The organism is Stenotrophomonas sp. GD03819 (assembly GCF_029841665.1).
GTDB classification, from domain to species: Bacteria; Pseudomonadota; Gammaproteobacteria; order Xanthomonadales; family Xanthomonadaceae; genus Stenotrophomonas; species Stenotrophomonas geniculata.
In genome coordinates this window covers 56,373-111,579 of record NZ_JAOCEW010000011.1, presented here as the reverse complement: position 1 = coordinate 111,579, position 55,207 = coordinate 56,373, and the positions used below count along the sequence as shown (strand labels likewise).

The 55,207-nt window shown below is 66.7% G+C and carries 55 protein-coding genes, 1 tRNA gene and 1 riboswitch (2 of these 57 only partly in view); of the genes, 37 read left to right on the top strand and 19 right to left on the bottom strand.

Going from position 1 to position 55,207, the window contains the following annotated elements:
- Positions 1-487 carry the 3' portion of a c-type cytochrome gene (locus N5D45_RS08805; protein WP_043400625.1) on the top strand. 32 nt of this gene lie to the left of the window's left edge, so the window shows 487 of its 519 coding nt (coding positions 33-519); its start codon lies beyond the left edge, outside the window; its stop codon occupies positions 485-487.
- Positions 488-695: 208 nt separating this feature from the next.
- Positions 696-2,141, top strand: coding sequence for an ExeM/NucH family extracellular endonuclease (locus tag N5D45_RS08800; RefSeq protein WP_057503819.1), 1,446 nt, complete (start codon positions 696-698; stop codon positions 2,139-2,141).
- 301 nt (positions 2,142-2,442) lie between these two features.
- Here N5D45_RS08800 and N5D45_RS08795 read toward each other — a convergent pair whose 3' ends face one another.
- Positions 2,443-3,300 carry an EamA/RhaT family transporter gene (locus N5D45_RS08795; protein WP_164192489.1) on the bottom strand — a complete coding sequence of 286 codons (858 nt, stop codon included), beginning with the start codon at positions 3,298-3,300 and terminating at the stop codon, positions 2,443-2,445.
- Positions 3,301-3,343: 43 nt separating this feature from the next.
- Here N5D45_RS08795 and N5D45_RS08790 point away from each other — a divergent pair, with 43 nt between their 5' ends.
- On the top strand, positions 3,344-4,015 hold the full coding sequence (locus tag N5D45_RS08790; protein ID WP_197616378.1) for a CocE/NonD family hydrolase: 672 nt from the start codon (positions 3,344-3,346) through the stop codon (positions 4,013-4,015).
- Positions 4,012-5,112 carry a cell division protein ZapE gene (zapE, locus tag N5D45_RS08785; RefSeq protein ID WP_029380119.1) on the top strand — a complete coding sequence of 367 codons (1,101 nt, stop codon included), beginning with the start codon at positions 4,012-4,014 and terminating at the stop codon, positions 5,110-5,112. Before N5D45_RS08790 ends, zapE begins: the two co-directional genes overlap by 4 nt.
- A 102-nt stretch (positions 5,113-5,214) precedes the next feature.
- On the opposite strand, the gene N5D45_RS08780 is transcribed toward zapE, so the two are convergent.
- The gene (locus N5D45_RS08780; RefSeq protein WP_279938756.1) at positions 5,215-6,051 is read right to left on the bottom strand and encodes a DUF2884 family protein; all 837 of its coding nucleotides are present in this window, start codon (positions 6,049-6,051) and stop codon (positions 5,215-5,217) included.
- A 530-nt stretch (positions 6,052-6,581) separates the two neighbouring features.
- Here N5D45_RS08780 and N5D45_RS08775 point away from each other — a divergent pair.
- Together N5D45_RS08775 and N5D45_RS08770 are read left to right on the top strand one after the other, a co-directional pair.
- Entirely contained in the window at positions 6,582-8,984 is a 2,403-nt protein-coding gene (locus N5D45_RS08775; protein ID WP_019337780.1) for a ribonucleoside-diphosphate reductase subunit alpha, read from the top strand.
- 145 nt (positions 8,985-9,129) lie between these two features.
- A complete protein-coding gene (locus tag N5D45_RS08770; protein ID WP_005407669.1) occupies positions 9,130-10,149 on the top strand; it encodes a ribonucleotide-diphosphate reductase subunit beta in 1,020 nt (339 codons plus the stop codon).
- Positions 10,150-10,293: 144 nt separating this feature from the next.
- Here the strand turns inward: N5D45_RS08770 and N5D45_RS08765 are convergent, their stop codons facing one another.
- Positions 10,294-10,929 (bottom strand): LysE family translocator, encoded by a 636-nt coding sequence (locus tag N5D45_RS08765; RefSeq protein WP_043400609.1) that lies wholly within the window; start codon positions 10,927-10,929, stop codon positions 10,294-10,296.
- A gap of 151 nt (positions 10,930-11,080) precedes the next feature.
- Here N5D45_RS08765 and N5D45_RS08760 point away from each other — a divergent pair, with 151 nt between their 5' ends.
- From N5D45_RS08760 to N5D45_RS08750, 3 genes are all read left to right on the top strand, one after another.
- A complete protein-coding gene (locus N5D45_RS08760; RefSeq protein ID WP_004153688.1) occupies positions 11,081-11,482 on the top strand; it encodes an acyl-CoA thioesterase in 402 nt (133 codons plus the stop codon).
- Between the two features lie 55 nt (positions 11,483-11,537).
- Positions 11,538-12,344, top strand: a complete 807-nt coding sequence (locus N5D45_RS08755) for an NAD-dependent protein deacetylase (protein ID WP_019337782.1) — start codon at positions 11,538-11,540, stop codon at positions 12,342-12,344.
- A gap of 165 nt (positions 12,345-12,509) precedes the next feature.
- A complete protein-coding gene (locus N5D45_RS08750) occupies positions 12,510-13,610 on the top strand; it encodes an NADH:flavin oxidoreductase/NADH oxidase (RefSeq protein ID WP_043400603.1) in 1,101 nt (366 codons plus the stop codon).
- Positions 13,611-13,613: 3 nt separating this feature from the next.
- On the opposite strand, the gene N5D45_RS08745 is transcribed toward N5D45_RS08750, so the two are convergent.
- The gene (locus tag N5D45_RS08745; RefSeq protein WP_010487028.1) at positions 13,614-14,525 is read right to left on the bottom strand and encodes a LysR family transcriptional regulator; all 912 of its coding nucleotides are present in this window, start codon (positions 14,523-14,525) and stop codon (positions 13,614-13,616) included.
- 114 nt (positions 14,526-14,639) lie between these two features.
- Here N5D45_RS08745 and purU point away from each other — a divergent pair, with 114 nt between their 5' ends.
- Positions 14,640-15,491, top strand: coding sequence for a formyltetrahydrofolate deformylase (purU, locus tag N5D45_RS08740; RefSeq protein ID WP_029550788.1), 852 nt, complete (start codon positions 14,640-14,642; stop codon positions 15,489-15,491).
- Positions 15,492-15,698: 207 nt separating this feature from the next.
- On the opposite strand, the gene pncA is transcribed toward purU, so the two are convergent.
- Positions 15,699-16,325, bottom strand: a complete 627-nt coding sequence (gene pncA / locus N5D45_RS08735; RefSeq protein WP_049409976.1) for a bifunctional nicotinamidase/pyrazinamidase — start codon at positions 16,323-16,325, stop codon at positions 15,699-15,701.
- A 56-nt stretch (positions 16,326-16,381) separates the two neighbouring features.
- Positions 16,382-17,053 (bottom strand): epoxyqueuosine reductase QueH, encoded by a 672-nt coding sequence (locus N5D45_RS08730; RefSeq protein WP_049409974.1) that lies wholly within the window; start codon positions 17,051-17,053, stop codon positions 16,382-16,384.
- Positions 17,054-17,228: 175 nt separating this feature from the next.
- A riboswitch (cobalamin riboswitch) is annotated at positions 17,229-17,444 on the bottom strand.
- A gap of 154 nt (positions 17,445-17,598) precedes the next feature.
- On the opposite strand from N5D45_RS08730, the gene N5D45_RS08725 reads away from it, so the two are divergent.
- Positions 17,599-19,446: a patatin-like phospholipase family protein gene (locus tag N5D45_RS08725; RefSeq protein ID WP_057503858.1), complete on the top strand. Its 1,848-nt coding sequence runs from the start codon at positions 17,599-17,601 to the stop codon at positions 19,444-19,446.
- Positions 19,447-19,735: 289 nt separating this feature from the next.
- Here N5D45_RS08725 and N5D45_RS08720 read toward each other — a convergent pair whose 3' ends face one another.
- Positions 19,736-21,103 carry a short-chain fatty acyl-CoA regulator family protein gene (locus N5D45_RS08720; protein ID WP_010487019.1) on the bottom strand — a complete coding sequence of 456 codons (1,368 nt, stop codon included), beginning with the start codon at positions 21,101-21,103 and terminating at the stop codon, positions 19,736-19,738.
- A 114-nt stretch (positions 21,104-21,217) separates the two neighbouring features.
- Here N5D45_RS08720 and N5D45_RS08715 point away from each other — a divergent pair, with 114 nt between their 5' ends.
- The 5 genes from N5D45_RS08715 to mmsB are packed head-to-tail and all read left to right on the top strand — an operon-like array spanning position 21,218 to position 26,757.
- Entirely contained in the window at positions 21,218-22,723 is a 1,506-nt protein-coding gene (locus N5D45_RS08715; protein ID WP_279938753.1) for a CoA-acylating methylmalonate-semialdehyde dehydrogenase, read from the top strand.
- 14 nt (positions 22,724-22,737) lie between these two features.
- Complete coding sequence (locus N5D45_RS08710; protein WP_279938752.1) at positions 22,738-23,904, top strand: acyl-CoA dehydrogenase family protein; 1,167 nt, start codon at positions 22,738-22,740, stop codon at positions 23,902-23,904.
- A complete protein-coding gene (locus N5D45_RS08705) occupies positions 23,901-24,698 on the top strand; it encodes an enoyl-CoA hydratase (RefSeq protein ID WP_279938751.1) in 798 nt (265 codons plus the stop codon). The genes N5D45_RS08710 and N5D45_RS08705 overlap by 4 nt, the downstream gene beginning before the upstream one ends.
- Positions 24,695-25,870 carry an enoyl-CoA hydratase/isomerase family protein gene (locus N5D45_RS08700; RefSeq protein WP_279938745.1) on the top strand — a complete coding sequence of 392 codons (1,176 nt, stop codon included), beginning with the start codon at positions 24,695-24,697 and terminating at the stop codon, positions 25,868-25,870. The genes N5D45_RS08705 and N5D45_RS08700 overlap by 4 nt, the downstream gene beginning before the upstream one ends.
- On the top strand, positions 25,867-26,757 hold the full coding sequence (mmsB, locus tag N5D45_RS08695; protein ID WP_279938744.1) for a 3-hydroxyisobutyrate dehydrogenase: 891 nt from the start codon (positions 25,867-25,869) through the stop codon (positions 26,755-26,757). Before N5D45_RS08700 ends, mmsB begins: the two co-directional genes overlap by 4 nt.
- Before the next feature lie 231 nt (positions 26,758-26,988).
- Here mmsB and N5D45_RS08690 read toward each other — a convergent pair whose 3' ends face one another.
- Both N5D45_RS08690 and N5D45_RS08685 read right to left on the bottom strand, forming a co-directional pair.
- Positions 26,989-27,414, bottom strand: coding sequence for an organic hydroperoxide resistance protein (locus tag N5D45_RS08690; protein WP_004153735.1), 426 nt, complete (start codon positions 27,412-27,414; stop codon positions 26,989-26,991).
- A gap of 111 nt (positions 27,415-27,525) precedes the next feature.
- Positions 27,526-28,506 (bottom strand): cation transporter, encoded by a 981-nt coding sequence (locus N5D45_RS08685; RefSeq protein ID WP_019337793.1) that lies wholly within the window; start codon positions 28,504-28,506, stop codon positions 27,526-27,528.
- 208 nt (positions 28,507-28,714) lie between these two features.
- Here N5D45_RS08685 and N5D45_RS08680 point away from each other — a divergent pair, with 208 nt between their 5' ends.
- The 6 genes from N5D45_RS08680 to N5D45_RS08655 all read left to right on the top strand — a co-directional run bounded on the left by N5D45_RS08680 (position 28,715) and on the right by N5D45_RS08655 (position 34,993).
- Positions 28,715-30,178, top strand: coding sequence for a SulP family inorganic anion transporter (locus N5D45_RS08680; RefSeq protein WP_279938742.1), 1,464 nt, complete (start codon positions 28,715-28,717; stop codon positions 30,176-30,178).
- A 144-nt stretch (positions 30,179-30,322) separates the two neighbouring features.
- The gene (locus N5D45_RS08675; protein ID WP_279938741.1) at positions 30,323-30,961 is read left to right on the top strand and encodes a DUF6338 family protein; all 639 of its coding nucleotides are present in this window, start codon (positions 30,323-30,325) and stop codon (positions 30,959-30,961) included.
- Positions 30,962-31,167: 206 nt separating this feature from the next.
- Complete coding sequence (gene dusA, locus N5D45_RS08670) at positions 31,168-32,199, top strand: tRNA dihydrouridine(20/20a) synthase DusA (RefSeq protein WP_019337796.1); 1,032 nt, start codon at positions 31,168-31,170, stop codon at positions 32,197-32,199.
- A 212-nt stretch (positions 32,200-32,411) separates the two neighbouring features.
- A complete protein-coding gene (locus tag N5D45_RS08665; RefSeq protein ID WP_049435506.1) occupies positions 32,412-32,786 on the top strand; it encodes a hypothetical protein in 375 nt (124 codons plus the stop codon).
- A 73-nt stretch (positions 32,787-32,859) separates the two neighbouring features.
- Positions 32,860-33,543 carry a response regulator transcription factor gene (locus N5D45_RS08660; RefSeq protein WP_004136763.1) on the top strand — a complete coding sequence of 228 codons (684 nt, stop codon included), beginning with the start codon at positions 32,860-32,862 and terminating at the stop codon, positions 33,541-33,543.
- Positions 33,544-33,568: 25 nt separating this feature from the next.
- Positions 33,569-34,993, top strand: coding sequence for a sensor histidine kinase (locus N5D45_RS08655; RefSeq protein WP_010486997.1), 1,425 nt, complete (start codon positions 33,569-33,571; stop codon positions 34,991-34,993).
- A gap of 84 nt (positions 34,994-35,077) precedes the next feature.
- Here the strand turns inward: N5D45_RS08655 and N5D45_RS08650 are convergent, their stop codons facing one another.
- Both N5D45_RS08650 and N5D45_RS08645 read right to left on the bottom strand, forming a co-directional pair.
- Complete coding sequence (locus N5D45_RS08650; RefSeq protein WP_197656829.1) at positions 35,078-35,866, bottom strand: M90 family metallopeptidase; 789 nt, start codon at positions 35,864-35,866, stop codon at positions 35,078-35,080.
- A complete protein-coding gene (locus N5D45_RS08645; protein WP_010486993.1) occupies positions 35,833-36,111 on the bottom strand; it encodes a hypothetical protein in 279 nt (92 codons plus the stop codon). Before N5D45_RS08645 ends, N5D45_RS08650 begins: the two co-directional genes overlap by 34 nt.
- 143 nt (positions 36,112-36,254) lie before the next feature.
- On the opposite strand from N5D45_RS08645, the gene birA reads away from it, so the two are divergent.
- The 4 genes from birA to N5D45_RS08625 all read left to right on the top strand — a co-directional run bounded on the left by birA (position 36,255) and on the right by N5D45_RS08625 (position 38,926).
- Positions 36,255-37,223 (top strand): bifunctional biotin--[acetyl-CoA-carboxylase] ligase/biotin operon repressor BirA, encoded by a 969-nt coding sequence (birA, locus tag N5D45_RS08640; RefSeq protein ID WP_049480016.1) that lies wholly within the window; start codon positions 36,255-36,257, stop codon positions 37,221-37,223.
- Positions 37,220-37,951, top strand: coding sequence for a type III pantothenate kinase (locus tag N5D45_RS08635; RefSeq protein ID WP_197656828.1), 732 nt, complete (start codon positions 37,220-37,222; stop codon positions 37,949-37,951). The genes birA and N5D45_RS08635 overlap by 4 nt, the downstream gene beginning before the upstream one ends.
- A 9-nt stretch (positions 37,952-37,960) precedes the next feature.
- Entirely contained in the window at positions 37,961-38,809 is an 849-nt protein-coding gene (locus N5D45_RS08630) for an SPOR domain-containing protein (protein ID WP_197656827.1), read from the top strand.
- A 41-nt stretch (positions 38,810-38,850) separates the two neighbouring features.
- Positions 38,851-38,926 (top strand) — tRNA-Thr (locus tag N5D45_RS08625).
- Positions 38,927-40,037: 1,111 nt separating this feature from the next.
- On the opposite strand, the gene N5D45_RS08620 is transcribed toward N5D45_RS08625, so the two are convergent.
- Both N5D45_RS08620 and N5D45_RS08615 read right to left on the bottom strand, forming a co-directional pair.
- Entirely contained in the window at positions 40,038-41,162 is a 1,125-nt protein-coding gene (locus N5D45_RS08620; protein WP_228355032.1) for an XVIPCD domain-containing protein, read from the bottom strand.
- Positions 41,163-41,189: 27 nt separating this feature from the next.
- Entirely contained in the window at positions 41,190-41,789 is a 600-nt protein-coding gene (locus N5D45_RS08615) for a hypothetical protein (RefSeq protein ID WP_197656826.1), read from the bottom strand.
- A 232-nt stretch (positions 41,790-42,021) separates the two neighbouring features.
- Between N5D45_RS08615 and N5D45_RS08610 the strand changes: the two genes are divergently transcribed.
- Both N5D45_RS08610 and N5D45_RS08605 read left to right on the top strand, forming a co-directional pair.
- Positions 42,022-42,309 carry a type II toxin-antitoxin system RelE/ParE family toxin gene (locus N5D45_RS08610; protein WP_010486984.1) on the top strand — a complete coding sequence of 96 codons (288 nt, stop codon included), beginning with the start codon at positions 42,022-42,024 and terminating at the stop codon, positions 42,307-42,309.
- A 58-nt stretch (positions 42,310-42,367) separates the two neighbouring features.
- Positions 42,368-42,670 (top strand): addiction module antidote protein, encoded by a 303-nt coding sequence (locus N5D45_RS08605; RefSeq protein WP_099559694.1) that lies wholly within the window; start codon positions 42,368-42,370, stop codon positions 42,668-42,670.
- Positions 42,671-42,726: 56 nt separating this feature from the next.
- On the opposite strand, the gene N5D45_RS08600 is transcribed toward N5D45_RS08605, so the two are convergent.
- Together N5D45_RS08600 and N5D45_RS08595 are read right to left on the bottom strand one after the other, a co-directional pair.
- Positions 42,727-43,050 carry a hypothetical protein gene (locus N5D45_RS08600; RefSeq protein WP_197656825.1) on the bottom strand — a complete coding sequence of 108 codons (324 nt, stop codon included), beginning with the start codon at positions 43,048-43,050 and terminating at the stop codon, positions 42,727-42,729.
- Positions 43,051-43,130: 80 nt separating this feature from the next.
- The gene (locus tag N5D45_RS08595) at positions 43,131-43,538 is read right to left on the bottom strand and encodes a hypothetical protein (RefSeq protein WP_228355033.1); all 408 of its coding nucleotides are present in this window, start codon (positions 43,536-43,538) and stop codon (positions 43,131-43,133) included.
- A 594-nt stretch (positions 43,539-44,132) separates the two neighbouring features.
- On the opposite strand from N5D45_RS08595, the gene N5D45_RS08590 reads away from it, so the two are divergent.
- Positions 44,133-44,903 (top strand): DUF3011 domain-containing protein, encoded by a 771-nt coding sequence (locus tag N5D45_RS08590; RefSeq protein WP_197656823.1) that lies wholly within the window; start codon positions 44,133-44,135, stop codon positions 44,901-44,903.
- A gap of 24 nt (positions 44,904-44,927) precedes the next feature.
- Here the strand turns inward: N5D45_RS08590 and N5D45_RS08585 are convergent, their stop codons facing one another.
- Positions 44,928-45,314 carry a hypothetical protein gene (locus N5D45_RS08585; protein WP_228355034.1) on the bottom strand — a complete coding sequence of 129 codons (387 nt, stop codon included), beginning with the start codon at positions 45,312-45,314 and terminating at the stop codon, positions 44,928-44,930.
- Between the two features lie 90 nt (positions 45,315-45,404).
- Here N5D45_RS08585 and rocF point away from each other — a divergent pair, with 90 nt between their 5' ends.
- From rocF to N5D45_RS08570, 3 genes are all read left to right on the top strand, one after another.
- Positions 45,405-46,325, top strand: coding sequence for an arginase (rocF, locus tag N5D45_RS08580; RefSeq protein WP_043401829.1), 921 nt, complete (start codon positions 45,405-45,407; stop codon positions 46,323-46,325).
- 162 nt (positions 46,326-46,487) lie between these two features.
- Positions 46,488-46,625 (top strand): entericidin A/B family lipoprotein, encoded by a 138-nt coding sequence (locus N5D45_RS08575; protein WP_014035659.1) that lies wholly within the window; start codon positions 46,488-46,490, stop codon positions 46,623-46,625.
- A 202-nt stretch (positions 46,626-46,827) separates the two neighbouring features.
- Positions 46,828-47,049, top strand: coding sequence for a CsbD family protein (locus tag N5D45_RS08570; RefSeq protein ID WP_004137109.1), 222 nt, complete (start codon positions 46,828-46,830; stop codon positions 47,047-47,049).
- A 73-nt stretch (positions 47,050-47,122) separates the two neighbouring features.
- Here N5D45_RS08570 and N5D45_RS08565 read toward each other — a convergent pair whose 3' ends face one another.
- Positions 47,123-47,917: a hypothetical protein gene (locus N5D45_RS08565; RefSeq protein WP_049409951.1), complete on the bottom strand. Its 795-nt coding sequence runs from the start codon at positions 47,915-47,917 to the stop codon at positions 47,123-47,125.
- Between the two features lie 108 nt (positions 47,918-48,025).
- Between N5D45_RS08565 and N5D45_RS08560 the strand changes: the two genes are divergently transcribed.
- The 4 genes from N5D45_RS08560 to N5D45_RS08545 all read left to right on the top strand — a co-directional run bounded on the left by N5D45_RS08560 (position 48,026) and on the right by N5D45_RS08545 (position 52,716).
- Positions 48,026-49,321 (top strand): tryptophan--tRNA ligase, encoded by a 1,296-nt coding sequence (locus tag N5D45_RS08560; protein ID WP_049454344.1) that lies wholly within the window; start codon positions 48,026-48,028, stop codon positions 49,319-49,321.
- Between the two features lie 204 nt (positions 49,322-49,525).
- Positions 49,526-49,822: a hypothetical protein gene (locus tag N5D45_RS08555; RefSeq protein ID WP_049409948.1), complete on the top strand. Its 297-nt coding sequence runs from the start codon at positions 49,526-49,528 to the stop codon at positions 49,820-49,822.
- A gap of 203 nt (positions 49,823-50,025) precedes the next feature.
- Positions 50,026-50,958 carry an MBL fold metallo-hydrolase gene (locus N5D45_RS08550; protein ID WP_057503839.1) on the top strand — a complete coding sequence of 311 codons (933 nt, stop codon included), beginning with the start codon at positions 50,026-50,028 and terminating at the stop codon, positions 50,956-50,958.
- A 105-nt stretch (positions 50,959-51,063) separates the two neighbouring features.
- Entirely contained in the window at positions 51,064-52,716 is a 1,653-nt protein-coding gene (locus N5D45_RS08545; protein ID WP_057503840.1) for a M28 family metallopeptidase, read from the top strand.
- Between the two features lie 88 nt (positions 52,717-52,804).
- Here N5D45_RS08545 and N5D45_RS08540 read toward each other — a convergent pair whose 3' ends face one another.
- Positions 52,805-53,101, bottom strand: coding sequence for a hypothetical protein (locus N5D45_RS08540; protein ID WP_010486965.1), 297 nt, complete (start codon positions 53,099-53,101; stop codon positions 52,805-52,807).
- Positions 53,102-53,168: 67 nt separating this feature from the next.
- Positions 53,169-54,503: an MFS transporter gene (locus tag N5D45_RS08535; protein ID WP_164193173.1), complete on the bottom strand. Its 1,335-nt coding sequence runs from the start codon at positions 54,501-54,503 to the stop codon at positions 53,169-53,171.
- Positions 54,504-54,726: 223 nt separating this feature from the next.
- On the opposite strand from N5D45_RS08535, the gene yedA reads away from it, so the two are divergent.
- Positions 54,727-55,207, top strand: the 5' portion of a protein-coding gene (yedA, locus tag N5D45_RS08530; RefSeq protein ID WP_228355035.1) for a drug/metabolite exporter YedA. It continues 425 nt past the right edge of the window; 481 of the gene's 906 nt are visible here — the first part of the coding sequence; its start codon is at positions 54,727-54,729; its stop codon lies beyond the right edge, outside the window.

Sequence of the window (55,207 nt, the reverse complement as noted above, 5' to 3'; positions counted from 1 at the left end):
CTTCTCCATGGTGATCGCGCTGCTGGCGACCATCACCCTCGGCCTCATCCTCCTTGCCGCCTACATCCACACCCGGATTCCGCCCGAGGTGTCGCCGGCCGCGGCCAAGCGCACCGAACAGCGCATCTCGCCCACCGGCGCGGTCTATGCCGGCAGCACCGGCGCTGCCGCGCAGGCCGCCGCCAAGGCCGCCGCGCTGGCCAAGGCGGCGTCGCAGGTGGCCTACGGCGGCACCAAGGACGGCAAGGTCATCTTCGACAACCTGTGCACCGCCTGCCACACCACCGGTGTGGGCATGGCGCCGACGCTGGACCATTCGCACTGGGACAAGCGCATCGCACAGGGCAAGGACACCCTCTACAAGCACGCCATCGAGGGCTACACCGGCCCGGACGGCGGCATCATGCCGCCCAAGGGCGGCAACCCGGCGCTGACCGAGGAACAGATCCACGCCACCGTGGACTGGATGCTGGGCAACCTGAAGTAGACGCCCCAACGCGCTGCTTCCTGTAGAGCCGATCCCACGCTCGGCTGCTCTCCGCGCGGTGTGGCCAGGTGCAGCCGAGCATGGGCGCGGCTCTACGATTCCCAGGCTTTGCCCACCGAGGCCTGATCGCTCATATGCCCCCGCTGCGCAGGCGGGGTTTCGCATTTCAGGGTTAGTCTGTGCGCCTCTTCCATGGAGTCGCCCGTCGATGCGCCGCCGTTCCCTCGCCCTTGCCCTGTCCCTGCTGCTGCCGGCCGGCGCCTTTGCCCAGGCCCAGCCGCAGGCCGCACCGGTCGCGTCGCCCTCCACTGCGCGCAGCAGCGCCACCGTGGTGCTGACCGCCGCGCCGGCCGACTGGCGTGTGCTGGATGGCCAGCGCGTGCGCATCGCCGCACCGCTGACCCTGGCCGGTACCGACGGCCTGGAGCGCTTCGGCCAGCTCACCGTGGCCTTCGATGGCCGCCTCTGGCAGCCGACCGAAGTGGCCGCGCCGGGTACTGCCGGCTACGAGCAGGTGATGGCCGACAACCAGCGCCGCCGCCTGGTGCTGGACGACGGCAGCGATGCCCGCGACCCGGCCAGCGTGGCCTATCTGCCGGCCAACCCGGTGCTGCGTACCGGCATGCAGCTGCGCAATGTGGAAGGTGTCGTGCACATGGACGCGCAGGGGCGGCCGCGCCTGCAGGTCGAAGGTGTGCTGAAACTGCCGGAGCTGAAGCGTCCGGCGGTGCCGACCGTGCCGGGCGGCCTGCACGTGGCGGCCTTCAACCTGGAGAACTTCTTCAACGGTGATGGCCAGGGCGGTGGCTTCCCGACCCTGCGCGGTGCGCGCACGCTGGACGAGCACAAGGCGCAGGTGGCCAAGCTGGTCACCACGGTCAACGCGCTGGGCGCCGATGTCGCCGCGCTGATGGAGCTGGAGAACGACGGCTACGGTCCGCAGTCGGCCATCGCCGAACTGGTCGATGCGCTCAACCGGGACCGCGGCGCGCAGGGCGACTGGCGCTTCGTCGACGCGGGCAACGGCCCCGGCGACAACCCGATCCGGGTCGGCATCATCTACCGCAGCGCGCGCCTGCAGCCGGTCGGCAAGCCGGCCACGCTGACCGGTGGTCCATTCGTCGAGCACAGTCGCGTGCCGCTGGCGCAGGCCTTCCAGGGCAAGCAGGGCGCACCGTTCGTGGTGGTGGCCAACCACTTCAAGTCGAAGGGCTGCCGCGACGCCGCCGGTGCCGACGCCGACCGCAACGACAACCAGGGCTGCTGGAACGCCACCCGCGTGACCTCCGCGCAGCAGCTGCACGCCTGGCTGCAGACCGACCCGACCGGTACCGGTGCAAAGGACGCGGTACTGCTGGGCGATTTCAACGCCTACGCGATGGAAGACCCGATCCGCACCCTGCATGACCTGGGCTGGCAGGACGCGTTCAAGGTGGCCAAGGTCGAGCATCCCTACAGCTACGTCTACAACGGCTATACTGGCCGCCTTGACCACGCGCTGCTGAGCCCGGGCATGGCCAAGCGCCTGCGCGGCGCCGCCGAATGGCACAGCAACGCCGACGAGCAGGACGCCAGCGGCTACCAGGGCCGCAACGTGCAGGGCCCGTGGCGCAGCTCCGACCACGACCCGCTGCTGCTGGGTTTCGACAGATAAGGTTCGCCGGGGATCTGCTCTGGTAGGCACCTTGATCGGCACGGATGCCGCCTTTGCTTTTGATCTACCAGTCCGCCTTCAAGCGAGCCGAGCATCGCAGGTGAATCAGGGGCGAAGAGGCGCCGATGTCTGAGCGCAGCGAGTTCGGCGCCGTCCCCTGGTTCACCGAGAAGCGCAGGGAACCGGTGCACAGCACCGGCTCGCGGCTGGCGGCGCGTTTCTTTTGGTTACTTTTCTTTTCGCGCGAAAAGAAAAGTGACATCCCACCGCGGGCGCGGAAATGGCCCGCCGCAACCAACGCTCACCCCCAGGCGATCAAGCCGATCGCCAGCACCGCCAGCGCCAAACCGGCACGGTTCCACTTCGTGGTGGCCTCGCCGAAGACGAACACGCCCACCAGCGCACCCAGCACCACCACGCCGATGTTCATGCCGGCGAACACGGTGGCTGGGCTGTCCGGCATCGACTGGTGCGCATGCACATAGAACAGGATGTTGCCGCCGTTGAGCAGGCCCAGCAGCGCACCCGCGCCGAGGTTGCGCCAGGCCAGCCGGCTACGGCCGCTGAAATGCCGCCACAGCTGCAGCGCCAGCATCAGCACGAAGGCCACGCTGAAGCTGGCCAGCACCGCCGCCATCGACGGCGTGCCGGACAGCGCCACCTGCTTGAGCAGCACGTCGACCACCGCAAAGCCCGCCCATACGCCCAGCAGCCAGCCCCAGCCGCCGGGTGAGGACGCTACCGCCGGTCCGCGTGGACGCAGGCTGATCGCCACCATCGCCAGCAGGCCCAGGCCGAGCCCGGCCAGCTTCCACGGCGTGGCGGTCTGGCCGAAGAACAGGAACGCGGCGGCCAATGACAGCAGCAGCGACAGCCGCTGCGCCACGTCGCTGCGGACGATGCCGGCCACCGCCACCGCGCGGCCCAGCACCAGGAAGATCGACGGCAGCACCACCGCCAGCGCCAGCAATGACAGCCACGGCGCATGCGGCGCGCGCAGTGCATCCAGCGGCGGCTGCAGCACCATCGCCGTCATTGTCGCGGCCACCAGATAGTTCCAGGTGACCATCTGCGCCACATCCAGCTGGCGGCGGTTGGCCAGCTTCAACAACACCGAAACCAGCACGCTGCAGATCACGGCCAAGGACAGGTAGAGCATGGGGCGGGCACAGGGCGGGGGCAGGGGACGGTATCATGGTGCCATGCACAAGCCTTCGTTCCCCGTCGCCCCTGGCGAAACCGCCTGCCTCGAACTGGACGGCCCGGCCGGCCCGCTGGAAGTGGTCGTCGACCTGCCCAAGGCCGACGCGCCGGTGCAGCCGATCGTGGCCATCGTCTGCCATCCGCTGTCCACCGAGGGCGGCACCCTGCACAACAAGGTGGTCACCATGACCGCCACCACCCTGCGCGAGCTGGGCATCGCCACGGTGCGCTTCAACTTCCGCAGTGTTGGCGCGTCGGTCGGTGAGTTCGACCACGGCGTGGGCGAGCAGGATGACCTGAAGGCCGTCGCCGCCTGGGTGCGCAGCCAGCGTCCGGACGACCGCCTGTGGCTGGCCGGTTTCAGCTTCGGCTCGTTCGTGTCGCTGAAGGCCGCTGCCGCGCTGCAGCCGGAAGCGCTGATCTCGATCGCGCCGCCGGCCGGTCGCTGGGATTTCGATGGCATCGCACCGCCGGCGCGCTGGCTGGTGATCCAGGGCGAGCAGGACGAGATCGTCGACCCGCAGGCCGTCTACCAGTGGCTGGACACGCTGGACTTCCCGCATGAGCTGGTGCGCATGCCCGAGACCAGCCACTTCTTCCACCGCAAGCTGATCGACCTGCGCGGCGCGCTGACCCACGGCGTGAAACATTGGCTGGGCGCAGCGGCATGAGTGCAACCGAGTTGACCCCGTCGCAGCGGTACGCGGAAGGGGTCGCCCGTGGCGACTGGCAGAACGACCCGGCCCAGCATGCGGCGCTGGCCGAGCTGGACCGCATCCACCTGGGCCTGCTGGACAGTGCCGAGGACGGCTGGCTGGACCGCCTGTCCTCGTTCTGGAAAAAGCCCGAGCCGGTGAAGGGCCTGTACTTCTGGGGCGGCGTCGGCCGCGGCAAGACCTTCCTGGTCGACCTGTTCTACGACGGCCTGCCGATCAAGCAGAAGTACCGCACCCACTTCCATCGCTTCATGCGCAGCGTCCACGAGCGCCTGCGCGAGCACCAGGGCCAGAGCGACCCGCTGGCGAAGATCGCCCAGGAATGGCGCAGCAACCTGCGCGTGCTGGTGCTCGACGAGTTCTTCGTCACCGACATCGGCGATGCGATGCTGCTGGCGCGGTTGCTGGAGCGCCTGTTCGCCGAGGGCGTGACCCTGGTCACCACCTCCAACACGGCGGTGGAGAACCTGTACCTCAATGGCCTGCAGCGCGAGAGCTTCCTGCCGGCCATCGGCCTGCTGCAGCGCTTCTGCGTCGAGTTGTACGCCGAAGGCACCGAGGATTACCGCATGCGCGCGCTGACCCGCTCGCCGGTGTACCGCGCACCGCTGGCGGCCGACAGCGATGAGTGGCTGGCCACGCGCTGGAACGAGCTGAGTGGCGGCCAGCCGGCCAAGGCCGGCAACATCGAGATCGAGGGTCGCAAGATTCCGGTCCGTGGCCGCGGCAAGAGCATCGCCTGGTTCGATTTCGCCGCGCTGTGCGAGGGCCCGCGCGGGCCCTCGGACTACATCGAGATCGCGCACGAGTTCAACACGGTGCTGCTGGGCGGCATTCCGGCATTCGACCGCCTGAACGAAGATGCCGCGCGCCGCTTCGTCAACCTGATCGACGAGCTGTACGACCGCCACGTCAACCTGGTCTGCACCGCCAGCACCTCGCCGATCGAGCTGTACACCGGCCAGCGCCTGCAGGGCGCGTTCGAGCGCACTGCTTCGCGCCTGATCGAAATGCAGAGCGCCGAATACCTGGGCACCCCGCACCGGGCGTGAGGGTAGTGCCGTTTGTAGAGCCGAGCCCACGCTCGGCTGCCTTTGCATGATGTGCCGAAAAGCAGCCGAGCGTGGGCTCGGCTCTACGACAGCACGGCGCGGCTATCGGGTGGGCGCAACCGCGCTCCCCAACGGCCGCTCATCCGGCCCGGCCGACACATGCAGCCCCGAGCCGCTGCCGTGCTCCACCCGAACGCTCTCGCCGCGCTCCAGCAGCCGCAGTGGCTGTCCCTGGTAGCGCACTTCCAGCGCATCGTGGGCCTCTGCCAGTGAACGCACCAGCGGGCAAAGGGCCATTGCCTTGGCTTCCAGCTGCTGGCTGCGCGCTTCCATGCGGCGGTCGACTTCGGCATCGAGGCGATCGGCGCGGCGCTCCATGGCCCCGGCGCGGCCGGTGAACACCTGCCACAGCACGCTGCGGGTCATCGACCCGGCCATCGTCTCGGCCATCTGCTCGATGTGCGCGTCGAAGCCGTCGCCGAAGGCTTCCTGTTCCCAGTAGCCGCGGCCCAGGCTGGCGTCGATCCAGTCCTGCATCTCGCCGCGCATCGCCCGCATCTGGCGGTTGCGGGACTTGCCGGTGATGGCCTCGAAGGCAGCGTCCAGCGCATCGAAGGTGACCCCGGAGACTTCGTGGGCCAGTGCGGTGGCCGCCGGCATCAACTGGCGGGCACCGGCCTCCATCTGCCGCAGGCGGGCGGCGTCGGCGGCGCTGACCGTGACCATCCTGCCGTCCAGGCTCAGCTCGCCGTCGTGGAACACCACTTCATGCGGCGCCTGCGGGCCGTGCCGCAGCCAGATGCCGCCGCTGTCCACCAGCACGTCGTAGTCGGTATGGATGCCGCACTGGTCCGAACGCAGGTCCAGCCCCTCGGCGGCCAGCGCCGGGGCGATGAACAGGGCCGGCAGCAGGGCCAGCGCGGGCAACCACAGGTGCATCGGAGCATCCTTTTCCGGGAGCGAGCGGCCAGCATCCGCCGTCAGCGCGCGGGCGTCACCGGCCGGAAGTCACCCGTCCACCGGATTCCCACCGGCTGCCCACCATCTATCCACAGGGTTGTCCCTAGCCAGTTTCATCACTGTCATGTGAAGCTGTCATTGTTCCGTTTTCGCGGTGCGTTGTACCACCGCAATGACGCCTTTCGGGCTTGACTGCGCAGCCCGTTCCGGCAGGTCTGAAGCGTCTGATCCGGGCGCCGATGGCACGATCCTTGCGGCGCAAGGGATTGCCGAATTTCACTACATTTGGCGTTGACGGACCCCACTACCCCCACTATCTTGTGGCCGTCGGTCGCAGCAACCCCAATTCCAGGGGATGCCCGGGGTACCCATCCGCGATCGCCAACGGCAGTGGCAGGCGCAGGGTCTCATCCCCTGCGACGCCGTCCTGCCATCCTGGGCTGTCATGTCCCGGGCTGCGTCACCCGATGCATCGAGCACCCACCAATCACGCCAAGAGGACACACGCCGTGACCACCGAATCCAGCGCCACCATCGAGAAGGAAAGCGAATTCCTGTTGACGTCGCCGCCGACGGCCAACGCGATGAGTGTGACCAAGCGCAATGGCACGACCGAACTGGTGGACCTGAACAAGATCGTGCGCGCGGTGCAGCGTTCCTCCGAAGGCCTGCACGCCGTCGATCCGATGCGCGTGGCCACCCGCACCATTTCCGGCCTGTACAACGGCGCCACCACCCGCGAGCTGGACGAACTGTCCATCCGCACCGCCGCCCTGCTGATCGGTGAAGAGCCCGAATACGGCCGCCTGGCTGCGCGCCTGCTGGCCAACTACATCGCCAAGGAAGTCTCCGGCCAGGAAATCTACGCCTTCTCGCAGTCGGTCAGCCGTGGCCATGAAGTCGGCCTGATCAACGACCGCCTGCTGAACTTCGTGCAGACCAACGCACGCAAGCTCAACGATGCCATCGACATCTCGCTGGACCTGAACTTCGATTACTTCGGCCTGCGTACCCTGTACGACCGTTACCTGCTGCGCCACCCGCACACCCGCAAGGTGATCGAGACCCCGCAGCAGTTCTTCCTGCGCATCGCCAGCGCGCTGAGCGAGGACGTGTCCGAGACCTTGGCGCTGTACAAGCGCATGGGCAACCTGGACTACCTGCCGTCCAGCCCGACCCTGTTCAACTCCGGCACCACCCACGAGCAGCTGTCCTCGTGCTTCCTGCTGGACTCGCCGCAGGACTCGCTGGAGTCGATCTATGCCAAGTACGGCGACATCGCCCAACTTTCCAAGTTCTCCGGCGGCATCGGCGTCAGCTATACCCGTGTGCGTTCGCGTGGTTCGCTGATCAAGTCGACCAACGGCCACTCCAACGGCATCGTGCCGTGGCTGAAGACCATGGATTCGTCCGTGGCCGCGGTGAACCAGGGCGGCAAGCGCAAGGGCGCGGCCTGCGTGTACCTGGAAACCTGGCACGCCGACATCGAGGACTTCCTCGAGCTGCGTGACAACACCGGTGACGAAGCCCGTCGTGCGCACAACCTGAACCTGGCCAACTGGGTGCCGGACCTGTTCATGAAGCGCGTCGAGGCCGACCAGGAATGGTCGCTGTTCGATCCGCGCGTGGTGCCGGAGTTCACCGACCTGTTCGGCGAAGCCTTCGAAGCCGCCTACCTGCAGGCCGAAGCGCAGGGCAAGGCCAACCGCACCATCTCTGCCCGCAAGCTGTACGCCCGCATGATGCGTACGCTGGCCGAGACCGGCAACGGCTGGATGACCTTCAAGGACAAGTGCAACCGCGCCAGCAACCAGACCCTGCGTCCGGGCAACGTGATCCACCTGTCCAACCTGTGCACCGAAATCCTGGAAGTCACTTCCAACGATGAAACCGCGGTGTGCAACCTGGGTTCGATCAACCTGGGCAACCACTTCGACGAGCACAACGAGTTCGACTTCGAGAAGCTGGCCGAGACCGTGCGCCTGGCCGTGCGCCAGCTCGACCGCGTCATCGACCTGAACTTCTACCCGATCGAAACCGCCCGCCGCGCCAACCTGCGCTGGCGTCCGGTCGGCCTGGGCTGCATGGGCCTGCAGGACGTGTTCTTCCGCAAGCGCCTGCCGTTCGACAGCGCCGAAGCCCGCGCCCTGTCGAAGAAGATTGCCGAAGCGATCTACTTCCACGCGCTGGAAACCTCCTGCGAGCTGGCCCAGGAACGCGGCAAGCACCCGTCGTTCAACGACACCCGTGCCGCCAGCGGCGAACTGCAGTTCGACGCCTGGAACGTGGTGCCGGAAGACACCGCACGCTGGGATGCTCTGCGTGAGCGCATCAAGGAACACGGCCTGCGCAACTCGCTGATGATCGCGATCGCCCCGACCGCGACCATCGCCTCGATCGCCGGCTGCTACGAGTGCGTCGAGCCGCAGGTGTCCAACCTGTTCAAGCGCGAGACCCTGTCCGGTGACTTCCTGCAGGTCAACCGCTACCTGGTGAACGAGCTGAAGAAGCTGGGCCTGTGGACCGCCGACATGCGCGATGCCATCAAGCTGGCCGAAGGTTCCATCGCCGGCGTGGCGCAGATTCCGGAAACGCTGCGCGAGGTCTACCGCACCGCGTGGGAACTGCCGATGCGCTCGCTGATCGACATGGCCGCCGAGCGTGGCGCCTTCATCGACCAGTCGGCCTCGCTCAACCTGTTCATGGAAAGCCCGAACATCGGCGCGATGTCCTCCATGTACATGTACGCCTGGAAGCAGGGCATCAAGACCACCTACTACCTGCGTTCGCGCCCGGCCACCAAGATCGCCAAGACCACGGTGAGCAGCGCGGCCCCGGCCAAGGTGTTCAGCCCGGACGAAGCCATCGCCTGCTCGCTGGAAAACCCGGAAGCCTGCGAGGCCTGCCAGTAACACCGCGCGGTGGGTGCCGACCGTTGGTCGGCACTCGAACACCTCGCACCTGTAGAGCCGAGCCATGCTCGGCTGCAGCACGGAAACACCAAGGTAGCGCCGGGCCACGCCCGGCGTTTTGACCCGAGAATTCAAGGAAACACCCATGGCCGACAAGCCCAAGCAGATGCTGCTCGATCCCGGTTTTGAACTGACCCTGCGCCCGATGCGCTACCCGCAGTTCTATGACATGTACAGGAACGCGATCAAGAACACCTGGACGGTGGAAGAGATCAACTTCCAGATCGACATCACCGACCTGCACAGCAAGATGTCGCCGGGTGAGCGCCACCTGATCCACCGGCTGGTCGCGTTCTTCGCCACCGGCGACTCGATCGTGTCCAACAACCTGGTGCTGAACCTGTACCAGCACCTCAATGCGCCGGAAGCGCGCATGTACCTGTCGCGCCAGCTGTATGAAGAAGCGCTGCACGTGCAGTTCTACCTGACCCTGCTCGACAACTACCTGCCGGATCCGGAAGAGCGCGCCAAGGCGTTCTCGGCGGTGGAGAACATCGACTCGATCAAGAAGAAGGCCGACTTCTGCTTCAAGTGGATCGACTCGATCCAGAGCCTGACCCGCATCGAGACCCGCGAACAGCGCCGCCAGTTCCTGCTCAACCAGATCTGCTTCGCCGCTTGCATCGAAGGCCTGTTCTTCTTCGCTGCCTTCGCCTACGTGTACTACTTCCGTTCGCGTGGCCTGCTGCCGGGCCTGGCCTCGGGCACCAACTGGGTGTTCCGCGACGAGAGCGCGCACATGGAGTTCGCGTTCGAGTCGGTGCGTGTGGTGCGTGAGGAAGAACCGGACCTGTTCGACGAAGAGATGAAGCAGCAGGTCTACGACATGCTGGCCGAGGCGATCGAGTGCGAAGTGCAGTTCGCCGAGGACGTGCTGTCCGGCGGCGTGGCCGGCATTTCCACCCGCGACATGCGCCAGTACCTGCAGCACTGCGCCGACCAGCATTTCGCCAAGCTGGGCATGGAAAAGAAGTACAACGTGCGCAACCCGCTGCCGTTCATGGAACTGCAGGACGTGCAGGAACTGACCAACTTCTTCGAACGCCGCGTCTCGGCTTACCAGGTCGGCGTGCAGGGCGAAGTGGCCTTCGACATGAACTTCTGATCGAACCGGTCAAGCCTGTCGCAACGAAAAACCCCGGCGATCGCCGGGGTTTTTTGTTGCGCGCCTGGCTTTTGCAGAGTCGAGCCATGCTCGACTGCTGTCCGCGAAGATCAGTCGAGCATGGCCCGACTCTACAAAGAGCGGCTATCGCCGCCCTTCCACCGCCATGCGCACCGCCAGCCCGGCCAGTACCGTGCCCATCAGCCAACGCTGCACCATCTGCCAGGTGGGGTGCGCGGCCAGGAAGCCGGCGATGCTGCCAGCGGTCAGCGCGATCATGCCATTCACGCTGACACTGACCAGGATCTGGGTGGAGCCCAGCACGATCGACTGCATCAGCACGCTGCCTTCGCTGTCCGGGTGCAGGAACTGCGGCAGCAGCGACAGGTACATCACCGCCACTTTGGGGTTCAGCAGATTGGTCAGGAAGCCCATCGTGAACAACTTGCGCGGGCTGTCCTGCGGCAGGTCGCGCACTGCAAACGGCGAACGGCCACCCGGCTTGAGCGCCTGCCAGGCCAGGTACAGCAGGTACAGCGCGCCGCCAATGCGCAGCGCGTCGTAGGCGAACGGTACCGTCATCAGCAGGGCGGTGATGCCCAGCGCCGCGCACAGCATGTAGAACACGAAGCCCAGCGCCACCCCGCCCAGCGAGATCAGTCCCGCCATCGGCCCCTGGCAGATCGAGCGCGAGATGACGTAGATCATGTTCGGCCCGGGCGTGATCACCATGGCCAGCGAGACCAGTGCAAAGGCCAGAAGGTCGGAAGTGGCGGGCATGGGTGGTCCTGGCGGTGGGCGTGGCGCAGTGTAGCGCCTGCCATGGGCGGGGCCTGCGCAGGCACCGCTGCCGGGTGGCCATTGCACATGCGTTCCGATGGCCGTCACGCCGGTCGCATAAAATTACCGGACCCCACACCGAAGCACCCCCATGACCCCGATCCCCGAGACCGTGCCGCCCACCGAAGTGCGCATGGCCGAAATCGTCTTCCCGAACCACACCAACCACCTCGGCACCCTGTTCGGTGGGCAGGCACTGGCGTGGATGGACAAGGCGGCCTTCCTGGCCGCCGCCCGCTATTCGCGCCGCACGGTGGTGACCGCGCGCAGCGACCAGGTCGACTTCAAGCTGCCGATCCGCATCGGCCAGATGGTCGAGACCATCGGCCGCATCGTCGAAGTCGGCCGCAGCTCGATGAAGGTCGAGGTGGAGCTGGTCGCCGAAGACCTGCATAGCGGCGAGCGCAAGCTGTGTACCCGCGGCCACTTCGTGATGATCGCGCTGGACGAGGAAGGCCACCCGATCGCGGTGCCACCGCTGCCGGCGGCCTGACCCGGCCAACGGACCGGCGCTTGCGGGGGCGCCGCCGCGCCCCCATCTGGCAGCCATGACCCCGCCACTGACCGACTTCATCGACCGCGCCCAGCGCCTGTTCGTGCTGACCGGCGCTGGCTGCAGCACCGCCTCGGGCATTCCCGATTACCGGGATACCGACGGCCAGTGGAAACGCACGCCGCCGGTGACCTACCAGGCCTTCATGGGCGAGGCGGCCACCCGCCAGCGCTACTGGGCGCGCAGCCTGCTGGGCTGGCCGCGCTTCGGCCTGGCCCGGCCCAATGGCACCCACCAGGCCCTGGCTGCCCTGGAAAGCCGCGGCAAGCTGCAGGTGCTGCTGACCCAGAACGTGGACGGCCTGCACCAGCGGGCCGGCAGCCGCAACGTGATCGACCTGCATGGCCGACTGGATCGGGTGCGCTGCATGGGCTGCGAACGCCGCAGCGGCCGCGAGGACTTCCAGCAGCGCCTGCTGGACGCCAATCCGGGCTGGGACGCGCTGGAGGCCGGTATCGCCCCGGATGGCGATGCCGATCTGGAGACCGATTTCTCCAGCTTCGTGGTGCCCGATTGCCCGTCCTGCGGCGGCCTGCTGAAGCCGGACGTGGTGTTCTTCGGCGAAAACGTGCCCCGTGAACGCGTGGCAGCGGTGCATGAGCACCTGCAGCAGGCAGACGCCGTGCTGGTGGTGGGTTCTTCGCTGATGGTCTATTCCGGTTTCCGCTTCGTGCAGGCGGCGGCCAGGGCAGGGCTGCCGGTGGCGGCGCTGAACCGCGGCCGCACCCGTGCCGACGACCTGCTGCAGTTCAAGGACGAGCGCGATTGCGCCGAGGCGCTGGCAGGGCTCGTTACCGGGTAGCGCCGGGCCATGCCCGGCGGAAACGGGGTGCCGCGCCGCACGTTCGCCGGGCATGGCCCGGCGCTACCCATCATGCGTCCCCGCGAAACAGCGATCCATCCAGATGGTTGATCCGCGAGCCGCGCAGCGGTGCAATACGCACCCCCTACGTCGTTCATCACCGTCTTGAGCCAGCTGTTCTCGCCGATTTCATTCGGCCCCCTGACCCTGTCCAACCGCATCGTCATCGCGCCGATGTGCCAGTACTCCGCCGAAGACGGTCGCGCCAGCGACTGGCACGCCATGCACCTGGGCAACCTGGCGCAGTCGGGCGCTGGCCTGCTGATCCTGGAAGCCACCGCGGTCGAGCCGCGCGGCCGCATCAGCTGGGCCGATCTGGGCCTGTGGGACGACGGTACCGAAGCCGCGTTGGCACAGGTGCTGGCCAGCGTCCGCCGCTGGTCGCCGATGCCGCTGGGCATCCAGCTCGGCCACGCCGGCCGCAAGGCCTCGGTGAAGCGCCCGTGGGACGGCGGCGGCCAGTTGCCAGCCGATGATGCGCGTGGCTGGTCCACCGTGGCGCCGTCGCCGCTGCCGTTCCATGCCGGCGATCCGGCACCGCAGGAACTGGACGAGGCCGGCATCGCCGAGGTCATCGCCGCCTTCGCCGCCAGTGCGGTGCGCGCCGAGCGCCTGGGCTTCGAGCTGATCGAGCTGCATGCCGCGCACGGCTATCTGCTGCACCAGTTCCTGTCGCCGCTGAGCAACCGCCGCACCGATGGCTATGGTGGCTCGCTGCCGAACCGCCTGCGCCTGCTGGTGGAAGTGTTCGACGCGGTGCGTGCGGCAGTGTCCGACAAGGTCGCCGTGGGTGTACGCATTTCCGCCAGCGACTGGGTCGACGGTGGTTGGGATCTGGTGCAGAGCGAAGCGCTGGCCCAGGTGCTGGACGCGCGCGGCTGCAATTTCCTGCATGTCTCCAGCGGCGGCCTGGACGAGCGCCAGAAGATCACCGTCGGCCCGGGCTACCAGGTGCCGTTCGCGGCGGCGATCAAGGCCAAGGTGCGCATGCCGGTCATCGCTGTGGGCATGATCACCGAGCCCGAGCAGGCCGAATCGATCCTGCGCCATCGCCACGCCGATGCCGTGGCCCTGGCGCGCGGCATCCTCTACGACCCGCGCTGGCCGTGGCATGCCGCCGCCGCGCTGCGCGACAGCGTGGAACCGGCGCCGCAGTACCTGCGCTGCGAGCCGCGCGACGCGCGCGGCGTGTTCAAGGCGCGCTGAGGCTCACACCCGCCAGGCCGGCGCCATGCCGGCCTGCAGGTGCTCGAACAGCGCGCGGATCTTGGCGGTGAAGTCGCGGCGGTCGCTGACGCAGAAATAGACCTCCATCGGCTCCGGGCGCCACGCCGTGTCGGCGCCGAACACCGCCTGCAGGCGGCCATCGCGCAGGTAGGGCTCGGCCACGAATGCGGCCAGCCGGGTGATGCCGGCACCGGTCGCGGCAAGCGTTGCCAGTGCATCGATGTCATCGCAGACCATGCTCGGCGGCAGTGCGGCGTCCACGCGCTGGCCATCCTTCAGCAGGCCCCAGCGCAGCGGCCGGCCATCGGTGGGGAAGCGGTGCAGCAGCCCGCGATGACCGCTCAGCTCGGAGGGCTGCTGCGGGGTGCCGTGCGCTTTCAGATAGGCCGGCGAGGCACAGAACACGAAGGGCACGCGTGCCAGCTGCCGTGCGACCACGCCATCTTCCAGCTGCGCACCGATGCGGATGCTGGCATCCACCGCTTCCGGGCCATGCTGCACGGCGCGGTCGGTCAGGCGCAGCTCCAGCTGCAGTTGTGGGTAACGCTGCTGCAGTGAAGGCAGCAAGGGGGCAAGCACATGGCGACCGAAGGCGCTGCTGCTGGCGATGCGCAGCGGCCCGGCCGGCTCGATGTCACCGGCAGTGACCATCGCCTGCGCGCGCGCCAGGTCGGCTTCGATGTGGCGCACCTGCGCCAGGTACAGCGCGCCGGCCTCGCTGAGGGCCAGCTGGCGCGTACTTCGGTTCAGCAACCGTACCCCCAGATGCGCCTCCAGCCGGTTGATGTTCTGGCCGACTGCGGTGGCGCTGATGCCAAGGATGCGGGCCGCGGCGGCAATGCTGCCGGTCTCTGCGGTGCGGGTGAAGCTGCGGATCAGTTGCAACAGGTTCATGACCGACCAGCTTGCCACGGGGAGTTCCAAGTATCGCTTGGGACTGAACCAAGCAGGTCGGTTGCATCGGTGACCATCGATCCGGCAGGCAGGTCGCTGCCCTACACTCGAGCCATGCGCCCCGATTCCATCCTCACCCTGTCCTGCCCCGACCGTACCGGTATCGTCTACCGCGTGTCCGGCCTGCTGTTCGACCATGGCTGCAATATCCTCGACGCCCAGCAGTTCGGTGACGAGGAAAGTGGCCGCTTCTTCCTGCGCGTGCACTTCGACCGCGATGCCAGCCTGCCGCTGGAGACCGTGTACGCCGCCATGGCCACGCTTGCCGAAGGCTTCGGCATGGACTGGCAGCTGCATGATGGCCGCCGCCGCGCACGCCTGCTGGTGCTGGTCAGCAAGCAGGGGCACTGCCTCAACGATCTGCTGTTCCGTGCCCACAGCGGCCAGCTGAAAGTCGACATCGCGGCAGTGGCGTCCAACCACGCCGATTTCGCGCCATTGGCCGCGTCCTACCAGGTGCCGTTCCACCATCTGCCGGTGACCGCCGACACGCGTGCGGTGCAGGAGCAGCAGATCATCGACCTGGTCGAGCGCGAGCGCATCGATCTGGTGGTATTGGCGCGCTACATGCAGATCCTGTCACCCACGCTGTGCCGCGCACTGGCCGGCCGTGCGATCAACATCCACCACAGCTTCCTGCCCAGCTTCAAGGGCGCGCAGCCGTATCACCAGGCGCACGCGCGCGGGGTCAAGATCATCGGTGCCACCGCGCACTATGTCACCGAGGATCTGGACGAAGGCCCGATCATCGAACAGGACGTGGCCCGCGTGGACCACGCGATGGCACCGCGCGAACTGGTGCGGCTGGGCAGCGATACCGAATCGCTGGTGCTGGCGCGCGCGGTGCGCCGCCATGTGGAGCACCGCATCCTGCTCAACGGGCACCGAACGGTGGTGTTCCGGTAATCGCCCATCCCGCGTCCGCCGGGCATGGCCCGGCACTACCGAATCCTGATTTCATCCAGTGAAAAGCCCCCGGTTCGGCCGTCCCGCGATCTGTAGGGGGGCGTAGTTGGGGGGCTGGATGAATCGATTGTGTTGTCGTGGGCAGGAGCGCGCAAGCGGCATAAGCGACGTGCGCGGTAGCGCCGGGCCATGCCCGGCGGTCGCCCGTCAGATGATCGCAATCCCCGCCTTGCCCAGCGCCTCGCGCACCATCGTATCGTTGGCCTCGGTCACCGGCCGGGTCAGCTCCCACAGGAACTTCACCCGGAAGCCGGACTTCACCGCGTCCTGCGCGCTCCACAGTACGCAGTAGTCGCGGGCCAGGCCGCACACATGCACTTCGCGGATGCGTCGCTCGTGCAGCCAGCCGGCCAGGCCGGTAGCTGGGCGCTCGCCATCGGGGCCATGGTTCTCGCGGAAGGCGCTGTACGAATCCACCTGTTGGCGCGTGCCCTTGCGCAGGATCAGGTCGGCCACGGTCCAGTCCACGCCCGGGTGCAGGGCGGCACCGGCGCTGCCCTGCACGCAGTGGTCCGGCCATAGGGTCTGCGGCTGCGCGTGCAGCAGGATGGTCTCGAAGGGGCGTTGGCCGGGGTGCTGGCTGGCGAACGAGGCATGGTCGGCCGGGTGCCAGTCCTGTGTCGCCACCACGGTGCGGTAGCGGCGCTGCGCCAGCAGACCGGCAATCGGTACCACCAGCGCATCGCCCTGGTCGCAGGCCAGCGTACCGCCGGGCATGAAGTCTGGCTGCAGGTCGATCACCAGCAGGGCGACATCGGCGGGCAGGGCGGTCATGGCAGGTCCACTACAACGTGAAGGGGCGACCAGCGTGGCCGCCCCGGCGGCACAGGTCAATCGCCCTGCGGCGTCCCAGCGTCCTGCCCGTAGTACAGCAGGCCGATCTTGATCCGCTCACGGCCATTCTCGCGGCGATGGCGGTTGGCATCGCGCAGCGAGTACACGCAGCCGCAGTACTCCTGCTGGTAGAACTGCTCGCGCTTGCTGATCTCGATCATGCGGCTGGCACCGCCGCCCTTGCGCCAGTTGTAGTCCCAGTACTGCAGGCCCTCGTAGCGCGACGCGGCGCGGATGCCGCAGTCGTTGATCTGCGCCATGTTCTTCCAGCGCGAGATGCCCAGCGAAGAACTGATGGTGTCATAGCCGTGTTCGTGCGCGTACAGCGCAGTGCGCTCGAAACGCATGTCGAAGCACATCGTGCAGCGGATGCCGCGTTCGGGCTCGTTCTCCATGCCGCGCGCACGGCTGAACCAGTTGTCGGTGTCGTAGTCGCAGTCGATGAACGGGATGCCGTGCTGCTCGGCGAAGCGGATGTTCTCCTGCTTGCGCAGCTCGTATTCCCTCACCGGGTGGATGTTGGGGTTGTAGAAGAAGATCGCGTAGTCGATCCCGGAGGCGGTGATCGCCTCCATCACTTCGCCGGAGCAGGGCGCGCAGCATGAATGCAGCAGCAGGCGCTTGCCGTCGGCGGGCAGGGTCAGGGTGGGACGTTGGAGCTCGGTCATCGTCAGGTACCGCATGGACCGCCGGCAACGGCGGTGGCCCATGCATCAGCGCGTGGGTGAACAGGTCTGGCCGGATACCGTGAAAAGGACGCGCGCGGCCGCATCGCCTGCACGCGCAGGACAACGACGGCCCCGGCAACCTCCCCGCGGAGATTCCAGGTCGAATCAGGGGACGGTCGTGTCCCCCGGCCGGGGCCGGTATTCGGGCTGATGGACACGGGCCGCAGCCCACCTACTACCTGCCGCTTCCCAGGCGCGAGCCCAGTGCTGTTGGCAGGATTCGTTTCCATTCACCGCTGCGGGGCAGCTCCGGAATGGGCGCGCGAGGCGCCTTCACCGGATTCCCGTTTAAATCCCGGCCGCCATCAATGCCACGGCCGGGATACCTTCGGCGTGCCCACGGTGGACGCGTCGAGGCCAATGGTCAAGGGCCAATCAAAGCGCAGGGCTGTGGCTCGTTTCTCAGGCTGTGAGAGCCCCTCTTGCCATACTGTGCATCGACAGACGGGAGGTGGCTCGTGGCGGCGAAGTACTGCGATCTGGTCATGAAAGGCGGCATCACCAGCGGCATCGTGTACCCCAATGCGGTACTGGCGCTGGCGCGCGAGTATCGCTTCAAGAGCATCGGCGGCACCTCGGCCGGCGCCATCGCTGCGGCGGTGGCGGCCGCGGCAGCCTGCGGTGATCGCCGCCAGCAGGCGGGCGAGCACCTGCCTGGCGATGCCGGCTATGGCGGGTTGTCGGCGGTGTCGGCGCAGCTGTCGCGGCGCGGCTTCATCTACAGCCTGTTCCAGCCGGCACGGGGCGCGCGTGCGGCCTATCGGCTGCTGGTGGTACTGACCGGCAATGCCCGCCTGCCGCACAAGCTGCTGTGCCTGGCCGTTGCCGTGTTCGAGATCGCGCCGCTGGAAGTGCTGGTGTCGCTGGCGCTGCTGCTCGGCCTGGGCTGGTGGGGTGGTGGCTGGAGCGGCGTGGCCGCCACGCTGCTGCCGTCGCTGCTGTGCGCTTACGGTGCCGGCGTGGCCGGTGCCGCGCTGCGGGTGGCGCGGGTGGCGCGGCGCAATCTGCTGGGCCTGTGCAGCGGCCTCGGCCGTGATGCACGCAAGCCGGCGTTGACCGAGTGGCTGCACGAGCGCCTGCAGCAGTTGTCCGGCAAGCCGCTGGATGCACCGCTTACCTTCGCCGACCTGCACGATGCACCGCGCTATGCCGGCGAGCCGGACAGCCCGCATGCGATCAGCCTGCAGATGATCACCACCTGCGTGTCGCACAACGAGCCGCGTACGCTGCCGCTGGGTGGCGCGCAGTTCTGGTTCCTGCGCGAGGAGTTCGAGCAGCTGTTCCCGTCCAGCGTGGTGCAGTGGCTGGTGGATCAAGCTGGCCCGCCGTTGGAGGTGGAGGGGCGACGGTACTACCACCTGCCGCAGGGCCCGAAGCTGCCGGTGCTGGTGGCCACGCGCATGAGCCTGAGCTTCCCGTTGCTGATCAGCGCGGTGCCGCTGCATGAGCCCTCGCGGCGCGAGCGTCGCTGCGAACCCACCGCGCCTGCCGCCGACCAGGAGCACAACGTGGCCGACAGCATGGAAGGGCTGACCAGTGCCGGGCAGACCTGTGGCCCGGTGATCACCGCCTTCCGCATCTGCTGGTTCTCCGATGGCGGCATCAGCAGCAACTTCCCGATCCATCTGTTCGATGCCGCCTTGCCGCGCTGGCCGACCTTCGCCATCAACCTGGTCTACCCGCAGCACGCTGAAGAGGTGGGCCACGGCAGCAGCGGCCGCCAGTCGCTGGAACACGCGGTGTTCCTGCCCACCGAAAACCGTCATGGCTGGCAGCGCACCTATCAGTCGATCGCCACGCCGTTGGCGGCCGCGGAACTGGGGCGTTTCCTGTTCGCGGTGGTGGCGACCATGCAGAACTGGCGCGATCTGCTGCAGGCGCGCGCGCCGGGTTACCGCGACCGCATCGTGCACGTCAGCCTGCAGGGCGACGAAGGCGGCATGAACCTGGACATGCCGCAGGAGGTGCTGACCCGCATCGCCGACAAGGGCAGCCTGGCGGGCGCGCGCTTCTGCTCATTCTCGTTCGAGAACCACTACTGGATCCGCTGGCGCAACCTGGCCTCGGCCTACCAGCGCTACACGCTGGAAGTGGCGCGCACCGATGACCCGGCGCAGCAGGTGCTGGCCTACCGCGCGGCGTACGCGATGGTTGCCACTGGCCAGCCGACGCCACCGTCATACAAGCTGGGTTCGGAAGACAAGCGGCTGGCCTCGCAGCAGCTGTGGGGGTTGATGGTCGAACAGGGTCGCAGCTGGGAGGACCTCGGCCCCGACCTCACCGACGGCGCACCGCGCCCGTTGCCGCAGATGAAGGTGACGCCGATCTACTGACCCGGTAGTAGATCCACGCCTTGCGTGGATCCACCGTGTCGACCAAGGTCGACACCTACCAGAGCAATACGTCGTTCCGACAGATGGAAGGAAACTGTCGAAGGCGGGGTGGTGTCGGATTGCGGGGTGTCCGCGGCATGGATGCCGCGGCCAAGCCCCCAGGGACGGGTTCACGGCGTCCCCGCAATCCGACACCGCCCCGCCATCCCACGGAACGCCAGCTTTTGCTGTTGCTGTTGCTTCGGCTTCGGCTTCGGCAGGTGCAGGGCGCAGCCCTGCCGAACCAACCCTACCGCCCCGGCAATTGCGCGAACGCGCGCTGCATGCAGTCCTCGCGCGGGCACACCCGGCAGCCCGGGCCAATCGACACCGAATTGCCCGGGCTCTGCACATCCAGCCCCAGCGAATACACCAGCCGCTCGGCATGCTGCAGGTCGCAGCCCAGCGCCACCGCGAAGGTCTTGCGCGGCTGGCCATGCCCCACCGGCCCGCTGCTGACCTGCCGTGCCAGCCAGAAATGGCGGCGCCCATCGGGCATGCGCGCCGTCTGCGTAAGGATGCGCCCGGGCTGGTTGAACGCCTCGTAGACGATCCACAGCGGGCACGACCCACCCACCTGCGAGAAATGGAAATCGGTGGCCGAATGGCGCTTGGACACATTGCCCGCACGGTCCACGCGGATGAAGAAGAACGGCAGCCCCGGCGCACTGCGCCGTGCCAGTGTGCTCAGCCGATGGCACACCGCCTCGAAGCCGACGCCGAACTGATGCGCCAGCAGTTCGATGTCGTAGCTGCTGGCCTCGGCCGCACGCAGGAAGCGCATGTACGGCATGACCAGCGCGCCGGCGAAATAGTTCGACAGGCCGATGCGCGCCTGCGCGATGCGTGCCTCATCGGTGAAGCCGGCACGCGCCACCACCGCATCGATCTGCGGCAGGTAGCCGTGCAGGGCCAGTTCGGCGGCCATCTGGAACGCCTGCTGGCCCGGTTCCAGGTAATCGGGCAGCCACAGCCGCCGTGCACCGGCATCGAACTGGCGCTTCTCGCGCCCGGCCTGCAGCGCCGCCACTTCCACCAGCACGCCATGGCGGTCGGCCAGCAGCTGGCGCAGGCGTGGTGCCACATGCCCGGGCGACAGCCCCCACTCGGCGAACAGGCGCTCGGCCAGTTCGTCCAGCTCGGGGATGTGGTTGTGCATGCGGTTGAAGAACTCGCGCACCTGGTCACCGGCGGGCAGGGTGCTGCCGGCACCCGGCTCGCCCAGCTGGAATTCCAGGGCGGCGGCATGTTCGCGCAGCGCCAGGTGGCGCCGATGCAGGTCCAGCAGGGCGCGGCTGACCTGCGGCAGGTTGCCGGCCAAGGCGCGCAGCTCGGTCGCGCTCACCTCCGCCAGGCCCAGGTCGCGCAGGGTCTCGCCCAGTGCCTCCTGCAGTGCGGCGGGCTCATCTTCGTCGAACAGCGAGGAAACGTCGCCCAACACCTCACCCAGCTTCTTCTGCACCGCCGGCGTCAACGGGCGCTTGTTACGCTCGATCTGGTTCAGGTAGCTGGCCGACAGTCCCAGCGCACGTGCCAGGTCGGCCTGGCTGTAGCCGCGCTGTTCGCGCAGCCGCAGCAGGCGCAGGCCAAGTTGACGCTGGGTGGCTGAATAATTCACAGAATTAACATGAATCGTCTGGCGTGTTGGCCAGATTAAGCGGATTCAGCCCGGAAATCGAGGTGGGTGCTGTGAATAATGCCAAGCATCTTTCGAGCCCGTGGGATTGTCGTCATGACTGTTGCAGCGCCCCGTATCCGCATGCTGATCGATGGCCAGTTCATCGAATCGGCCACCTCCCACTGGCAGGACGTGATCAATCCGGCCACCCAGGACGTGCTGGCCAAGGTGCCGTTCGCCACCACCGGCGAAGTGGACGCCGCCGTCGCCGCCGCCAAGGAAGCCTTCAAGACCTGGCGCAAGACCCCGATCGGCACCCGTGCACGCATCTTCCTGAAGTACCAGCAGCTGATCCGCGAGCACATGAGCGAGCTGGCCCACATCCTCACCGCCGAACAGGGCAAGACCCTGCCGGACGCCGAAGGCGATGTGTTCCGCGGCCTGGAAGTGGTCGAGCACGCCGCCGCCATCGGCAACCTGCAGCTGGGCGAGCTGGCCAACAACGTGGCCAATGGCGTGGATACCTACACGATCATGCAGCCGCTGGGCGTGTGCGCCGGCATCACCCCGTTCAACTTCCCGGCGATGATCCCGCTGTGGATGTTCCCGATGGCCATCGCCACCGGCAACACCTTCATTCTCAAGCCGTCCGAGCAGGACCCGATGGTCACCATGCGCCTGGTCGAACTGGCGCTGGAAGCCGGCATTCCGAAGGGTGTGCTGAACGTCGTCCACGGTGGCGAGGAAGTGGTCAACGCGATCTGCGACCACCCGGACATCAAGGCGGTTTCGTTCGTGGGTTCCACCCGCGTCGGCACCCACGTCTACAACCGCGCCTCGCTGGCCGGCAAGCGCGTGCAGTGCATGATGGGCGCCAAGAACCACGCTGTGGTGCTGCCGGACGCCAACAAGGAACAGACCCTCAATGCGATGGTCGGTGCCGCCTTCGGTGCCGCTGGCCAGCGCTGCATGGCCGCCTCCACGCTGGTGCTGGTCGGTGAAGCGCGCAATTGGGTGCAGGACCTGGTGGCCAAGGCCAAGACCCTGAAGGTCAGCGCCGGCACCGTGGCCGGCACCGATGTCGGCCCGGTCATTTCCTGCAGCGCCCGCGAGCGCGTGGAAGGCCTGATCGCCTCGGGCGTGGAGCAGGGCGCCAAGCTGGTGCTCGATGGCCGCAAGCCGCAGGTGGATGGCTTCGAGAAGGGCAACTTCGTCGGCCCGACCATCTTTGCCGGTGTCACCCCCGACATGCGCATCTACCAGGAAGAAATCTTCGGGCCGGTGCTGGTCATCCTCGAAGCGGAAACGCTGGAAGACGCCATCGCGATGGTCAACAGCAACCCCAACGGCAACGGCACCGCACTGTTCACCCAGTCCGGCGCCGCCGCGCGCAAGTTCCAGGAAGACATCGACGTCGGCCAGGTCGGCATCAACGTGCCGATCCCGGTGCCGGTGCCGTTGTTCTCGTTCACCGGTTCGCGCGCGTCCAAGCTGGGCGACCTGGGCCCGTACGGCAAGCAGGTGGTGCTGTTCTACACCCAGACCAAGACGGTCACCGCGCGCTGGTTCGATGACGAAACGCTGAGCCACGGCGTCAACACCACGATCAGCCTGAAGTAACGGCAGGAGCAGCCATGAGCCACTCGATGACGACGGAACTGGAAGAAGCGCAGCAGGCGTACCGCGAGGCTGCGCGCGACTTCGCGCAGGCCGAACTGGCGCCACACGCCGCGCGATGGGATGCGGAGGGCATCTTTCCGCGCGAGGCGATCGCCAAGGCCGGTGAACTGGGCTTCTGCGGTCTGTACATGGACCCGGAAGTGGGCGGCAGCGGCCTGAGCCGACTGGACGCCGCCGTCGTCATCGAGGAGCTCGCCAACGTCGATCCGTCGACCGCGGCCTACATCAGCATCCACAACATGGCCTCGTGGATGGTGTCCACGTGGGGCCAGCCGGCACTCCGCGATGCGTGGGGCACCGACCTGTCTTCGGGCAACAAGCTGGCCTCGTACTGCCTGACCGAGCCGGGCGCCGGTTCCGATGCGGCCTCGCTGAAGACCACCGCCGTGCGCGATGGCGACTTCTACGTGCTGAACGGCGCCAAGGCCTTCATCTCCGGCGCCGGTGCCACCGAACTGCTGGTGGTGATGGCGCGTACCGGCGGTGCCGGTGCAGGTGGCGTCAGCGCCATTGCAGTGCCGTCGAACCTGCCGGGCATCAGCTTCGGACGCAAGGAAGAGAAGATGGGCTGGAACAGCCAGCCCACCCGTGGCATCACCTTCGAAAACGTTCGCGTGCCGGTCAGCCACCTTCTGGGAGAGGAAGGCGGCGGCTTCAAGCTGGCGATGAAGGGGCTCGATGGCGGCCGCATCAACATCGCTGCCTGCTCGCTGGGTGCCGCGCAGGGTGCGCTGGATGCCGCACGCCGCTACATGGGCGAGCGCCGCCAGTTCGGCAAGGCGCTGGCCGAGTTCCAGGCACTGCAGTTCAAGCTGGCCGACATGGTCACGCAGCTGGTGGCCGCGCGGCAGATGGTGCATACCGCTGCACGCAAGCTCGATGCCGGTGCCACCGATGCCAACGTGTGGTGCGCGATGGCCAAGCGTTTCGCCACCGATGCCGGCTTCAACATCTGCAACGAAGCCCTGCAGATCCACGGTGGCTACGGCTACATCCGCGAATATCCGATCGAGCGCCTGCTGCGCGACAGCCGCGTGCACCAGATCCTGGAAGGCACCAACGAGATCATGCGGGTGATCGTTGCCCGTCACCTGCTCAACACCGAAGAGGAACTGCGATGAAGGATTGGCGTACCCAGGAGCACGTGGGCCTGAAGGTCGAGGCCGACGGCCACACCGCCGTGGTCACCCTGCACAACCCGCCCGCGCATACCTGGACCGTGCGCAGCCTGTCGGCGCTGCGCGATCTGGTCGGCGCACTCAACGCAGACCGCGAGATCTACGCGCTGGTGATCACCGGTGATGGCGAGAAGTTCTTCTCCGCCGGTGCCGACCTCAACCAGTTCGCTTCAGGCGACAAGGCCGCCGCACGCGAGGCCGCGCGCCGCTTCGGCGAAGCCTTCGAAGCGCTGTCCGCGTTCCGTGGCGTGTCGATCGCCGCGATCAACGGCTACGCCATGGGCGGTGGCCTGGAATGTGCGCTGGCCTGCGACCTGCGCATCATCGAAGACCATGCCCAGGTCGCGCTGCCGGAGGCCACCGTCGGCCTGCTGCCGTGCGCCGGTGGCACCCAGAACCTGCCGCGCCTGGTGGGCGAGGGCTGGGCCAAGCGCATGATCCTGCTGGGTGAGCGCATCAACGCCGAGACCGCGCTGCGGATTGGCCTGGCCGAAGAAAAGGTCGGCAAGGGTGAATCCAAGGCGTTGGCTCTGGAATGGGCGAAGAAGGCCGGCAAGCAGAGCCCGACCAGCATCGCCGCCTGCAAGACCCTGGTGCAGTCCACCCGCACCGGCACCCATGCCTCGGCACTGGTGGCCGAGCGCGAGGCCTTCGTCGATCTGTTCGACACCGCTGACCAGGTCGAGGGCGTAACCGCCTTCCTGGAAAAGCGCGCCGCGCAGTGGAAGAACGCATGAGCACCGACACCGCTGCCGACGACGCACCGGTGCTGTTCGAAGAGCGCGTGGCCGGCAACGGCGCGCGCATCGGCATCGCCACGCTCAACGCGCCGCGTACGCTCAACGGATTCTCGCTGCCGATGGCGCACCTGCTGCTGAAGCAGTTGAATGCCTGGGCCGACGACGACGGCATCGCCATGGTGGTGCTGCAGGGCGCCGGCGAAAAGGCGTTCTGCGCCGGCGGCGACCTGCACAGCCTGTACAAGGCCATGGTCGCCTTCCGTGAGGCTGGCCGCAGCGACATCCGCGAGAACGACTACGCCGCTGAGTTCTTCGACGTTGAATACCGCGTCGATTACCTCATTCACACCTACGCCAAGCCGATCCTGTGCTGGGGTCATGGCATCGTGATGGGCGGCGGCATCGGCCTGATGTCCGGCGCCAGCCACCGCGTGGTCAGCGAGCGCTCCAAGTTGGCCTTCCCGGAAATCACTGTTGGCCTGTTCCCCGATGTCGGTGGCAGCTGGCTGCTGCCGCGGGTACCGGGCAAGGGCGGCCTGTTCCTGGCCCTGACCGGCGCACTGCTCAACCCGGGCGATGCCATCTACGCCGGCTTGGCCGACGTGCACGTGGCCGAAGAGCGCCGCAGTGCAGTGTTCGATGCGCTGCTGCAGGTGGCCTGGTCGGGTGATGCCGAACACAACCACGAACGTCTCAGCCATCTGTTGCAGTCGCACGCCAGCGATGCAGCCACCGGCCCGCTGCTGGCCAATGCCGCGCAGGTCGATGTGCTGTGCGAGGGCGATGACCTGCCCGCGATCATCAACCGCATCAGCATGCTGCAGACCGACGATGCGTGGCTGCAGGCGGCACAGAAGACCCTCGCTGCTGGTGCGCCGGGTTCGGCGCGGCTGGCCTTTGAACTGCAGCGCCGCAGCGCCGGCCAGGACCTGGCCAGCGTCTACCGGCTGGAGTACATCACCGCGCTGCACTGCGCCGCCCACGGCGATTTCGCCGAAGGCATCCGCGCGCTGCTGATCGACAAGGACCGCAATCCGCAATGGAACCCGGCCACGCTGGCCGAGGCCAGCGGCGCGTGGGCCGACACCTTCTTCGCTTCCCCCTGGGCCGATGCCGCGCATCCGCTGGCCGACCTGGGCACTCCCCTTGTTGAAAGGAGCCTTGCATGAGCCGCATTGCATTCATCGGGTTGGGCAACATGGGTGGCCCGATGGCCGCCAATCTGGTCAAGAACGGCCATACCGTGCGCGTGTTCGATCTGGTCCCGGCCGCGGTGCAGGCCACCGTCGATGCCGGCGCCAGCGCGGCGGCATCGGCGCGCGAAACCCTGGCCGATGCTGAGGTGGTGATCTCGATGCTGCCGGCCAGCCGTCACGTCGAAGGCGTGTACCTGGGCGACGACGGCATCCTCGCCGCGATCCCGGAGGGCGCACTGGTCATCGACTGCAGCACGATCGCACCGGCCAGCGCCCGCAAGGTTTCTGAAGCCGCCGCCGCGCGTGGCCTGCAGATGCTCGACGCACCGGTGTCCGGCGGTACCGCCGGTGCCCAGGCCGGCACCCTGACCTTCATCGTCGGTGGCGAAGAGGACGCGCTGGAACGCGCGCGCCCGGTGCTGCAGGCGATGGGCAAGAACATCTTCCACGTGGGCGCCAGTGGTGCCGGCCAGGTGGCCAAGCTGTGCAACAACATGGCGCTGGGCGTGATCATGGCCGTCACCGGTGAAGCCATCGCCCTGGGCGTGGCGCACGGGCTGGACCCGAAGGTGCTGTCGCAGATGATGGCAGTCAGCACCGGCCGCAGCTGGGCCACCGAAGTGTGCAACCCGTGGCCGGGCGTGCTGGAGAATGCGCCGGCCTCGCGCGGTTACAGCGGCGGCTTCGGCAGCGACCTGATGCTGAAGGACATGGGCCTGGCGGTGGAAGCGGCGATGAGTGTCGGCGCCTCGATCCCGCTGGGCGAAGTGGCCCGCAACCTGTACTCGATGAACCACCAGGCCGGCCGCGGCAAGCTGGATTTCTCCAGCGTCGTGCAGCTCATCACCAGCGACCGGTAACCGGTCGCTGGTCCGCGCATTCCACCTTATCCCCGCGCCGTTGGCGCACCCCCTTGAACAACAAGGGGGCTCTCCTCCAGAAGGATGGATGCGCGCCGTAGCGAATGCGTCCCCGGCCGCGCGCCGGGGCCCACCCGAGGTGGGATGGGCGGATGCCCGGTTTCGACCGGCATCCGCCCATTTTTTTGCCTTTCATGTTGGTAGTGCCGGCCGCTGGCCGGCAGCACCGCATCAGGCAACGATCAGCGTCACGTCGATGTTGCCGCGGGTGGCGTTGGAATACGGGCACACGATGTGCGCCTTCTGCACCAGCTCTTCCACCTGCTCGCGCGGTACGCCCGGCACGTTGATGGTCAGCTCGGCTTCGATGCCGAAGCCGGTCGGGATCTGGCCGATGCCGACCTTGCCGGTCACGGTGGTGTCGGCCGGCAGCGCGACCTTGGCCTGGCCGGCCACGAACTTCAGTGCGCCCAGGAAGCAGGCCGAGTAGCCAGCCGCGAACAGCTGTTCCGGGTTGGTGCCCGGACCGCCGGCGCCGCCCAGCTCGCGCGGGGTCGACAGCTGGATGTCCAGCACGTTGTCGGAGGAGACGGAACGGCCTTCACGGCCGCCGGTGGAGGTGGCCTGGGCGGTGTACAGAACCTTTTCGATGGACATCGTGATGCTCCTGGTCGGTGGGTGGGTGTTGCGTTGGAGCCTACTTTGCCCGGTTTTCGCGTACGTTGGGTTGCAATGCGTACGAAAAACTTGATCGATCGTCCTGTGGGCCTAGATCGTCCACTCGCGGTCGGTGGTGAACATGATCGTCAACCAGCGGTCCGGCGAAGCCTCGCCGAGCGCATCGCCGATCTCATCACGCAGCTGGTCCCATTCCACCAGCGGCCGCGGCGGGTCGTCCTCGCGCACCACGAAGAACAGCTCGATCTGCTCGCCTCGCCCCACCTGGGCCACGTAGCTGCGGTGCTCGACGAAGCCGTGCTTGGCGACGATGTCGCGCGCCACCGCATCCACGTGCGCCTGCAGCTCCGGCGGGGTGACCAGCAGGATGCCGGCCAGCGCGCGGCGCACGGTACCGAGCGGGGCGATCATCACCAGCACGCAGACGAAGGCGAGGATGGCGGGGTCGATGTATGGGCCGACCCAGGCCAGCGAGGTGCCCTGCACCAGCACACCGCCGAGGAAGGCCAGCAGATAGCAGGCCGACATGCTGGCTGCGATCACCCAGTTCTTCGCGTCCAGCGCAATGAACTCCGAGCCGATGCGGCGGTTGGCGCGCAGGATGAACCAGGCCAACGCGCCTTCGCCCACGATCGACAGCCCGGCGAAGGCAATGGCCGGGCCCAGCGCAATGTGGCGGCCCCCGGACATCAGTGCATCCACCGCATTGACCAGGGCATACAGTGCCGCACCGATCATCAGCGTGCCGCTGACCCCCAGCACGATCGGCTCCAGGTGCCAGAAGCCCATGGTGAAGCGCTGGTTGAGCCGCGATTGCAGCGCGTCGGTCTGGGTGGACAGCGCGATCAGCCGTGCCACCAGCAGCGACAGCCAGGTCATCACCACGTCGATCAGGCCGTAGATGCCGTCGAAGATGATCAATGACGAATTGGCCAGCAGGCCGAACACCACCGCCGCCGCGGCCAGCAGCAGCGAAGCGGCGATCGACAGGCGCAGCACGCCTTGTTCGGTGGCGGGGTCGAAGAACTGCGGGCGATCAGTAGCCATGCCCCGATTGTAGAGCGGCGCCATGCCCCGCGGCCTTTCGCGGCCGGTCGCGCTACCTTCGTGCGGCCGCTTCCCGTAGACTGCGCCCCTCCCACGTACCGACGCCCGCCTGCAGTGATCACGCCACCCTGACCCTTGCCGCACATCGGCAGCCGGCCCGCCCGGCTCAGGAACCCGTGTCTTTCCACTGCAGTGCCACGTGGCCCCACGCCCGTGCGCGCGGAGTTTTCCCATGCAAACGTCCTATCCCCTGCGCCAGCAATGGCTCGGCAACCTCCGTGGCGACCTGCTGTCCGGCATCGTCGTCGCCCTGGCCCTGATTCCCGAGGCCATCGCCTTCTCGCTCATCGCCGGCGTCGACCCCAAGGTCGGCCTGTATGCCGCGTTCTCGATTGCCGTCATCACCGCCATCGCGGGTGGCCGCCCCGGCATGATTTCCGCCGCTACCGGTGCAATGGCGCTGGTGATGGTCGACCTGGTCAAGGATCACGGCCTGCAGTACCTGTTCGCCGCCAGCATCCTGGCCGGCCTGCTGCAGGTGCTGGCCGGCGTGTTCAAGCTCGGCTCGCTGATGCGCTTCGTCTCGCGCTCGGTCATCACCGGCTTCGTCAACGCGCTGGCGATCCTGATCTTCCTCGCGCAGATGCCGGAACTGATTGGCCGCGGCCCTACGGTCTACGTGCTGTGCGCCGCCGCGCTGGCGATCATCTACCTGCTGCCGCGTATCACCCGCGCCGTACCCTCGCCGCTGGTCGCGATCGTGGTGCTCACCGCCGTGGTGATCGGCTTCGGCATCGACGTGCGCAGCGTCGGCGACATGGGCCAGCTGCCAGACAGCCTTCCACACTTCCTCATTCCCGATGTGCCGCTCACCTGGGAAACGCTGCGCATCCTGTTGCCGGTGTCGGCCACGCTGGCCGTGGTCGGCCTGCTCGAATCGATGATGACCCTGCAGATTGTCGAGGACATCACCGAGACGCCCAGCGAACGCAACCGCGAATGCGTCGGCCAGGGCGTGGCGAACACGGTCACCGGCTTCCTCGGCGGCATGGCTGGCTGCGCGATGATCGGCCAGTCGATCATCAACGTGACCTCCGGTGGCCGTGGCCGCCTGTCCTGCCTGGTGGCGGGCGTGCTGCTGCTGGCATTGGTGGTGTACGGCGGCGACCTGGTGGGGCAGATCCCGATGGCTGCGCTGGTGGCGGTGATGATCATGGTCAGCATCGGCACCTTCAGCTGGCGCTCGCTGCGCGACCTGCGCACGCATCCGCGCAGCTCGTCTGCGGTGATGCTGCTGACCGTGGTGGTCACCGTGGCCACCCACGATCTGGCCAAGGGCGTGCTCAGTGGCGTGCTGTTGTCGGCGCTGTTCTTTGCGCGCAAGGTGGGCCGTATGCTGGATGTGCAGCGCGACGATGCTGGTGACACACAGGTCTACCGCGTGCGTGGGCAGGTGTTCTTTGCCTCGGCGGGGCAGCTGGGTGCGGCGTTCGATTACCAGCACGTGGCGCCGAAGGTGCAGATTGACCTGCGCGATGCCCACCTGTGGGATCTGACTGCTGTGGCCGCGCTGGAGCGGGCGCAGGAAAAGCTGGCCGCGCATGGTGCGGAGGTGACGGTGGTGGGGCTCAATGCGGCCAGCCAGACCCTCATCGAACAGGTGGGTGGCAAAGGCGCTGCTGGCAGCGCACATTGACGCTATAGGCTGCGACTGCATCACTGCGACTTCATGGCTGCTGTTGCGGTTGCTGCATTTGTGGCCTGTGAACCCTGCCCAGGGTGGAAGAATCGCCGTGATCGTGCTCCGTTGTGATCCTCACGACGGAGTACTTCTTCCGGAATGGATACGCTGTTCAACAACGCCACCACGCTGCTGACCTATCTGCTGCCGGGCTTCCTGGCAGCCTGGGTGTTCTACGGGCTGACTTCACACCCCAAGCCACCGCAGTTCGAAAGGACCGTGGAAGCGCTGGTGTTCACCTTCGCGGTCCAGGCGCTGGTCACGTTCACGGAAGTGGTGCTGCTACTGGCCGGGCGCTGCTTTGTGCTGGGAACCTGGACGGAGTCCAGCAGCTTGCTCTGGGGTTTATTCCTCGCAGTACTGCTGGGAGCGGGACTGGCCCTCGCTGCGAACAAGGATTCCCTCCACAGGGTTCTCCGTCGTGCAGGCTTCACCACGAGGACATCCCACCCGAGCGAGTGGTACTGCGTACTGGGTACGCGTCCTGCCTTCGTTGTGCTGCAGCTGAAGGATGGCCGTCGACTGACCGGCTACCCCAAGGAGTGGCCGATCAGTCCGGCGGCAGGGCAGTTCTACATGCAGATGCCGGCCTGGATTGTGGACAGGGATCCATCAGATGCAGGCGCTGATCCGGAAGCAGGGCCTGCAATGGTCGAGCTCCCACAGCTGGATGGCATACTGATTCACGCAACCGACGTGCAATGGGTCGAGATTCTCCAGGAGACAGACAATGGCTAAGTTGAGGAAGGGTTCCAACCCACCACTGGACCAGCTGGTCGTATCCATGGAGAACGCAAACCCCAAGCTCCCCGCGGGCAGGAAGCGCCCGCCGCCGCCGCCCAGCCCGCCCCGGCCGCCAGCGGGAACCGGGCCCAACCGGCGCTCACCGCGCGGCTGACCGGGCGCATTCAGCCGGGCGGTGTAAACTATTGATCTCACTGGCAATGCCAGTCTCCACGATCAACGCCCCGATGACGTCCGCCACCGCCCGTTACGCCGATTCCCTGCGCCTGTCCGTTGCCCCGATGATGGACTGGACGGACCGCCATTGCCGCGTGTTCCATCGCGTGCTGGCGCCGGGTGCGCGCCTGTACACGGAAATGGTGCACGCCAACGCGGTCATCCACGGCGATCGCGAGCGCCTGCTCGGCTTCGATCGCAGCGAACAGCCGCTGGCGCTGCAGCTGGGTGGCAGTGACCCGGCCCTGCTGGCGCAGGCCGCACGCATCGCTGCCGAGTGGGGCTATGACGAGGTCAACCTCAACTGCGGTTGCCCGTCCGACCGCGTGCAGGCCGGGCGTTTTGGTGCCTGCCTGATGCGCGAGCCGGTGCTGGTGGCCGAGTGTGTGGCGGCCATGGTCGATGCGGTCGACATCCCGGTAACGGTGAAATGCCGCCTGGGCGTGGACGAGGACAACGACTACGACGTGTTTGCCAGCTTCGTCGACCGCCAGGTTGCCGCCGGTGCGGCGATGGTGGTGGTGCATGCGCGCAACGCGTGGCTGAAGGGCCTGTCGCCGAAGGAGAACCGCGAGGTTCCGCCGCTGAAGTACGACTGGGCCTACCGCCTGAAGCAGGAGCGCCCGGCACTGCCGGTGGTGATCAACGGTGGCCTGGCCAGCATCGAGGCGGTACAGGCGCAGGCCGCGCACGTCGATGGCGTGATGCTGGGCCGCGCGGCCTACCACGACCCCTACCTGCTGCATCAGCTGGAGGCGCTGCACACCGGCGCCCCGCTGCAGGCCCGTGGTGACCTGCTGCGCGCGATGCGCCCCTACATCGAGGCGCGGCTGGGCGAAGGCCTGGCGCTGAAGCACATTACCCGCCACCTGCTCGGCCTGTTCCACGGCCAGCCCGGTGGTCGCGCATTCCGCCAGGTGCTGAGCGAGGGCGCACATCGCCCGGGCGCCGGCTGGAGCCTGATCGAACAGGCCCTGGCGGTCACCGAACGCGAAGCTGATCGGGCCGCAGCGTGACCGCAGTCACATTCCTGACTTGACAAGGGACGTCGATTCGTCCCGAATGTTCACTTAGCTGAACAACGCGGGCGCAGGGCCGGAAAAGTTCAGACCGGATTCACCGCTGTAAACCAAGAATTTGCAAAAGATTTGTAAAACGCTGGGTTTCGAACCCGGCGCCGGATTTACGACTTTTGAACGAATCGCCGTGCTCGGCTAGGATCGCATCGATGTCTTCCGTTCCCTTCCATCGCCGCATTGCCCTGGCCACCTGCGTGGTCCTGTCGGCTGTGCCGCTGTCTTCGGCGCTGGCGCAACAGCCGCCGCGTGGCGAGCAGGCGCGGGCGGAGATGATGGAGCGGGGCGAGCGTGGCAACCGTGGCGACGAGCGGTCGCTGTCCGATGCCGTGCGCCGCGTGCAGCGCACCACCGGCGGCCACATCCTCGGCGCCGAGCGCGTGCCGTTCGATGGTCGTGATATCAACCGGGTGAAGTACATGGACGATCGGGGCCGGGTCCGCTACATGGACGACCCCGCCCCGTCGCGTTCACAGCCGCGCACGCCGCGGTCGGATATGTCATCACTACGCGGCGATAACCCCTGAACAGGGATAGTTGTCGCTATCAACCCGTACCCCACAGGCCTCCGGGCCACACCCAGGACACTAGGGAGAGTTCATGCGTATCCTTCTGGTCGAAGACGAAGCCCCGCTGCGTGAGACCCTGGCAGCCCGGCTCAAGCGCGAAGGCTTTGCCGTCGATGCTGCGCAGGACGGCGAGGAAGGCCTCTACATGGGGCGCGAAGTTCCGTTCGATGTCGGCATCATCGACCTTGGCCTGCCCAAGATGTCGGGCATGGAGCTGATCAAGGCCCTGCGTGACGAAGGCAAGAAGTTCCCGGTGCTGATCCTGACCGCGCGTTCGAGCTGGCAGGACAAGGTCGAGGGCCTGAAGCAGGGCGCCGACGACTACCTGGTCAAGCCGTTCCACGTCGAAGAGCTGCTGGCCCGCGTCAACGCGCTGCTGCGCCGCGCCGCTGGCTGGAGCAAGCCGACGCTGGAATGCGGCCCGGTTGCCCTGGACCTGGCTGCGCAGACCGTCAGCGTGGCCGGCAGCAATGTCGACCTCACCAGCTACGAGTACAAGGTGCTGGAGTACCTGATGATGCACGCCGGTGAACTGGTCTCCAAGGCCGACCTCACCGAGCACATCTACCAGCAGGACTTCGACCGCGACTCGAACGTGCTGGAGGTCTTCATCGGCCGCCTGCGCAAGAAGCTGGACCCGGATGGCGAACTGAAGCCGATCGAGACCGTGCGCGGCCGCGGCTACCGTTTCGCGATTCCGCGCAACGAGGGCTGAGCCGGCTCACCCTGGCGATAGCACGATGTCCGGCCGTCTGTGGTTCTTCCGACGCTGGCGGCCGCGCTCCCTGCAGGCGCGCCAGATGTTCGCCGCGTCCGTGGGCCTGGTCGCGTTCCTGGCGCTGGCCGGTTACGCGCTCGACGCCGCCTTCGCCGATACGGCGAAGGCGAACCTGCGTGAGCGCCTGAAGAACTACGCCACCGCCTACGCGGCCGGCATCGACTTCACCCGTGACCGCTCGCTGTACATCCGCGAGCAGCCGCCGGATTCGCGCTTCGACGTGCCGGGCAGTGGCCTGTACCTGCAGGTGGTGATGCCGCACGGCAAGGGCAATTCGATGTCCGCCGAAGGTCCGATGCTGCCCACCGCGGGCGGTGGCCTGCTGGCGCCGCGCCAGGAAGTGTTTGAAGGCCCACTGCCGATGATCCAGATCGACGGCAGCCAGGGCTCGGTGTACCGCTATGGCCTGGGCCTGGTGTGGGACGCAGACGCCGACCCTGCCACCGAGTTTCCGTACACCATCTACGTGATGGAAGACTCGCGCGCGCTGGGTGCGCAGCTGCGCGTGTTCCGCAGCCGGGTCTGGTTCTACCTGGGCGGCATCGGCCTGATCCTGCTGCTGCTGCAGACCGTCATCCTGCAGTGGAGCCTGCGCCCACTGCGCCGCGTGATCACCGAGCTGACCAAGGTGCAGCGCGGCGAGACCGAGCGCATGAGCGAGCGCCACCCGCGTGAGCTGGAACCGCTGACCGACAGCATCAACGCCTTCATTGAAAGCGAGCGCGAGAACCTGGAGCGCCAGCGCAACACCCTGGCCGACCTGGCGCACAGCCTGAAGACGCCCATCGCCGTGCTGCGCACGCAGATGGACAGCGGCGCCGGGGACGGCGCCCTGCGCGAGGAGCTGGACGTGCAGCTGCAGCGCATGAACAACCTGGTCTCGTACCAGCTGGCACGTGCTGCGTCGTCGGGCCACAAGCTGTTCTCCGCACCGCTGCCGATTGAATCCAACGCCGAGGAAATCGTGCGTGGCCTGGAGAAGGTCTACGCCTCCAAGGGTGTGCTGTGCGAATTCGACATCGACCCGGCCGCGCGCTTCCATGGCGAACCGGGCGACCTGCAGGAACTGCTCGGCAACCTGCTGGAAAACGCCTTCAAGTGGGCCAACCGCCGCGTGCTGCTGACCGCGCAGCCGCTGCCGGCACCGAACGCGCGCCGTGCCGGCCTGCTGCTGGCGGTGGACGACGATGGCCCTGGCATTGCCCCGGACGACATCGGCAAGGTGCTGCAGCGTGGCGTGCGTGGCGACGAGCGCGTGCAGGGCCACGGCATCGGCCTGTCGATCGTGCAGGACCTGATCAAGGATTACCGCGGCGAACTGACTGTGGGCCGCTCCGAGGAACTGGGCGGCGCTCGTTTCGAAGTGCGCCTGCCGCCGGGGCCGTAGCCTTGTGGAGAGTCGAGCCATGCTCGACTGCTCCGCAAAATGCAGCCGAGCATGGCTCGGCTCTACATAAGCTGCGGTAGTGAATCAGCCGACCATCGTCGGCGGCTCGCCATAGAACCGCCGCAGCTGCGCGGCCACCTCCGGCAATGCCTGCTGCAGCAGATCCGGCGCCGAGAAGTGATACTCGCTCGCTACCGCGAAGAACTCTTCCGGCGCTTCGGCCGCGTACGGATCGATCAGCGTTTCCACACCCGCGTCCACCTGCGCACAGAAGGCATCGTAAGCCTGCTGGAACGTAGCCGCCCACTCGCGCTGCCATTGCCGCGGCAGCGGCGGCGTGCCGTCCATCGCGCCATCCAGCGCATCCAGCTTGTGCACCATCTCGTGCACCGCCACGCAGTAGCCCTCGTGCGGCGCCGACAGGTCGGCCTGCACATCGGCCCAGGACAGGATCAGCGGACCGCTGTCCCACGATTCGCCGATCAGTTCGTCATCCCACTCGTGCAGTACGCCGGCCGCATCCATGTGGCTGCGGTGCACGCGGAACGCGTCGGGGTAGACGATCAGCTGCGACCAGCCTTCCAGTCCCACTTCGCCGAACTCGATCAGCGGCAGGCAGCACAGCGCGGCCAGCAGCACGCCATCGCCGGCCTGCAGCTGCAGATCGCCGACAGGGGTGATGGTCTTCTCGTGCAGGAAGCGCGTGGCCAGCAGGCGCAGTCGCCCACGACGCCCGTCATCCAGGCCGTGCAGCCACGCCGCGCGTTGGCAGGCGTCTTCCCAAAGTGCATCGTCAATCGGCCGCGGTGCAGGCCGCAGCCACTGCAGCAACGACTTGATCAGCGGAACATTCCCGGCAGGTAGCTGTGCCACTTCGGCGCGCGGATGCGCGGCAGCATGTCGTCGTCGCTGCCACCGCCGCCGGTGGTGGTGCTGGCAGCCGGGCGTACCGGTGCCGCCTTGGTGCTGGCAGCCGATGCGCTGGCGGTGGGCGCGCGCTGCGAGGCGGCATCGCCATTGGAGGACACGCATGCCCCACGGCTGTCGTCCAGCGCTGCTGTCGCAGACGCCGCGAAGGGCATCGTCAGCAGGATCAGGCAATGGGCATAACGGCGCATTGACGACATCCACGTTAAGGGAAGGTGAGTTCCCGATTCTAGCCCGAACCCGGCACCCGGTTGGAAGCCCCTGCGGCCCACCGGTGGCGGGCGTCGCTGGCGGCTTTCCCGCATAATTCCTTTCTGACTTCGTGGAAGCTGCCGTGGACGATCGCCAATTGCTGGCCAAACTCGCTGCCGGTCGCCTGTCCGGCGACGCCCTGGCCCGTGAGCTGGGTCAGACCCGGGCGGCCATTTGGAAGCGTATTCAAGGACTTAGGGCCGCCGGTGTGGACATCGAGGGCCGCGCTGGCGAGGGCTATGGCCTGACCCGCCCGGTCGACCTGCTGGACCCGGCCGCGATCCGCGCCGGCCTGCCCGCCGACGTCCAGGCCCTGCTGCACGACCTGCAGGTGGCCTGGACAGTGGACTCCACCAACGCAGAATTGCTGCGTTGCAGCGCGCCCCTGCGCGGGGTGAGCGTCCTGCTGGCCGAACGCCAGACCGGCGGCCGCGGCCGTCGCGGCCGTACGTGGGCGTCGCCGCTGGCCGCGCATATCTACCTGTCGGTGCTGCGCCTGTTCTCCGGCGGCCTCGGCCGCCTGGCCGGGCTGAGCCTGGTGGCCGGCATCGCCGTGGCCGAAGCGCTGCACGACCTGGGCTACACCCAGGCGCAGCTGAAGTGGCCGAATGACCTGATCGTTGATGGCAAGCGCAAGCTGGTCGGCCTGCTCGCAGAAGGCGGTGGCGAATACGCCGGCCCGGCGCGTGCGGTGATCGGCATCGGCATCAACACGCACATGCCGCCGTCGTTCGCCGAGCAGATCACCCAGCCGTGGGTGGATCTGGACACGCTGGCTGGCAAGCCGGTGGACCGCAATGGGGTCGTTGCGGCCGTGTTGACGCGCCTGCTGCCGGCGCTGGAAGAGTTCGATCGCGAAGGTCTCGCTCCGTTCCTGCCGCGCTACGCCGCGTTCGACATGCTGGCCGGCCGCGACGTACGGGTGGAACTGGAAGGGCAGTGGCAGCATGGCACCGCGCTCGGCCTGGCCGATGACGGCGCCTTGCGCGTGCGCATCGATGGCCGCGAGCGCCTGCTGCACGCCGGCGAAGTCAGCGTGAGGGCGGCATGAGCGATTGGTTGTTCGACCTCGGCAACTCGCGGTTCAAGTTCGCGCCGTTGCAGGGTGACCGTGCCGGTGACGTGCAGGCCTGGGCGCATGGCGCCGAAGGCATGGCCGGGCAGCCGCCGCACAGTCTGCCCAGCGGCACCACCGCGTTCGTGGCCAGCGTGGCCGCACCGTCGCTGACCAGCGCCATGCTGGACCAGCTGCAGCGTCGCTTCGAGCACGTGCACGTGGTGCGCACCAGCGCCGAATGCGCCGGTGTGCGCATTGCCTATGCCAAGCCGGAGAAGTTCGGCGTCGACCGCTTCCTGGCCCTGCTGGCCGCGGCCAAGGCGCAGCGCCCGGTGCTGGTGGTCGGTGTGGGCACCGCACTGACGATTGATCTGCTCGACGCCAATGGCCAGCACCACGGTGGCCGCATTTCCGCATCGCCCACCACCATGCGCGAAGCACTGCACGCCCGTGCCGTACAGCTGCCGGCTACCGGTGGTGACTACAGCGAGTTCGCCAACGATACCGCCGATGCGCTGGCTTCCGGTTGCGATGGTGCGGCGGTGGCACTGATCGAACGCAGCGCACAGCAGGCGCAGACGCTGCTGGGTGTTGCGCCCTCGCTGCTGGTGCATGGTGGCGGCGCACCGGCGCTGACGCCATTGCTGCCCGGCGCCGATTACCACCCCTCGCTGGTGCTGGATGGCCTCGCCCGCTGGGCGGTGCACCAGCCCGCAGGCTAGTATCGGCGCATGCTGACCCGTGCCCTGATCGTCGTACTGGCCATCCTCAATCTTGGCGTCGCCTGCTGGTGGCTGCTGCGCGATGCACCGCAACCGCCTGCGCCGCCGCCGCAACCCGCTGGCGTGGCCGAGCTGCGCTGGGTGCCCGGTGGTGTGGATGCTGCTGCGGCCGCCGAAGCCACCGCTGCCGCCCCGACCGCGCCGTTGACGGAGCGCGAGCCGGCGGCAAAGACAGCGGTGGCTGCGACGCCCGCGCCGGCCGTGCCGGCCAAGCCGGAATCTGCCAAGCCGCAGGCGGCTGAGGCTACGCCGGTTGCTGCCGCTCCCAAGCCGGTAACACCGCCTGCACCAGCCCAGGCGCCGGAAAAGCCCGCAACCCCGCCCGCAGCCGCAGAGCCGCCGCGTTGCGTGGCGCTGGGCCCGTTCGCCGACCGCGCCGCCGCGACCAGTGCACAGGGCAAGGCCGGCAACGTCATCAGCCAGGTGCGCCTGCGCGAACAGCCCGCTGCCAGTGGCAGTGCCCGCTACCGGGTGATGCTGCCGGCCGCCGCCAACCGTGACGACGCGCAGGCCACGGTGAAGCGTATCGTGGCCGCCGGCCTGAGCGACTACTACATCATCAGCCAGGGCGAGGACGCCAACGCCGTGGCGCTGGGCCAGTACCGCAACCGCGAAGGCGCCGAGCGGCGCATGGCAGCGGTGCAGGCCGCCGGCTTCCAGCCGCGCCTGGTCGCCAGCGGCGACGCCGGCCAGTGGTGGCTGGAAGGGCAGCTGGCGGCGGGCGCGCAGCCAGCCCAGGCCCAGCAGCGCAGCGGGGCGGCGCAGAGCCGGTCGCTGGAATGCACGCGGTTGCGCTAGAATCCCCCGGACCGCGGCGCTGCCGCCGGTGATGCACCCATGCCGCTTTAGCTCAGTTGGTAGAGCAACTGTCTTGTAAACAGTAGGTCATCCGTTCGATTCGGATAAGCGGCACCACATGGGAAGCGCCGAAACGCCTTGAAATTAGGGGTTTCAACGAAAAAGGCCAGCGCGGTACGCTGGCTTTCCTGCGTCTGCCGTCCGTCCCTACGCTGACCTCAGGGAAGCAGACCCCTAGGAGGAACTAATGAGCTCGACTGAAGCCCGACAACCTCGCTTCTGATCTGCTGGCATCGGTCCAGCATCAAGTCGCCGGATGAAGCTCCAAGCCGGATGCCTCCGTCCGCCAGCAACGGATAGGTTTCCAGTCGCACGCGATAGGCTTCCTGCGAGGAGTAGCGTACCGCCTGATCGCCGGACGCGAGAGGGGCCCCCGGTAAGTCTTCTTCCGCAATGAGGCCGTTGATCCGAAGTTGCGCGCACAGGCCCGCGTAGTAGGCGCTTCTTTCGTCCTGTCCTCGGGGATTTTTTTCAGCGTGGCCTAAAGCGTGAAAGCTTTCGTGCGCAACCAAGTCAACAAGATTCGCGAAGGTTCTATGTTGATTGCTGTATACAGGTGCCACAAACGCAAGCTGCCTGCCTGTGGCAAAGAGGCCAAGCGATCTTGTTCGTATTGCCCCAGCAGTGCCTTCCGGCACAAGAAGGATTCGGTACCTGTTTGATGCTGCCGGTATCCATGACTCGGATGCCGCAGCCGCAGCATCGACACGTGCGCACACATCTGCGGCATCAAGCGCCAGCCCGTTCGCGATCTGCAGGTTGATCGTCCGCGCGGTGTTCGTGCAGCGGACGAGGGTCGTAGCGCCTACGGCGTTCTTCCCCGGTAGAACAGAAGTCGTATGGAAGTAGCGGAGAGGGCCTAGAGGGACGGAAACAACTTCAGTGTATCCCGCTGAAGCAACCCCATTGGGAAGTGTGGTAGTCGCGCAGCCTGAAAGAACAATGGTGCAGACGCCAACCAGGAAGATTGCAATTGTGCGCATCTTGTCCCCACATGAAAGCGGGGCTGATGCCTCCGCTCCAGCGAATCGTGTCAGGTGTTCCACGACAACCAGGTCATCCGTTCGACTAGGATAATCGCCCCCATCCCCATGAGTCAGCGCCTCTTTGCGCTGCTTCAGGTACTCCCATTTGTTCGAAGGGCGGCAGAGCGGTTGCGTCGACGGCCTTACCTTGAGAATGCTGGCCCGTCCTGCGCATGAATCTGCTGCGCCGGCTGCTGTTCAAGATTTGCGGTCAACGCTTCAGCGCGATGAAGGGACTCTGCTTCAGGCACGCGAAGCGCGTCCATCGTATTCATGGTTCCACGGCGTTGGGCAGGATCGTCCATCGCTCCCTCGACGATGAATACTCTCTCGCCACGTGCAAGGGACTCTGTCGGATTGTTCAATACAACGTGGTCAACTCTTGAAAGCCCTTGCTCCTTCGCGAGCACCAACAGACTCGCGGACATGCGCTGGCTCGACTCATCCCACTGCTTCCCGCTCTCGGCGTCCAGGCATTCCACACCCGCTCTTATCTGCATGTAGAGAGAGCGGTCAGCGTTGCCGAGTTCAGCTACTGAAGAAGCTGTTTGCTGCACTGAGAGTGAGTCGTCGGCGACCACGGCGTCTCTTTCCGCAGCCGAAGTGCGATCGGCGTCAAATTCTGGCTCGGGCCTACGTCGACGCTGCGTGGGCGCTATGTGCTGATCATAGTGCGCGCCATAGTAAAGCTCGTATGTCGCATGAGGACCAACAGAAGGAGCCTCCGTTCTGAACACCTCAGCGATCTGACTTAGTGCTTGGTTACGGTTGATCTGCCCTGCCTCGAGTTTCGCCGCAATGGCTCCATACTGCTGGGGGCGATCGCCTGTGCCTGACACGCCGATGTTCGGTCCTCCGGCTGCGGTGATTTCACGCTGGACCTGGGCATTGCTGAGAGTGGCAGCTGCTTCTCCTCGCAGCGAGGTGTTCACATAGGATTGCTTGGACGTCCGATCTGGTTGCTCGGTGAAGAGATGATGCCCAACTTCATGAGAAAGAGAACGTGCGATTCTGGAGCCTTGCCCGATGGCGTTCTCGTCAATGACGATCTTCACACCGGGGACAAGATAGGTGCCGCCACCGGCTGGCCCCCATTCGACACCCAGGTTGTCGTGATCAGCCTGTGCAAGACCCGCTCGAAGCGTTGGGGATTTGGTCAGAAGCGGTACCAGCGAAGGATCAACCAAAGGCGAAGCCGGACGACGTGTGGCCTCTGGTCGGCCACTCTCCTGCGGCTGTGACAGTGCAAATTCTTCAGCACGCTCCATGGTGCGGCTCCTTCGCAATGACAGGGATCAGCGCTGACTGATCGATACGTAGGTCAGCGTCTTGTGGTCAAGGGAGAGTCCGAGTACAACCTTGGCACTGTTCACCTGAGCAGACCAGTAAGGACGGGAATCAGGCGCATCCGGGTGGGGTGGATACATGGCGGATTCCTCCCAGATGATTTCCCCGAGCGCGATGCTCGGTGGCGCGACCTCAAAGACCAGGGTTGCGTGCGTAGGATCGTCGGCAGGACTTCTCAGCGTGATGTTCTGGATCTCGAGTCCGCCCAGATTGCCGCGTTCTGCGGTCCGCTCGTCCCTCAAGCCTTGTCGAGTTGGTTCTCCCAGGTGCGTGTGGAGCTGTTCATTCAATGCGTCGACATCATCAAAACGTACCTTGGTCAAACGCTCGATATCGTTCTTGAATCGCTCCATACCAGTTTCACTCCCTGATTCGACGGGCTGTCTTTGATTCAGATGATCTGATGGGGTCGGCGGCGCGGCACTCGAACATGCTGTCAGCACAAGCGCCGGAATAGCGATCGCGAGGCGACGACGCGCTGCGATCCAGAGGCGGCGCCGAAGTCCACCTTGCGATGAAGATGCGCATTTCTCGACCCATGCATTCATGAAAGCATCTCGCGCGCCAATGTCACACTCTTGAATCTAGCACAGCATTTTGTGAGTGCGGATCGGGTCCGCGTGAACAACGAGCTGCTGAAAGCGCACCTGATTCCGCTTTCCAATTTGAAAAGATGGGGCGCCGGCTGCGAGGGAAGGAGCGCCAGACGGAAGGCCGAGCACACCTCCATGCGCGCAATCCGATAGTTGAAAGACTGTAGCCGGTAGGCTACAGTCCTCCATGAAGATCCAGCGTACCCGTCAGTTCGCGACATGGATTGACGCTCTCAAGGACGTAACCGCACGCGCTCGCATCCTGGCCCGTATCGGTCGGCTCGCTGAAGGCCATCCCGGTGATCACCGCTATCTGGCGGATGGCGTTTCTGAATTGCGTATCGATGCAGGACCGGGTTACCGCGTTTACTACACCCAGCGCGGCAGGCAGTTGGTGATTCTCCTGGTTGGAGGCGACAAGGGTTCGCAGCAGCGCGATATAGAGAAGGCCAGGGAGATTGCGCGTGCCCTGTGAGCATCGAACGGGTTGCAGGCGAAACGACTCAATACCGAAGTGCCGGAGCTGTCCCATCATGGTCATCAAGAGAAAAGTTCAACTCAAAGCATTTGATGTGGCCGAGCATCTTCGAACGCCGGAGGAAATGGCCGCCTATCTCGACGCCTGCATCGAAGAAAGCGACGGCGATTCTGCCTTCATCGCCAAGGCGCTCGGCGATATCGCCCGCGCTCAGGGGATGAGCAAGGTTGCACGGGCGGCGGGTTTGTCGCGCGAGAGTCTGTACCGCGCACTGTCGGGCGAGCGCAGCCCGGATTTCGCCACCATCCTGAAGGTGACCCGGGCCCTGGGTGTGCGATTGCACGCCAGCGCTGTGTAAAGCATCAGGGCATTTCGCTCAAGCTCGGCGACTCAGAAAGTCTGGCGCGAACAGGTTCAATCAAACCGGATGATGCGGATCAACCCTCTTGTCGACGATCCGTCTCCGAAGGCGGCCAATGTGCCACAGGGGAACGCCTCCTTCGCACCGTCATAGTTGATGAATGAGATCGTGCAGTTCGTCCGCGTGCCGGGACGGATCCGGGTCATGGTTCTGTCATTCAATACGAAGCTGTACCACGTGAGTCGGGGACTCATGGAGAGCGCCATCGGGCGCGCGGTGGAGGCGATCAACTCGGGAACAGCGCCGCCGCGCGAATCCACTTCGTCCAGTCGCAGCTCAACGAGAACAGGTTTCAGGTTTGGATAAGGTGTGCTCATTCCAGAAGCGGGCCTGCTCGATTCGATAGCCACGGCAGTGACGTTGTGAACCTGTGCAACGGGGATCTCAATGTTCCGCATTATTGAGCCCTACCCACCTGCAACGCTACATACTCCGCCAGCCCCCGACAGGCCAATATCAGCCCTTCGCGCGTGCCATCGCCGATATCGTCTTTATCTTCCCCGTCTACGCGCACGCGCTCAGCGGCGTGATACAGCTCCAGCAGCGACACCAGGCCAACCGCAGCGCGATCCCTACGTGCGGCGGCCACGGCATCGCCAGGTGCGCCTGCCGACTCCTGCCACGGCTGTCCATCGGCGGCGTCACCGGCCTGGATGCGCTGCAGGCAGCCGGGCAGGTTGATCGGCGCGGGCGTCTCGTTGGCGGCAGCGAAAGCGGCCTCCAACGGCTGCGCCAGTTCGGGCGGCAGGCGCAGGGCCGCCTCGCCCAGGGTGGCGGTCAGGTACGGGTGATGGGTCTTGGGCATGCGGGCATCCTCGTCGGGAACAGAGGTGCCACCCGAAGAGGGTGGCGGGCGATGCGTGGCTTCCAAGACCGGGTCAACGAATCGGCGGGCACGAGGCCCCCACGCACCGCCCGCCGTCGATCGGCTAACGGATTGCCAGCCGGCGCCGTACTTGGGAGGACGACGCCGGCTGGCAAGCGTATACATCGTTGACAACACGGGCTTGGAAGTCCCGGCCACCCTTGGAGGTGGCGATTCATCATGCGCACGTGAAATCACCGCCTGCCAGTCGTTTGTTTCGATGGCATCGGGTGATCTGAAAGGAAAAATGAATTATCGCGTTTAGCCCGTTTCGAGCATCGCAATGCCAGAAGCGACATTTCGCGCGGAGCTGCAACCAACGATGAATCCTGGTGCGTCATTGCTGTAGCACGGCCTTTCATGGCCCAGGAAGTAAAGCTGGCTTAACTTCCCCGGCAGGGCTTCCAGAACACCCTACCAGACATGAATCCCCACGCGCGCCGTCCGGATCTTGATGTTTCTCACGGACAGCCCGCAACGCCCCACCGCATACTGCCGCCACGCGCCCAACCTGGGCCCCTTCGGGATCTGCACATGCGTCGCCATGCCCTGTCGCTCACCGCCGCACTGTTGTCCACCGCCTTCGTGGCCCCGGCCATGGCTGCGGTACCGTTCTTCAACGCCAGCTGCCCGGGCGGCATCGATGTTCACGCCGACGATGGCGGGCCGGTCTACGTGCAGGGCCGCGAGACGGCGTTGAAGCGCTTCAACGACCGTTATTTCGAAGCACGCGATGCCAACAGCGGCATCACCCTGTCGATCAGCCGCAACGATGACGGCTCGCCGCAGGTCAGCTACACCGGCCGGGGCGGCGCCAATGGCATTTGCCAAGTCAGTAGCAGTGGTGCGCCCGCGCCCGCCGCAAACAGCGCACGCCCTCGCGACGCTGCCGCCGGGGACGCCGCGCTGCCGCGCGAAGTCACCTGCGAGTCCACCGGCCAGCAGCAGGTGTCATGCGATCTGAATACCCGAGGCAACGTGGAAATCGTGCGCCAGCTCAGCCGCACCCGCTGCGAGGAAGGGAAGAACTGGGGGCTGGCGCGGCATTCGGTGTGGGTGAATGGTGGCTGCCGTGCGGTGTTCCGCAATGTGTCTTCGGTGACCACCCCCGCGCCCGCAGGCGATACCGCACTGGGCGCCTGCAACATGCGCAAGGGCGCGCAGGGCACGCTGGTCACCCAGATGCCGGTGGGCAGCGATTACCAGGAACTGATCATCGATTATCCCGACGGCCGCTTCCTGTGCATGATGCGCAACAACGGCCAGGTGCAGAGCCTGACGCCGGTTCGCCACCGCGGAAGCTGAGCGCGCTGCGGGCTGGGGCAGGCTTCAGCTGCAGGACCTATACAGCAACACCCACGCCAGCATCAGGGTGAACATACCAACGAAGGTCAGGCCGAACCACAGCGCGGCCACCTTCACGTTGCCGATCAACGCCGCCAGCATACGGTGCAGTTCGCTTTTCAGAATCGGGTATTCAGCGTGCGCCTTGCGCAGACGCTGCCAGCCCAACCCGAGGAATACCAGGGTCGAGAACGGCACCAGCAGCAGTGTCGCCTGCATCAGCCAGCCATTCGGCGACGCATCGATCGAGTTGCTCAAAAAAACCGCAAAAACGGCGACCGGCAGCGCCACGGTGAAAAAGCGTGGCCACGCGGTATTGATGAAGGGCGACATCGCAATCTTCCATGAAGGACGGTCGGGTCCGCGCGGCATCATGCCATGCAATGGCCCTGCTGCACCGCCGCGAGTGGTGTCACACAGCTCTGGCTAGACTGTGCTTCTTTTTCCGCGCAGGAGGCACCCATGGCCCATCCCATCTCCGTATCCCTGATTGGCGTTCCCACCGATGTCGGTGCGGGCCATCGCGGTGCCCGGCTGGGGCCGGAAGCGCTGCGCGTGGCGGGCCTGCCGGAGGCGCTGGAGGCGCGCGGCGTGGACGTGCGCGACCTGGGCAACCTGGATGGCCCGCGCAACCCGTGGACCGCGCCGGTGGAAGGTTACCGGCACCTGGATGAAGTGGTGGCGTGGAACCATGCGCTGATGGAAGCCAGCTATGCCGAACTGCAGGCCGGCCGCATGCCGATCATGCTCGGTGGCGACCACTGCCTGGGCATCGGTTCGATCACTGCCGTGGCACGCTGGTGCCGCGAGCAGGGCAAGACCCTGCGCGTGCTGTGGCTGGATGCGCATTCCGATTTCAACACCAGCGATGTCACCCCGTCGGGCAACATCCACGGCATGCCGGTGGCCTGCCTGTGCGGCCTCGGCCCGAAGGCGCTGACCCACCTCGGCGGCAGCGCACCGGCGATCACCCCGTCGCAGATGCACCAGATCGGTATCCGCTCGGTGGACCCGGACGAGAAGCGCCTGATCAAGACCCACAAGGTCGATGTGTACGACATGCGCTACATCGACGAGAACGGCATGAAGCGCGCGGTGGAGGCGGCGCTGGCCGGCATCGACGAGAACACCCACCTGCATGTCAGCTTCGATGTCGACTTCCTCGACCCCAGCATCGCGCCGGGCGTGGGCACCACGGTGCCGGGCGGGGTGAACTACCGTGAGGCGCAGCTGGTGATGGAAATGATCGCCGACACCGGGCGCATGGGGTCGCTGGACATCGTTGAGCTCAACCCCTTGCTGGACAAGCAGAATGCCACCGCTGAACTGGCCGTGGACCTGGTGGAAAGCCTGTTCGGCAAGTCCACCCTGATGCGCGACTGACCGCCTCTGCTGAACGGATTGCCGAACCGTTCACACCCGCTCCACGCCCCTGCCGCCAGATTGCACTTCACGCGGCGGCAGTGGCATTGGTGCCCCTCCCGCCGAGCGAAAGAATCCCATCCGCGAATGAAGCGGTATAGCGGCGAACCCAAGGAGAAGCCCATGAAGCGCGTAGTTGCCCTGATGCTGTTGTCGATGTTCTCGGTGGCCCTGCTGGCCGGTTGCAACACCGTGGCCGGTGCTGGCAAGGACGTGCAGAAGGCCGGTGAAAAGGTTGAGGACGCCGCCAAGGGCAAGTAAGCCCGGCGCGGAACGGAAAGAGAAAGGGCCGGGGACATCCCCGGCCTTTTTTGTGCGTGCTTTTCACTGGGTGATGTCGAAGCGTAGTGAACCATTCAAGCAGGTGAGCAGTGTTTTCATGGTCGGTTGACCGGCACCCAACGGCCGCTGCGCGAAGCTGGAGCCACGGTAAGAACGCCGTTGCAGCCAAGGATTCCCAGCAATGAACAAAGACATCATTTCCGGCAAGTGGTCGCAGCTGAAGGGCAAGGCCCAGGCCAAGTGGGGCGATCTGACCAACGACGATTTCGATGTGGCCGAGGGCAATGCCGAGTATCTGGCCGGTCGCCTGCAGGAACGTTATGGCTGGGCCAAGGACCGCGCCGAGAAGGAAGTCCGTGAGTTCCAGGACAGCGTGAGCAAGGACTACCCGGACTACAAGTAAGCGCTTCGGTTTCCCCCACAACACAACGCCCGCACCGAGAGGTTGCGGGCGTTGTGTTGTCTGGGCGGGAGGATCAGCGCGCCGGCGGGTCCGGCACGTAACGGTTGGGGAAGGCCTGCGGCTCGCGCGGCAGGCGCGAGGGCGAATCCACCAGGATGCCGCGTGCGCGCAGGTTGCGGGCGCTGTCGTAGCGCAGCTGCAGGACCTGCGCCGGGCTGCGGCTGGCGCGTTCGAAGTCGGTATCGCGTACCGACGACTGTTCGCGTGCGCCGTGGCCGGTGCCCAGCGCAGGGGCCTGCGACTTGCTGGCATAGCCCTCGATGCGGCTGGCGCTGGCGTCGGCCGCCGCTTCGGCCGTCGGGGCCGGTGCTGGCAGGCTACGGCGCAGGATCGGATCCGGACGCCAGCGGCGCGCTTCCTCGAACACGGCCACGCCCACCACGCCGATGTTGTCCGGGCGGCCGGTGCGGCTGGCATAGCTGCCGCTGGGGCTGCTGAACACGAACTGCGCCACTTCGTCCTGGCTCTTGCGCCAGCCGGTGATGTCGGCGCGCTGGCCGGGGTTGAGCACGTAGCCGGTCTGCGAGGGATCGGCATCCTCGCCGGAGATGGCGTTGACGCCGTCCACCGACAGCACCACCAGCACCCGGCGCGGGCTGTCGTTGTACAGGCGCACGGCGTAGCGGTGGCCGCGCTCGCCGGCCACCCAGCGCTGGCCCTCGGCGGGGTAGCTGCGCAGTTCGGTACCGCGGTCGCGGTCGACCAGGGACATGCGCACGGGGCCGCCCTCGTACACCGGCGGCGGCATGGGAGCCGGGCGGAAGCCGGCCAGGGGCAGGATCAGCAGCAGGGGCAGCAGGCGTTTCATCGGGCGTCTCCAGCGGGGTTGCGTGAATGAACGCGCCGCGGGCCCTGACGGGGTTGGTGGCGTGCAAGGTAAACTGGCCCCGTTCATCGAAGGTTACCCCACGCAGTCATGACCACCCGAGTCCTCACCGGCATCACCCCCTCCGGCACGCCCCACCTGGGCAACTACGTTGGCGCCATCCGTCCGGCCATCGCGGCCAGCCGCGCGCCGGGGATCGAGAGCTTCTTCTTCCTGGCCGACCTGCACAGCCTGATCAAGTCCCAGGACCCGCAGCGCACCCAGCGCGCGACCCTGGAGATCGCGGCCAGCTGGCTGGCTTGCGGCCTGGACCCGGAACACGTGTGGTTCTACCGCCAGAGCGACATCCGCGAGACCACCGAGCTGATGTGGTTCCTGACCGCCATCGCCAGCAAGGGCATCCTCAACCGCGCGCACGCCTACAAGGCGGCGGTGGACAAGAACCGCGAGGAAGGCGTGGACGAGGATGCAGGCGTCAGCGCCGGCCTGTTCATGTACCCGGTGCTGATGGCCGCCGATATCCTCATCTTCAAGGCCAACCAGGTACCGGTGGGCCGTGACCAGATCCAGCACATCGAGATGGCGCGCGATTTCGCCCAGCGCTTCAACCACGTGTACGGCAAGGAGTATTTCCCGCTGCCGGACGTGGTGATCGACGAGCAGGTGGCGACGCTGGCCGGCCTGGATGGCCGCAAGATGAGCAAGAGCTACCACAACACCATTCCGCTGTTCGTGCCGCGCGAGGAGCTGAAGAAGCTGGTGTTCTCGATCCTGACCGACTCGCGCGCACCGGGCGAACCCAAGGACACCGAGGGCTCGGCACTGTTCCAGATGTATCAGGCGTTCGCTACCCCGGAACAGACGGCGGAATTCGCCAAGGCGTTCGCCGCCGGTATCAGCTGGGGCGATGCCAAGCAGCAGCTGTTCGAGCGCATCGACAGCGAGCTGTCGCCGCTGCGCGAGCGCTACAACGCGCTGATGGCCGAGCCGGAGAAGATCGAAGCGCTGCTCAAGCGCCGTGGCCAGCAGCTGCGCGAGCGGCTGGCGGCACCGCTGCTGGAAGAGCTGCGCCATGCCGTGGGTCTGCGTGACCTGTCCAGCGCCGGCGACATCGCCAGCGAGGATGCCGGCGTGGCCCGCGTGGCACCGCCGCTGTTCAAGCAGTACCGCGAGAAGGACGGCCGCTTCTACTTCAAGCTGACCGCCGGTGACGGCACGCTGCTGATCCAGAGCGAAGGCTTCGATTCGCCGCGTGATGCCGGCCAGCTGATCGCGGTGATCAAGCAGGCCGAGCAGGGCGACCAGCTGCAGAGCGAACTGTTCAAGCTGGAAGCCGAAGTGGACGCCGTGCTGGCCGCGCTGGCCGTGCTGCGCGAAGGGACCTGATCGCCGGGCCTGCCTGCCCTTTGTAGAGTCGAGCCATGCTCGACTTTGCTCCGCCTCTGTAGAGCCGAGCCCATGCTCGGCTGGGCTGCAAAGCAGCCGAGCATGGGCTCGCCTCTACAGGGAAGCACTCCGCCGGCACGACCGTGGCACAGCGCCCGTGGCATGATGTCCGCGCGCCTCCGGCGCGATGACATGGAGTCTGCGATGGCCTGGTTGTCGCTGCTGCTGTTCCTGCCCTGGTTCCTGCTGCTGGGCAGCCTGTACTGGCTGTTCCCGCGCCAGCCGCGTACCCCGCGGCGGCGCCTGTTCGACAGCACCACCCTGGTGCTGGCCTTCGCCCTGAGCATCGTGTCGATGCTGTGGGGCTACCGCATCGGCGTGGTGCAGCCCGGCGCCGGACCCATCTGGCCGCAGGTGCTGGCGGTGCTGTATGCCTACGGCGCGTTCCTGGCGGTGCTGGTGCTGGCATTGATGCTGCGGCCGCGATGGCTGGACCGGTAGCCCCGCTTTTGTAGAGTCGAGCCATGCTCGACTTCGCGTGCCGCTGTAGAGCCGAGCCTATGCTCGGCTGATGCCTGACAGAATGGCAGCCGAGCGTGGGCTCGGCTCTACAGTAGAGCGCCCTCCGACCAAAGCCGCATCGAACCCGGGCCGCCTGCGCGCCTACCATGGTGTCTGTTCCCGATCCTGCCAGGTGCGTGCCGATGACCGCCGACCCCAGCATCCACACCATCGATACCGGCTTCCAGCGTCCCGACTTCGACGCGGCCTACCTGATCGTTGAAAACGGCCGCGCGGCCTTCGTCGACTGCGGCACCGGCCTTTCCGTGCCGGCCATGCTGCAGGCGCTGGCCGACGCGGGGCTGGGCGTGGACGCGGTGGACTGGCTGCTGCTGACCCATGTGCACCTGGATCACGCCGGTGGCGCCGGCCTGCTGATGCAGCAGCTGCCGAATGCAAAGGCGGTGCTGCACCCGCGTGGTGCGCCGCACATGATCGACCCGACCCGGCTGATTGCGGGTGCCACGGCGGTATACGGCGCCGAGGAAATCGCCCGCAGCTATGGCCGCATCGAACCGATTCCCGCCCAGCGCGTAGTGGTCGCTGAAGATGGCCACCGCATCGACCTGGCTGGCCGCGAGCTGGTACTGCTGCACACGCCGGGCCACGCGCTGCACCACTACTGCGTGTGGGATGCGCGCAGCCGCAGCTGGTTCACAGGCGATACCTTCGGCATCTCCTACCGCGAGCTGGACAGCACGCAAGGTGCCTTCATCTTCCCGACGTCGTCGCCGGTACAGTTCGACCCGGAAGCGATGAAGGCCTCGATCCGGCGCATGCTGGGCTACGGCCCGCAGGCGATGTACCTGACCCACTACGGTCGTGTGGAACAGGTGGGGAAACTGGCCGACGACCTGTTCGAGCAGATCGATGCGATGGCCGCCATCGGCCGCCAGTGCGATGGCCGGCCGGACCGTCACCGCTGCCTGCTGGCTGCACTGCAGGCGCTGTACCTGGAACGTGCACAGCTGCATGGCTGTGCGCTGGACGATGCGGCGGTGACTGCGGTGCTGGCGATGGACATCGAACTCAATGCGCAGGGCCTGGCCTGCTGGCTGGATCGCATCAGCAGGTAGATCCACGCCATGCGCGGGTGACGCCGCCCCAAGCCGCGCCGTGATGTCACGACCACGTTACACTCTGGTGACTTCCAAGCTAGCCGTGGTACTGCCGTGAATCCGATGCGCGTGTTGCTGCTGTCGTCCTGCCTGTTCGTCGGTGGCCTGGCCCATGCGGCCAATGACCTTCCCGGTGGCGGCATCGATCCGCAGGCACTGTCGCGCCACGTGCGTGTGCTGGCGTCGGATGAATTCGAGGGCCGCGCGCCGGCGACCGAAGGCGAAGAACGCACGGTGCAGTACCTGATCGAGCAGTTCCGCAGCTATGGCCTGCAGCCGGGTGGTGTGGATGGCAGCTGGGTGCAGCCGGTGCCGCTGGTGCGCGCGCAGCTTGATGGGCCGGCCAAGGCCAGCCTGTCGCTGAAGCAGGGCAAGCGCGCGCTGGCCAACGGCGTGGACGTGACCCTGCAGAGCCTGCAGCCGCGCAAGCGCGTGCAGATCAAGAACGCGCCGCTGGTGTTCGTCGGTTACGGCATCGACGCGCCGGAACGCCAGTGGAATGACTACAAGGACGTGGACCTGCACGGCAAGATCGCCGTCATGCTGATCAATGACGCGGATTTCGAAGCCGATGCGCCGGGCGCGTTCGACGGCAAGGCAGTGACCTACTACGGCCGCTGGACCTACAAGTTCGAGGAAGCCGCACGCCGTGGCGCCGAGGGCGTGCTGATCGTGCACGAGACTGCGCCGGCTGCCTATGGTTGGGCCACGGTGAAGAGCTCGGGCACCTCGCCGCTGTTCGACATCGAGCGCAGCCAGGCTGAAGCCATGGCGCAGCACACACCGCTGCGCGGCTGGATGCAGCGCGAGCTGGCTGAGGCGATCTTCGCCGACGCGGGCCTGGACTTCGACGCCGAGAAGCGCAAGGCGATGCGCGCCGACTTCCGTCCGGTGGCGCTGGATAACGCGAAGCTGAGCGTGGACTTCGCACTCAAGCGCGAGCAGGTGGTGACCCGCAACGTGGTGGCCAAGCTGCCCGGCGGCGAGCATGGCGACGAGGCGGTGATCTTCTCCGCGCACTGGGATGCGTTCGGTATCGGCCAGGCCGATGCCAAGGGCGATCGCATCCGCCGTGGTGCGATCGACAACGCCACTGGCGTGGCCACGGTGCTGGAACTGGGCCGCGTGTTCGCCGCCGGCCCGCAGCCGCAGCGCACGCTGTACTTCGTGGCACTGACCGCTGAAGAGAAGGGCCTGCTGGGCGCCAGCTACTACGCCACGCATCCGCTGGCGCCGCTGGACAAGACCGCTGCAGTGCTGAACATCGAAATGTTCAGCCCGGATGGCCCGACCCGTGACATCGCTTCGTGGGGCAAGGGCCGGGTGTCGTTGGAAGGCGATCTGGAACGCGTGGCCAAGGCCCGCGGCCGCAGCTACAGCCCGGACCCGAACCTGGAGGCCGGCTTCTTCTACCGCGCCGACCACTTCGCCTTTGCGCGCCTGGGCGTGCCGGCGATCACCATCGGCCCCGGTCTGGACAAGCTGGACGGCGGCGTAGAAGCCGGCCGCGCGCTGCGCGAGAAGTACTTCGCCGACTGCTACCACCAGGCCTGCGATGCCTGGACCCCGAGCTGGGATCCGAGCGGCCACGCCGCCGATACCCTGCTGGTCTACGACCTGGGTGCCGAGCTGGCCAACAGCCGCCGCTGGCCGACGTGGGAAAAGGAATCGGAGTTCCGCAGCGCACGCGACAAGAGCGAAGCCGCCCGCCGCTGAGGTAGTGCCGGCCGCTGGCCGGCAACCTCGTGAACCTTCGGAAAGAATGTGGAGTTGCCGGCCAGCGGCCGGCACGATCGCGCGCTCGTCAGCGCCGGCGCAACAGCGTCCATGCGCCCCAGCCACTGGCAGCGAGCGCGGCCAGATAGCACGCCACCATCGTACGCAGGCCAACCGGTGATCCTGCGTTGATGCCGCGATGCAGGCGCAGCTGCAGCGAGCTGTGGCCGCTGCCCAGGTCCACCGCCAGCTGCAGCGCCAGCGCGCCGCAGAACACCAGCAGGGCGATCCCGAATCCGATGCGTGGCCACGCGGCCTGCGCGTTGGGACGGCGCAGCAGCCAGGCCAGTGCCGTGGCTGCGGCCAGCGTCGCCGCGATCCACATCAGTGGCGTGGCGGGAGACGCAGCGGCCACCGGCATTGCACCGGTGGCCGCAATTACGGCAACGCGCTTACTTGCGGGTGCCGTCGAGCCAGTTCGGGCCCTTGTTGGTAAGGAAGAACACATAGACCACCAACGATACCGCGATCGTGGCAGTTACGTAGATAGCGAACCAGTCGACATGGCCGGTCTTCAGCGCGCCCTGGTACAGCAGCGGGGCGGTGCCACCGAACAGCGAGTTGGCCAGCGCGTAACCCAGGCCCACGCCCAGTGCACGCACGTGGGTGGGGAACAGCTCGGCCTTCACCACCGCGTTGATCGAGGTGTAGCCGGTGAGGATGACGAAGGCCATGGCCAAGGTCAGGAAGGCCAGGGTGGCGTCATGCTGGTGCGGCAGCTGGGTGATCAGGTACCAGCTGTACAGCACGCCGCCGACGCCGAAGAACACCAGCAGGGTCTTGCGGCCGATGATGTCCGACAGCCAGCCGCCGACCGGCTGCAGCACCATCAGGAACGCCAGCACGCCCAGGTTGATCAGGGTGCCGGTCATCGGGTCGTTGCCGGCGAAGGCGCTCTGGATCATCTTCGGGCCGTTCACCGAGTAGGTGTAGAAGGCCACGGTGCCACCGGCGGTGATCAGGAAGCACAGCAGCAGCGGGCGCCACTGGTGCACGAACAACTCGTACATCGAGCCGGACTTCTGTGCCTTGCCTTCGCGTGCGGCTTCGATGGACGATTCCGACAGCGACTCGTCCATGCCCCGCCGCAGCCAGAACACCACCACCGCGGCGATGCCACCGATGCCGAAGGCGATGCGCCAGCCCCACTCGGAGATCTCCGGCTTGCCCCAGAAGGTCAGCATCAGCAGCAGGGTCAGCTGGGCCAGCACATGGCCGCCAACCAGGGTGACGTAGTGGAAGGAGGACAGGAAACCGCGTCGGCCGGGAATGGCCGCCTCGGACATGTAGGTGGCGCTGGCGCCGTACTCGCCACCGGTGGCGAAGCCCTGCAGCAGGCGCGCGAACAGCAGGATGACCGCAGCCCAGATGCCGATGCTGGCGGCGGTGGGGGTGATGGCGATGAGGAACGAGCACAGCGCCATCAGCGTGACCGAGACCGTCAGCGCCAGGCGGCGGCCGTGGCGGTCGGCGAAGCGGCCGAAGAACCAGGCACCGATCGGGCGCATCAGGAAGGTCGCGGCGAAGATCGCCCACACGTACAGGGTGGAGTTCTTGTCGTCCTGCGAGAAGAACTGCGATTCGAAGTACACGGCGAACACCGAGTACACGTAGACGTCATACCACTCCACCAGGTTGCCGGCGGAGCCTTTGAGGGTGTTGGAGATCGACCGCCGCAGGGCAGCGCGGTCGTTTGCGGGTACGGCAGGTTGGGACGTGGTGCTCATCTGGGTGGGAATCCTCGATGCGGCGCGTCCGTGCGCAGGGAAAACGGCGCCCGGCCTTGGGGCGGCGCGGCCGGGCAGCCCTCTTGGTACTGCATCGGCCGTCAACACGGGGTAGCAGACCAGAGCAGGGTGCATGGATGGATGACAGCGTGCCACCGTCCGGGGTGCCGGACCATACTCAAAACGTCCTAGAATCCGCCTTCCCCCGGCTCCCTGGTGTGTCATGTCGGCTCCCCCTTCTTCGTCTGCGGCTGCCCCCCGGGGTGGCCTTGTCGCGCTGGCATTGCTGCTGGTCTACGTGGTCTGGGGCTCGACCTACCTGGGCATCGCCAAGGCCCTGCACGGCGGCGCGCTGCCGCTGACGATGGTCTCCGGCAGCCGGTTCATCATTGCCGGTGGCCTGATGTTCCTGGCCTTGCGCCTGTTCTGGACGATGCCGAACCCGACCCTGCGGCAGTGGCGCAACCTGGTGGTGATGGGCGTGACCATGCTGGTGCTGGGCAACGGCATGGTGGTGCTGGCCGAGCGTGAGGTGTCTTCGGGACTGGCCGCCACCGCGGTGGCCTCGGTGCCGCTGTGGATGGCGCTGTTCTCGGCGCTGCGTGGCCAACATGCCAGCAAGGGTGAATGGCTGGGCATCGCGGTCGGCTTTGTCGGCGTGGTCTGGCTCAATGCCGGCAGCAGCCTGACCGCCTCGCCGACCG

Bases quoted from the DNA above. Each gene is read 5' to 3' on its own strand.
- N5D45_RS08710 (WP_279938752.1), top strand. From the start codon at position 22,738: ATGAGCCACTCGATGACGACGGAACTGGAAGAAGCGCAGCAGGCGTAC.
- N5D45_RS08660 (WP_004136763.1), top strand. From the start codon at position 32,860: ATGCGTATCCTTCTGGTCGAAGACGAAGCCCCGCTGCGTGAGACCCTG.
- N5D45_RS08590 (WP_197656823.1), top strand. From the start codon at position 44,133: ATGCGTCGCCATGCCCTGTCGCTCACCGCCGCACTGTTGTCCACCGCC.
- N5D45_RS08665 (WP_049435506.1), top strand. From the start codon at position 32,412: ATGTCTTCCGTTCCCTTCCATCGCCGCATTGCCCTGGCCACCTGCGTG.
- N5D45_RS08730 (WP_049409974.1), bottom strand. From the start codon at position 17,053: ATGACCGAGCTCCAACGTCCCACCCTGACCCTGCCCGCCGACGGCAAG.
- N5D45_RS08560 (WP_049454344.1), top strand. From the start codon at position 48,026: ATGACCACCCGAGTCCTCACCGGCATCACCCCCTCCGGCACGCCCCAC.
- N5D45_RS08715 (WP_279938753.1), top strand. From the start codon at position 21,218: ATGACTGTTGCAGCGCCCCGTATCCGCATGCTGATCGATGGCCAGTTC.
- N5D45_RS08800 (WP_057503819.1), top strand. From the start codon at position 696: ATGCGCCGCCGTTCCCTCGCCCTTGCCCTGTCCCTGCTGCTGCCGGCC.
- N5D45_RS08615 (WP_197656826.1), bottom strand. From the start codon at position 41,789: ATGAATGCATGGGTCGAGAAATGCGCATCTTCATCGCAAGGTGGACTT.
- N5D45_RS08675 (WP_279938741.1), top strand. From the start codon at position 30,323: ATGGATACGCTGTTCAACAACGCCACCACGCTGCTGACCTATCTGCTG.
- N5D45_RS08685 (WP_019337793.1), bottom strand. From the start codon at position 28,506: ATGGCGCCGCTCTACAATCGGGGCATGGCTACTGATCGCCCGCAGTTC.
- N5D45_RS08655 (WP_010486997.1), top strand. From the start codon at position 33,569: ATGTCCGGCCGTCTGTGGTTCTTCCGACGCTGGCGGCCGCGCTCCCTG.
- N5D45_RS08535 (WP_164193173.1), bottom strand. From the start codon at position 54,503: ATGAGCACCACGTCCCAACCTGCCGTACCCGCAAACGACCGCGCTGCC.
- N5D45_RS08755 (WP_019337782.1), top strand. From the start codon at position 11,538: ATGACCCCGCCACTGACCGACTTCATCGACCGCGCCCAGCGCCTGTTC.
- N5D45_RS08705 (WP_279938751.1), top strand. From the start codon at position 23,901: ATGAAGGATTGGCGTACCCAGGAGCACGTGGGCCTGAAGGTCGAGGCC.
- N5D45_RS08630 (WP_197656827.1), top strand. From the start codon at position 37,961: ATGCTGACCCGTGCCCTGATCGTCGTACTGGCCATCCTCAATCTTGGC.
- N5D45_RS08605 (WP_099559694.1), top strand. From the start codon at position 42,368: ATGGTCATCAAGAGAAAAGTTCAACTCAAAGCATTTGATGTGGCCGAG.
- mmsB (WP_279938744.1), top strand. From the start codon at position 25,867: ATGAGCCGCATTGCATTCATCGGGTTGGGCAACATGGGTGGCCCGATG.
- N5D45_RS08690 (WP_004153735.1), bottom strand. From the start codon at position 27,414: ATGTCCATCGAAAAGGTTCTGTACACCGCCCAGGCCACCTCCACCGGC.
- N5D45_RS08680 (WP_279938742.1), top strand. From the start codon at position 28,715: ATGCAAACGTCCTATCCCCTGCGCCAGCAATGGCTCGGCAACCTCCGT.
- N5D45_RS08610 (WP_010486984.1), top strand. From the start codon at position 42,022: ATGAAGATCCAGCGTACCCGTCAGTTCGCGACATGGATTGACGCTCTC.
- pncA (WP_049409976.1), bottom strand. From the start codon at position 16,325: ATGACCGCCCTGCCCGCCGATGTCGCCCTGCTGGTGATCGACCTGCAG.
- N5D45_RS08565 (WP_049409951.1), bottom strand. From the start codon at position 47,917: ATGAAACGCCTGCTGCCCCTGCTGCTGATCCTGCCCCTGGCCGGCTTC.
- N5D45_RS08795 (WP_164192489.1), bottom strand. From the start codon at position 3,300: ATGCTCTACCTGTCCTTGGCCGTGATCTGCAGCGTGCTGGTTTCGGTG.
- N5D45_RS08770 (WP_005407669.1), top strand. From the start codon at position 9,130: ATGGCCGACAAGCCCAAGCAGATGCTGCTCGATCCCGGTTTTGAACTG.
- purU (WP_029550788.1), top strand. From the start codon at position 14,640: ATGCGCCCCGATTCCATCCTCACCCTGTCCTGCCCCGACCGTACCGGT.
- N5D45_RS08555 (WP_049409948.1), top strand. From the start codon at position 49,526: ATGGCCTGGTTGTCGCTGCTGCTGTTCCTGCCCTGGTTCCTGCTGCTG.
- N5D45_RS08635 (WP_197656828.1), top strand. From the start codon at position 37,220: ATGAGCGATTGGTTGTTCGACCTCGGCAACTCGCGGTTCAAGTTCGCG.
- N5D45_RS08600 (WP_197656825.1), bottom strand. From the start codon at position 43,050: ATGAGCACACCTTATCCAAACCTGAAACCTGTTCTCGTTGAGCTGCGA.
- N5D45_RS08760 (WP_004153688.1), top strand. From the start codon at position 11,081: ATGACCCCGATCCCCGAGACCGTGCCGCCCACCGAAGTGCGCATGGCC.
- N5D45_RS08570 (WP_004137109.1), top strand. From the start codon at position 46,828: ATGAACAAAGACATCATTTCCGGCAAGTGGTCGCAGCTGAAGGGCAAG.
- dusA (WP_019337796.1), top strand. From the start codon at position 31,168: ATGCCAGTCTCCACGATCAACGCCCCGATGACGTCCGCCACCGCCCGT.
- N5D45_RS08790 (WP_197616378.1), top strand. From the start codon at position 3,344: ATGCACAAGCCTTCGTTCCCCGTCGCCCCTGGCGAAACCGCCTGCCTC.
- rocF (WP_043401829.1), top strand. From the start codon at position 45,405: ATGGCCCATCCCATCTCCGTATCCCTGATTGGCGTTCCCACCGATGTC.
- N5D45_RS08620 (WP_228355032.1), bottom strand. From the start codon at position 41,162: ATGGAGCGTGCTGAAGAATTTGCACTGTCACAGCCGCAGGAGAGTGGC.
- N5D45_RS08700 (WP_279938745.1), top strand. From the start codon at position 24,695: ATGAGCACCGACACCGCTGCCGACGACGCACCGGTGCTGTTCGAAGAG.
- N5D45_RS08745 (WP_010487028.1), bottom strand. From the start codon at position 14,525: ATGAACCTGTTGCAACTGATCCGCAGCTTCACCCGCACCGCAGAGACC.
- N5D45_RS08550 (WP_057503839.1), top strand. From the start codon at position 50,026: ATGACCGCCGACCCCAGCATCCACACCATCGATACCGGCTTCCAGCGT.
- N5D45_RS08645 (WP_010486993.1), bottom strand. From the start codon at position 36,111: ATGCGCCGTTATGCCCATTGCCTGATCCTGCTGACGATGCCCTTCGCG.
- zapE (WP_029380119.1), top strand. From the start codon at position 4,012: ATGAGTGCAACCGAGTTGACCCCGTCGCAGCGGTACGCGGAAGGGGTC.
- N5D45_RS08595 (WP_228355033.1), bottom strand. From the start codon at position 43,538: ATGCCCAAGACCCATCACCCGTACCTGACCGCCACCCTGGGCGAGGCG.
- N5D45_RS08545 (WP_057503840.1), top strand. From the start codon at position 51,064: ATGCGCGTGTTGCTGCTGTCGTCCTGCCTGTTCGTCGGTGGCCTGGCC.
- N5D45_RS08765 (WP_043400609.1), bottom strand. From the start codon at position 10,929: ATGCCCGCCACTTCCGACCTTCTGGCCTTTGCACTGGTCTCGCTGGCC.
- N5D45_RS08540 (WP_010486965.1), bottom strand. From the start codon at position 53,101: ATGTGGATCGCGGCGACGCTGGCCGCAGCCACGGCACTGGCCTGGCTG.
- N5D45_RS08575 (WP_014035659.1), top strand. From the start codon at position 46,488: ATGAAGCGCGTAGTTGCCCTGATGCTGTTGTCGATGTTCTCGGTGGCC.
- N5D45_RS08780 (WP_279938756.1), bottom strand. From the start codon at position 6,051: ATGCACCTGTGGTTGCCCGCGCTGGCCCTGCTGCCGGCCCTGTTCATC.
- N5D45_RS08585 (WP_228355034.1), bottom strand. From the start codon at position 45,314: ATGCCGCGCGGACCCGACCGTCCTTCATGGAAGATTGCGATGTCGCCC.
- N5D45_RS08725 (WP_057503858.1), top strand. From the start codon at position 17,599: ATGAAAGGCGGCATCACCAGCGGCATCGTGTACCCCAATGCGGTACTG.